The following is a 57,671-nucleotide window of genomic DNA, read 5'->3' as shown; positions in this document are numbered from 1 at the left end:
CCGTGGGCGAATCCTTCCGGGATATAAAGCTGACACTTATTTTCAGAAGAAAGGATGGTGGCGGCCCACCGCCCAAAGGTGGGAGATCCCCTGCGGATATCCACGGCCACATCGAAGATCTCGCCCTTCACCACATATATCAGTTTTCCCTGGGGATGCCGGAGCTGATAATGAAGACCCCGGAGGGTGCCGTGCACAGAGTGGGAATGGTTGTCCTGGAGGAACGGCCCCCTGATTCCTGCGGCCCTATACTTGTCCCGGTGAAAGGTTTCGAGGAAGAAGCCCCGGCGGTCCCGGAAAACCTGCGGTTCAACAAGAAGAAGTCCGGGAATGGATTCATCAAGGTTCCTGACGAGCATGGTCTTCAAGTCCCCTCTTTTCCTCTTCCACGATTTCCATGAGGTAGCGGCCGTATTCGTTCTGTATCATCTCCCGGGCCAGTTCCTCCAGTTGCTCAAGGTCGATATAGCCCAGTCGAAAAGCGATTTCCTCGATACTGGAGATCTTGAGGCCCTGTCGATCCTGTATCGCCTGAACAAAATTCGCCGCCTGCTGGAGAGATTCATGGGTCCCTGTATCCAGCCAGGCGAACCCCCTTCCCAGGAGCTCCACCCGCAGTTCCCCTCTTCGAAGATAGGCAAGGTTGACATCGGTGATCTCCAGTTCCCCCCGGGCCGAGGGTTTCAACTCCTCAGCAATACGCACGACCCTGTTATCGTAAAAATAGAGTCCGGGGACGGCCCAGCGGGATGCAGGTTTTTCAGGTTTTTCCTCGATATCCGTCACCCGTCCCTTAGAATCGAACCTGACCACGCCGTATCGCTGGGGCTCTTTTACCGGATAACCGAAAATGATTCCGCCCTTCTCCAGCCGGGCACAGGCCCTAAGCCGCCGCGGCAACCCGTGCCCGTAAAAAATGTTGTCCCCCAGGACCAGGCAGACCGGATCCTTGCCGATGAAATCCTTTCCGATCAGAAAGGCCTGGGCCAACCCCTCAGGCCTCGGCTGCTCCTCGTAGGAAAGGGTTAGGCCGTAACGGGAACCGTCACCGAGAAGTTCCCGGAACCGTGGAAGATCCCAGGGGGTGGAAATGACCAGGATCTCCCTGATACCGGCGAGCATCAGAACCGATAGGGGATAGTAGACCATGGGTTTATCGTAGACCGGCATGAGCTGCTTGCTCACCACACGAGTGATGGGGAAAAGCCGGGTCCCTGAACCCCCGGCCAAGATTATGCCTTTCATTTCTAAGCTCCTTTGGTCCGTCAGCGCCGAAACGGCGGAAAACGGTGTTCAACCGGGCACCAGATCCCGCACCTTCGGACACCCCCTTCCGGAGGGGACCGGGAAAACACCGGTGAATCATAGTAAAGATCAGGACAAATCACAACGCCCATTTCGCATCCTCTGCTCTCTTCTTTCCTCAGTCGAGATCTCATTGACATCGACACTGGCGGGTGTTAGGTTTTCAGACTTTAAGAGTATGGCCTGGTGAAAAAAGACGAACTCTATTGGCGGGGTATACCCATGACCTTTCAAGAACTCATCCTGACATTGGAAAAATTCTGGGGGGAGCGGGGATGCGTGATTCAGCAACCCTACGACCTGGAGGTAGGGGCCGGAACCTTCAACCCGGCCACGCTCCTCAGAGCCCTCGGCCCCGAACCATGGTCCGTGGCCTATGTGGAACCCTCCAGACGCCCCACCGACGGCCGCTACGGGGAGAATCCCAACCGTTTGGGGCACTATTACCAGTACCAGGTGATCATCAAGCCCTCTCCCCTTGATATCCAGGACATCTACCTGGACAGCCTCAAGGCCCTGGGCATCGACCCGCTGGACCATGACATCCGGTTCGTGGAAGATGACTGGGAATCGCCGACCCTGGGGGCCTCCGGTCTGGGGTGGGAGGTATGGCTGGATGGAATGGAGATCACCCAGTTTACTTACTTTCAGCAGGCGGGCAGCATCCGCCTGGATCCCATTTCCGTTGAAATCACTTACGGGCTGGAAAGAATCGCCATGTACCTCCAGGAAAAAGAAAGCGTTTACGATCTCATGTGGAACGAGACCATCACCTATGGAGACATTCATAAGAAGGGTGAATGGGAGCTGTCGGTATACAGCTTTGAACTCGCGGACATCGAGATGCTCCAGGAGATGTTCGACCGCTGTGAACAGGAATCCCTCAGGGTAAGCAAGGAGGGTCTCGTGCTGCCCGCCTATGATTACTGTCTCAAATGTTCCCATCTTTTCAACCTGCTGGAAGCCAGGGGCGCCATCAGCGTCACGGAGAGGACCCACTTCATCGATCGGATCAGAAACCTGGCCCGGAAGGTGGCCAAAAACTACTTGGCCCAGAGAGAGGAAATGGGGTACCCCTTGCTCAACAGGAAAGGGGATGGACGAGAGAGGAGCAACGATGGGTGAATTGCTATTCGAAATCGGCACTGAAGAGATCCCCTCGGATTACCAGGAGGAGGCCCTCAGGGAATTCAAGCGCCTGGCCGAATCCCGCTTCAAGGAGCAGCGGATCGGTATCGGGGAAGGGTTTGAGACTTACGGGACCCCGCGCCGTCTGGTGTTGATCGGCCGGAACGTGGCGGCCAAGCAGGAAGACGCGGTCCAGGAGATCACGGGTCCTCCGAAAAGGGCGGCCTATGACGAAGAGGGGAACCCCACCAAGGCGGCCCTGGGATTCGCCAAAAAACAGGGGGTTCCCATTGAGGAATTGGAGTGCAGGGAAACCCCCAAAGGGGAGTATCTCTTCGTGAGACGGCGGATCGAGGGGAAGCCGACCCTCGATGTACTCCCTGAGATCCTCCCCTCCCTGGTGGCGGAAATCCCCTGGCCCAAGTCCATGCGGTGGGGGAGCCTGGGTTTTTCCTTCGTTCGCCCGGTTCACTGGATACTTGCCCTCTTCGAAGGGAAGGTGATCCCTTTCGAGACGGCCGGGGTCCAGAGCGGAAACAGGACCAGGGGACACCGTTTCATGTCGCCTGAAGCCGTCGAGGTGAGCGGCCTTGAAGACTATTTCCAAAAGACCAGGGAACGGTACGTTCTCATCGATCCCGGGGAGCGCTCCAGGATCATAAGGGAAGCCGTAGCCTCCGCTGCGGGGACCGTTTCCGGCATCCCCGGCGAGGACCCGGAACTACTCGCCACCGTCACCAACATGGTGGAGTGGCCCACGGCGATATGCGGCGGTTTCGACAGGTCCTTTCTCAGCCTCCCCGAGCCGGTCCTCATCACGGCCATGAAGAAGCATCAGAAGTATTTTTCGGTCCGCGACCCGGAAGGACGGCTGTTGCCCAACTTTGTTGCCGTGAACAACACCCGGGTGCGGGACGAAAAGGTGGTACGCAAGGGGCTCGAAAGGGTCCTTCGGGCCCGTCTGGCCGACGCGGATTTCTTTTTCAAGGAAGACAGGAAACGCCCCCTGATCTCCCGGCTTGAAGACCTGAAGCAGGTCATCTATCAGGCCGACCTCGGGACCTCTTACGCCAAGATTCAGCGTTTCACCCGCCTGGCCGAATACCTGGCCCAAAGATTCGTCCCGGACAAAATCGATGAAATTCGGACTGCCGCCAAGCTGTGCAAGTGCGACCTGGAAACCGAAATGGTCATGGAATTCACATCCCTCCAAGGAGTGATGGGCAAAGAATACGCCAGGCTCGAGGGTTACCCCGAGGAGATCTGTACCGCAATCCACGAACACTACCTCCCGGACCGGGCGGGCGGAGATCTTCCGACCACGGCCGTCGGAGCGGCCGTCGGCACGGCTGACCGCATGGACACCATAACGGGCTGTTTCGCCGTGGGGCTCGAACCCACGGGAGCGGCAGACCCCTTCGCCCTTCGAAGGCATGCCCTGGCCATTATCCGAATCCTGGAGAAATTCGGCTGGGAGCTTTCCCTCACGGATTTCATCACCCGTTCCACCGCCCTTCTCAAGGAAGAAATCGATTTCGATGAAGGGGCTGTATCAGCCAAGGTGACGGACTTCTTCCGGGAGCGGTACAGGCAGATGATGCTTCGCTCGGATTTCAAGACGGATCTGGTCGAGGCCGTCATTTCGGCGGACTTCGACATCATCTCTCAACTCCGGGCCAGGATCGAGCAACTCGATCGCTTTGTCTCCCAATCCGGGGAATTCGAGTCCCTGGTCCTCACGGTCAAAAGGGTGACCAATATCCTGAAGAAAGAGTCCGAGATTCATCCCGTGGACCCCGCCCTCTTCAAGGAAAAGTGTGAAACCGCGCTTTGGGATGCTTATCAATCGGTAAAGGACGACGTCCTCCGGAACATGGAGGGAAAAAACTACTTCGAAGCGCTGAATCTCATGGCGGGGTTGAGAAAACCGGTCGATGACCTCTTTGAAGGTGTGGAGATCCTGACCGGCGAAGAGCCCCGGCTTCGAAACAACCGGGTTGGGCTCTTGCAGGAACTGTCCCGGTTTTTCTCCAGGATGGCCGATTTTTCAAAGTTTGGGATTTAGCCCGTCACAAGGTTCTCCCTGGAAGGATCTCTTTTCGTGGAGCAGGCCCGGTGCAAGGCCGATTTCCCCGCCTTTCAGGGTTTTCCGATAAGAATATAAAGATCACCGTCGTGCTTCAGGTGCCCGGCCACAACCTCGGCATAGGGACCGCTCCCGCAAAAAAGATCCGCCCTGCCCGCTCCCCGGATGGCACCCCCGGTATCCTGGTTCAACACAAAACGGGAAAAGGGCTTCCATCCGCGGATCTTACCCTTCTCGTCCAGTACGGGTTTCTGCGTCGAAATGAAGGCCAGGGCCCCTTTTGGGAAAAGCCTGGAATCCAGGGCCAGGGATCGGCCCGGGGTCAGGGGAACGTTGATATTGCCCACGACCGATCCTTGGCCCAGGGATCGGAAAAAGACGTAGGATGGATTATGGTTCAAGACTTCATCCCTCGACTCGGGATGAGAGGCGAGAAATTCCTGGATCCGCTGCATGGACAGCTCCTCCCTTTTCAGGAATCCCCGCTCGACAAGATAGCGTCCGATGGATCTGAAAGGGTGGCCGTTCTTGGCGGCGTAACCTACGCAAAGGCTTCCCCCCTGTTTCAACTTCAGACGCCCGGATCCTTGGATCTGCAGGAAGGCGACCTCGACGGGATCCTTGAGCCAGGCCAGTTCCAGCCCCTTCCCTGACAAAACCCCTTCCTCCTCGATTTCCTTTCGAGTGTAATAGGGGAGGATTCTTCCATCCTCTATCCGCGCCATGAGGCGGATCCCCTGGTAGGCTTTTCTGAAAAGGCCCAAATCAATGGTGAGGAGGTCGGGCGGAGGCCTATAAAGAGGATATCGGAAGGTCTCATCGGGCTCCAGGCTTCCCTCGTAGATCGGTTCGAAATACCCGGTGAAAAGAACATGTCGGTTCCCGGCCCGGCCCACGGCTTTATAGACCCGAAACTCTTTCTTGATCCGCTTCTTCAATGTCTCAGGATCCAGGCCCTTGGCAATGAGGCGGAGGAATTTCTTCTGGCTTTCGCGAACCTGCGAGCACGTGAACTCATCGGGGCCGTAACGAAAGACACGGTCCGGGGGGAGTCGGTCGAGGTATTCGAGGTTCAGCCGGATGGCCTGTTCAAGGGAAGAAAGGTCGAGGTCGTCACGGAAGGAAGGGAGGAAAAAACGCACGGGTTTGAGGGCCTTCTCAGGAGACTGCACCTCCTGCTTCAGGGTGGGATAACACCCGAAGCAGACAAGAATGGAGCCGAGGGCCGACAGGGCGAGAAGCGTTCTTATCCATGAAACGGCCCTTGGGGCCTTCTGATTGGAGCATGACATCTTTGAACCTCCTCCCTGTGGGCGCCCCTTCCATCCGGGTGGGCCGCCCGCTGGAGATTCCCGGATCATCCTTCCTGGATGGGCCACTCGCCTCGTTCTTCCAGGACACCCTTCAAAACGCCCAAGGCCTCATTGACGGCCGGCATCCCGCCATAGGTGGCGAGCTGGAAAAAAATCTCTGCAAGCTTCCTGGGATCACAGCCCACATTCAGGGCCGCATTGACATGGAGCCTCAGTTCATCGTGGGCCCTCAAGGCCGCCAGCATGGCGCAGGCCGCCATCTGGCGCTCCGGCAAGGTGAGAATCTCTCTCGAATAGAGATTCCCCGTGATGAACATGGAGAAATCATTGGCCAAATCACGGTCGAAGGCCTTCCACAGGTGGTAAGGAGGCGACATCTCGATGCCTCCGGAAAAAAGTTTTTTCGCGGTCTCCCGTGTCCTTTTTTTCGCTTCCTCTTCTTTCACGGGCGATTTCCTCCTATTCACAGGGCCGATCTCTTGCAGGTAACGCCATACCCATGCCAGTCTTTTGGCCGATCCAAAAACCTTTGTCAAGGGGTACGACCGGGCCTATCCCTTTTCCCTCCGGAGCAGAGGAGAGTTGTTGTATTCTTACCTCAGCACTGTGGTAAATTTACCACACATCTCGGGCTGCCGCATCCTCCACAACGGACCAAAAAAAGAATCAGAACGTATTTCTATTTTATAATCAATCAGTTCTATCAAGTCGTTATCTTTTCGTAATTCCTTTGGTTCCTGGCATATTCCTTGCTCTCCAGGAGGCTGTCCATGAGGGGAACCCTTTTCAAAGATAGGAGATGAGCGTGGATTACAGGCAGCGGACGTTAAGAGAGGAAGCCAGTTGTGAAGGGATCGGATTGCACTCCGGCGAAAAGGTCAGCTTGACAATCAAGCCCGCCCCCCCGGACAGCGGGATATCCTTCATCCGCAAGGATCTTGATGGGAACCCCGAGATTCCAGCCCGCTTTCAAAACGTCGTTGACACCAACCTCTCCACCACCATCGGGAACAATGGATTCACGGTTTCGACCGTTGAACACCTGATGGCCGCCTTCTTCGGACTCGGTATCGACAACGCAAGGGTGGAGGTCGAAGGCCCTGAAGTCCCTATTATGGACGGAAGCGCCGCCCCCTTCGTATTTCTTTTAAAGAGCGCAGGGATCAAGGAACAAAAAAAACCCAAACGCTTCTTTGTCATCAAGAAGCCCTTTCACCTTTCGGATGGCAAAAAGTACGTATCCATCCACCCCTCCAAAGAACTCAAGATATCCTATACTATCGATTTTCAACATCCTCTCCTGAGAAACCAGAGTTACGAACTCTCCTTTTCCGGTAAGGACTTCATCCAGGAGATCAGCCGTGCGAGGACCTTCGGTTTTTTAAAGGATATCAATGTCCTGAGGGAAAACGGACTCGCCATGGGCGGTTCACTGGACAATGCCATCGTCATTGATGAATTCAGAATCCTTAATGAGGACGGCCTGAGGTACAAGGACGAGTTCGTGAGGCACAAAATCCTGGATTTCATTGGAGATCTCGCCATCCTCGGCTTTCCCGTCATCGGTCACTTCGTGATCGAAAGGTCCGGCCATTCCCTCAATCACGCCCTGATCAGGAAACTTGTCAAACGGGGCAAATACTGGGAAGAAATGGCTTTTGAAGACCCCCGTGTTTACGTCCAGAAAAGGTTGAAACTTCCGGCTTTCGGCACATCGGAACCCGTCCCTGCCTAAGATCATTTCTTCTACTCACACCGGCCGCTCCCCCTGGTCCAGGGGTGTTGCATTTCACCCCTCTCTTCGCTATGATCACTTCTCAATCTTAATTTCTGAATAAGATCATCGGCCATTTCAATTTCGAAACAGCTTGAGGGTTCAAGGATTCAACCGGGCAAGGGCGCCTCGCCCATTCCTCAAGTGCAAAATAATAAAACGCTTCCGCCGCCGGCCCCCTTCCATGGAGCGTTTATAACCGTTGAAACCATGAAAAAGACGAGAACGGTCTTCAAACTCCTCGCAATCCTGGCCCTCCTGTGTTTCTTCCCGGCACCGTCCCAGGCACAGGAGGCACGCCTCTCAGATATCGTGCTGACCAATACCCGGGATCACCTCCTGGTCTACTTCGCGGTGGAGGGATGCTTTACTCCCGAAATGGAACAGGCCATTGAAAACGGGATCCAAACGACCTTCACTTTTTATATCCGGCTCTACGAAGAGAAAGAATGGGCCTGGGACAGAAAAATCATCGACCTGGAAATCAACCACACCGTAAAATACGACAATATCAAAAAAGTTTACACCATCAGGCTTGCAGAGCAGGGCGACCGAACCCTCACCGTCAGGGATTGGGACAAAGCGAAGAAACTCATGGCAGAAGTCGTTGCCTTAAAAGTGATCCCCTTGAAGCAATTGCAAAAGGGGAGGCAATACAAGCTGAAGATGATGGCCCAGCTTGACAGGATAAAACTCCCCCTCTACCTCCACCATCTCCTTTTCTTCCTTTCTCTTTGGGACTTCGAAACCGACTGGCATGAAATTGACTTCCAGTATTAAATCCCATGAAACCATACCAAGAAGCTGAAAAACAGGATCGCAGGAGAAGACGCAGGGAAAGGTACATCATCCTCTCCCTTGCCGTCCTCATCATCCTCCTGACCTATCTGGGGAGGAACGTTTTCGACTTAGGGCTGGATCTCCCTATCCCCAACAGCATCCTCATATTCGCCCTGATCGACATCAACGTCATCCTGCTTCTCCTGCTCCTGTTCCTGACCACGAGGAACCTCGTAAAACTCCTCTTTGAGAGAAAAAAGGGGATCATGGGGGCAAAGCTCCGGACCAAGCTGGTGATGGCCTTCGTCAGCCTCTCCCTCCTGCCCACCATTATTCTCTTTTTCGTCTCGGTTCAGTTCATTTCCGCTTCCATCGAGTACTGGTTCAACCTTCCCATCGAGCGTTCCCTCAAGATCTCCCTCGAAGTAGGCCAGGAGTATTACGACCAGGTCACTGACGAGATTCTCTCATACGGCAACAACCTCGGCCGACTCATCACCTACCACGGCTACATGCTGATTTCACGCAAGGAAGAACTCAAAAAATTCATCGCGGAAAAACGTCTGGAATACCGCCTGACGGCGATCAAGGTCTACTCCATGAAAATGAAACTCCGGGCCCAGGCGATAGATGAGAGGATCAACCTGGGTTCTTTCAAGGATCCGGGGATGGATATCTTGAGAGAGGCCTTCAACTCGGGCTCCGAAAGACATGATTTTCAATCCTCCACCCATGGCGTACTGATCAGCGGCATCGTCCCCGTCTTTTCCCGGACAGAGTCAAAGGCCGTTGTTGGCTTGGTGGTCCTTGAAAAATTCATTCCCCGATCCTTCGCCAATCGTCTGGATGCCATCGCCAAGGGCCTGGAAGAATACAAACAGTTCAAGATGCTCAAGACCCCGGTCAAGGTCACCCACATGATCCTTCTGACCATCGTCACCCTGCTCATCATCTTCTCCTCAATCTGGTTCGGCTTCTTTCTATCCAAGGGCATCATCGTTCCCATACAGGAGTTGGCAGAGGGGACGAATCGTATCGCCTCCGGGGACTACGATTTTTACATCGATTTGGAGTCCGGAGATGAGATCGGGATCCTTGTCAACTCCTTCAACCGAATGACCCAGGACCTCAAAAACAGCAAGCAGCAACTTGAGGAGGCAAACGCGGAGCTGGTCAGGAGCAACATCCAACTCGAGCAGCGGCGCCTCTATATGGAGATCGTCCTGGCCAACGTGGCTGCAGGTGTCATATCGGCCGACGCCCAGGGTAATATCCTCACCATCAACAAGTCCGCCGAGCGGATGCTGAACATCCGGGCCAATGAGATCATCGGCAAAAATTACAGGGATGTGTTGCCGTTAGATCAGTTCAGGATCATCGAGGAATTTTTGACCGACAAGCGTCTTTTCCGAAAAGGATCCGTGGAACGGCAAGCCCGGATCACCGTTGGAGAAAAGACCCTCATCCTTCTTGTCTCCCTTAACGTCCTCCGGGACGATCAGGGCAGATACCTGGGACTGGTGGCCGTCTTCGAAGACCTTACCGAGATCGAAAGGGCCCATCGGATGGCGGCCTGGCGTGAGGTGGCCAGACGCATCGCCCACGAGGTCAAGAATCCCCTTACCCCGATCCAGCTCTCGGCCCAGAGGCTCAAGAGACGTTATGGCGATAAGGTGGGCCCTGAAGAGAGCAAGATCTTCGAGGAGTGCACCAGCATGATCATCAACCAGGTGGAAGAACTCAAAAGACTGGTGAACGAATTTTCAAGTTTCGCCCGGATGCCGGCATCCCATCCCACCCCCAACAATCTCAACAGCGTCATTCGTGAAGCCGTGGGACTTTACAAGGATGTCCAGCGGGATGTCACGATCCGCTTCACCGAGTGTCCTGAAGTTCCCGAGTTCAAGCTGGACAAGGAACAAATGAAGAGGGTCATGATCAACCTGCTGGACAACGCCTTGGACGCCATAGACGGGGGAGGAGAAATCACCGTGGAACTCGCATACGAGGAAGAACAGGGGGTGGTCAGGCTCGTGGTGGCAGACAACGGCCGGGGGATCTCTCCCGAGCACAAGATCAGGCTCTTCGAACCTTACTTTTCCACCAAACGGCACGGCACCGGCCTGGGGCTGACCATCATCAACACCATCATCAGCGACCACGGGGGTTCGATCCGGGTCCAGGGCAACACGCCGCGGGGTACACGGTTCATAATCGAACTCCCTGTAAAGACCTAGTACGGAATTTGGGAGGGTATAGGCTTGTTTTTTTATCATCTCCTCTGGACCTTACTGCTGCTTCCCGCCTCCCCCCTCCTGTTCAAGGGGGATTCGCGACTCAGGGAAAGGCTGCTTCCCAACCCGACACCTTGTCTCCCGCGAGAAGGGACCCTTTGGATCCACGCCCTCTCCGTAGGAGAAGTCATCTCCGCCCAGCCCCTTGTAAAGGCCCTGGTTCGGGCATATCCCAACCGGCCTATCGCCTTCTCCGTATCCACCCGCCAGGGGATGGAGATCGCCCGGGAATCTTTGGCGGGGAAGGTGAACACCCTTTTTTTCATGCCCCTGGATTTCTGGTGGTCCATGAGGCGGGTGATCCACATCCTCCAGCCGGCCCTCTTTCTTCTCGTTGAGACCGATCTCTGGCCCGGACTCCTCCGCGCCCTCAAAAAAAGGGGGGTCCCGAGCCTTCTCGTAAACGGCCGAATTTCCCCCCGGACCTTCCACGGATACAAGAGGTTCCGCCACCTCGCTTGTTCTCTTCTAAACACCCTGGACGGGTGTCTCATGCAGACGGATCTGGACACCAGAAGACTCCTGGAGATCGGCGTGAGGCCCGACAAGGTGTTCACGGCGGGGAACATCAAGTTCGACCGGGACTGGAAACCCATGGAAAAAGAAGAAATGGAACACTGGCGCAACCTCCTGGGACTCGAGGCGGGTGAGAGGGTGTGGGTGGCGGGCAGCACCCACGAGGGAGAAGAGGAGATCCTTTTCCGGGTTTTCCTGGAAATCCGATCCGACTTCCCGGGACTCAAGATGGTCCTCGCCCCCCGGAGAATCGAGCGGAGCGGCGAAGTTTATCAAGGAGCGCTCGAGATGGGACTCTCGGCGGTCCTGAGAAGCCGATGCGAATCAAAGGGAGGGTCCTCCTATGACGTGATGATTCTCGACACCCTCGGTGAACTCGGAAGGATATACGGGATCGGATCGGTCAGCTTCGTGGGAGGGAGCCTGGTTCCCATCGGGGGACACAATCTCCTTGAGCCTGCAAGCTTCGGGACACCTGTCCTTTTCGGGCCCCACACCTTCAATTTCGACCTCATGTCCAGGAACCTGGTGGAGGCAGGAGGGGGCATAAGGGTTGGGGAGCAACAAGGCCTCTCCGACGCCCTGCGGACCCTCCTGGGCGATCCCGCGAAACGGGATGCCATGGGGAGAAAGGCGAAAAAGTTCGTCGTTGCAAACCAGGGCGCCCTCTCTCGGGTGCTTAAACATGTGGATCGTTGCCTGTCATGAAATGGAACTGGTCCAAAATCCACGGGACATCACCCCCCCCCACCTGGAACCTGGTCCTGGCTCCCCTGTCCATGATCTACGGACTTGGGGCGAAAATCCACATGGGGGCCATAGGGAGGAAAAAGAAAAAGATTCTTCCAGGATTCGTGGCGAGCGTAGGCAATCTCACCACCGGGGGGACGGGCAAGACGCCCGCCGTGCTCATGCTTGCCCGGTGGGCGGCCGCACGTGGTCACCGGGTTGCTGTTCTATCCAGGGGATACGGGGGTCGATATCAAAACGGGGTCTTGGTAGTATCAGACCCTGGAAAAGGCCTCCTGGCGGATCCCCGGGAATCCGGAGACGAGCCCTTTCTCCTTGCCAGCCGCCTCAAGGGGATCCCCGTAATCGTTTCAAAGGATCGATTCCGGGCAGGGATGCTCGCCCACGAAAAATTCGGCACTGATTTCTTTCTCCTGGACGACGGGTTCCAGCACCTTAACCTTCACCGTGACCTGGACCTGGTATTGCTCGATGCGGAGCACCCTTTCGGAAACGGCCATCTTCTTCCCCGGGGACCCTTGAGGGAACCCGTCGGGCACCTGGAAAGGGCGGATGCCTTCATCCTGACCCGTTCAGACCGGGTGAAAGATTTATCTCCCATCGAAAATTTCTTTAACTCCCGATTTCCCCGCATTCCTCTTTTCAAGGGCCGCCATGTGCCAGAGGCCATCCACTTTCCGCGTGAGGGGAGGACCTGCGGGCTGGATTTTCTCAAGGGCAAACGAATCGCCGCATTCGCGGGTATCGCCCGTCCCGAGACTTTCCTTGATACCCTCTCAGGTCTGGGGGCTATACCGGTCTCCTTCAGCGTATTCGCGGATCATCATCCATTCAACCCTGGGGAGATCCGGCACCTCCTCCGTCTAAAGGAAGAATCCGGGGCGCAATACCTCGTAACCACCGAAAAGGACTGGGTAAGGATCAAGGACATCGTTTCCGGGATCCCGGATCTTGCATTCCTGAGGATCGCCTTTGACCTATCTCCCACTCAGGACTTCTTCCACATGATGGAAGAGGCCGTTGAAAAAAGTGCCCGGGCCGAGACATCCTCTTGATCAAATCTCTCATATTGATTAAATATCCTGCGTGCCGGGAAAAACCACGATGATAGTTTACAGGCTTCTCTCCATATTGATCCATGGGATGGCCCTTATTCCCCTGCCCGTCGGCAGGGTGCTGGGCAAGGGATTGGGCCGCCTCTTCCCGATTCTGCCTACATCCAGGACCTCCATCGTCCTGGAAAACATCCGCCGGGCCTTTCCCGGGACCGAATGGGCGAAAAACCCCAAAAAACTCCTGCGAAAAGTCTATCTCCATTTCGGGCAGATGTTGTTCGAAGTACCCCACATTCTCAGGATGAATCCCGCCAACATGGATCGCTACGTGCTTTTCGAGGGAAAGGAGATTCTTGAAAGGGTGCTTGCCAAAGGAAAAGGATGTTTCCTCCTCACAGCCCATTTCGGAAATTGGGAAATGATGTCGGCGGCCGTCACCCTTCTCTTCCCCCGTCTCGCCATCGTGGTCAGGCCCATCGACTTCGCTCCTCTTGACCGCCTGATCAGTGAGATCCGGACCCGCTTCGGGACCGAGATCATCCCCAAACGAAAGGCCATGAGGCAGGTGCTTAAGGCCATCAAGGAGAAAAAAAACGTAGGGATTCTCCTGGACCAAAACGTGGACTGGTATGAAGGTGTCTTCGTGGATTTTCTCGGCCGAAGGGCTTGCACCAACAAGGGACTGGCCCGCTTGGCACTAAAAACCGGCGCCCCCGTCGTGCCGGTCTTTTCCGTGAGGCAGGGTGACGGACGAATAAAAATCATATTCGAGCCCGAGCTCACCCCGATCAAGAGCGGGGACAAGACCAGGGACGTGGAGGAGGCCACCATCCGTTTCACCAAGGTAATCGAAAATTATATCCGCAAGCACCCCGACCACTGGTTCTGGTTTCACCGGCGATGGAAGACCCGCCCATACTGCAGGATTCCCGAATCCAAGGGGTACAGCACCTTCCCACCAGCCAGAGGCATGGGCGGGGGATGAAACAGGTCTCCCTTTATTGAGGAATTCCTCCTTAGGTCCGTCCCACAAGAAGATAAACCGTTTTCAAAGTGTACGGTTTTGTGACCACTCCGGTGTCTACTTGTTTTTACCAACCAACGGAAAATACGCATCTTTTCGGTCCTTACAGCCGTAAATTCCCCACCCCCGCAGCCTCTTTCGCCTCTCGCCCCTGTCTTTTTTGAAGAAATAGGGATAAAACCTGCCCCTTTTCTGGTTTGGTACGATAATTGCTCAAAAAATCAATGAGATGGACCTGGCACGATAAAAAGGGAAGATCCCTGAAAAAGACCGCTTCCGGTCACTGGGATCCTCCAACAGGGCAAGGAGATTGGAATGATCAGCGTAGAAACGGCCGTTCCTCTTTCTGCGGGTTGGGGCCTGGCTAACCGAAACGATATTATCGAAAACTTGCTGCCATACGCCGCGGAGGCGTGGTACGGCAAGGACGATGAGATCACCGTAGGCGGGGAACAATCCCACTCCCTCTATTATGTACAGGAAGGGTCTGTGGAAGTCTCCCATACCCTCGGCGATACCAAAATCGTAGTGGCCCTTATCGGTGCGGGTGATTTTTTCGGTGAGATCGGCTTCTTCGAAGGGGCCTCCAGGGTAAGGGATATAAGGGCCATTGAGCCATCCTTGATTCGAATCTTTGATCAAGGGACCCTGCTCAAAATCCAGCGGAATGATCCGATCCTTTACGGTGACTTTCTGGGCCTTCTTGCTCAAAATATCTGCGGGAAATTCCGGAGGATACTGGCTGAGAGGGAACCCCTGACCGCTTATGCCGCCTCCCTGACATCCGGGGGAAAAAATTTCCAACAGTCGACCCCTATCCCACATTCCTTTTTCCAGAGCCCCGAGTGGCCCTTTGTCAACAGGGTCGTGGAAAAATTCAAGGCCCGTTTCTACGATCTATCCTATCGGCTCCAGGAAGACTCGGGGGGGCGGATTCCCACTCCTTTACGGGATGAATGTTTCGGAGTCCTTGATCGTTTCAACGAGCAAATCCAGGCCGCCATGGATCGGTGGGACGGTCCCCGCATTTCCGAATACGGATGGGGATACATCTTCAAGGAAATCTTTCCCTACTTCATGCGAAGCCGTTTCGCCGAAAGGGCCTACTTCAAACCCAGGGGATATGCCGGTGATTTTGAGATGATGGAGAGGATTTACAGAAATAAACCTGAAGGGGACGGCAAGTTGGGTGTCCTTGTGGACGATTGGTGTCTTCAGAGTGCCGCGGCCAGAGCCGTCCGGGGTCGACGCAAACTTCTCTGCACCCTGCTCTCTGATCTTTGCCACGGATCGGCCACCCTCGGCCGTCCGGTGAAGGTCATGAATCTTGCCTGCGGATCCAACCGGGAACTTTTTGATTTCCTCCGCCACCATCATGAAGATTCTGAATACATTGAAGCCACCTGTATAGACGCCGACCCCCAGGCCCTTGAGTATACATCCCGGCATGTGGACGCCTTCCCCCACAAGGCCTCCATCCGCCTTATGAACGACAACGTCATCAGGTGGTCCCTGGGCAGGGTCCGACACGACTACGGTCCCCAGGACATCATTTACTGTGCGGGACTTGCGGACTACCTTGAACCGAGGCTGTTCGTGGCCCTTATCACCCGTTGTTATCACCAGTTAAAGCCGGGCGGCACCCTGATCATCGGAAATTTCGGCCCCCGGAACCCCAACCGGGCCTTCATGGACCACATTCTTCATTGGCGGCTGCTCTACAGGTCCGAAAAAGAGCTAAGGGAACTTTTCGCTCAAAGCCCCTTCGGGGCAGGCATTGAATTGTTGAAAGAGGAGCAGGGGCTGAATCTTTTCGCGGTAGCAAGGAAAGAAAAGATTTGAGTGGAACTGCCAGGGAGGCAAACCACTTTACCGGTGAAACGCAACATGGTATGATGGTTGATAATCCAAACCACGCACGGATCCTGCCTCGACGCCGTGTGCCGTCCCCGAGGGCCTTTTATTTAAAGGTTTGCGCCTCTTGCATGAAAGAAAACCGGGCGCGGCAATGTGTTTCGTGGGGCACCAGGAATTACGGGATTGGCCGGTGCGTTCATTCGATCCTGAACAAATTTTCCGTTTCAACGCGGCACAAGAGCCCCTCATAAGGGAGCGGGTCAGCCTTATTCTATTGCTCGGATGCCTGCTGGTGCCCCTTTTCGGGTGGTTGGATTACTTGCTCTACCCAGCCCTTTTCAATCGTTTCATGGCTTACAGGCTAGTCGCGTCCCTCTGCTGCCTGCTTCTCTATCTTGCAAATAAAAATTGGAACCTGGGATATAAAAGTTCCTACCTCGGCATCTCGGCCTTCTACCTGGTGGGCCTGATCATCATCAAGATGATCGCCGACACGGGCGGTTATGATACTTCTTATTATGCCGGCCTAAACCTGGTATTCCTGGGTTTTTGCTCGGTCCTTCCTCTCCATCCCAAGATCCTGACCTTTCACTGTATTCTTCTCTATCTAGCTTACATTTTCTCGGTTGTCCTGATCTGTCCTTCGGACCGGATTTCCCTTTTCCTCGGAAACAACATGTTCGTGTTCTCAACCTTGGCCATCGCCCTCGTAGCCTCTGTAGTAAACCACAGGCTCCGGTTCAGCGAACATCTGCTCCTGGAGGAACTGGAATCGACCCGCAGGAAACTCGAGGCCTATTCCAAAAGCCTGGAGAGTACGGTAGAAGAATCCGAAGAGAAGTACAGGCTGGTGGTAGATCATGCCAATGACGCCATCTTCATCCTGCAGGAACAAGGCATCACTTTTCCCAATCCCAAGGCCTTGGAACTCTTCGGCTATTCCGAAAAAGAACTGCTTGACCTCTCCCTTTCGGATCTTGTCTTCCCGGAAGACCGTGCCTGGGTCATGGCCAAGTGCCAGAGCATGATGGAACAGGGAGACTCTCCCTCCATGGAATCCTTCCGGGCGGTCAACAAAAATGGGGATGTACTTTGGGTGGACATGAACTCGGTTCCCATCCGGTGGATGGGACAAAAGGCCTCCATCCATTTTCTCAGGGATGTCACTGAACGAAAGAAGTTGGAGATCGAACTTTTCCAGGCCCAGAAGATGGAGGCCGTCGGGACCCTGGCCGGTGGGATCGCCCACGATTTCAACAATCTCCTTCAGGTGATCTCGGGCTATCTTCAGATCGTCCTGATGAACAAGTCCTCCGACCATCCGGATTACCATCCCCTCAGCCAGATCGAAAAATCGGCCCAGAGGGCTGCTGAACTCACCCGGCAACTCCTTCTCTACGGCCGAAGAGTGGAAAGCGAACTCAAGCCTATCGACCTCAACGATCTCGTGTTGAGGGTATCTTCCCTCCTGGAACGGGTCATTCCCAAGATGATCCGCATGGAAATGCGCCTTGCCGCGGATCTCATGAAGATCAGCGCGGATCCGATGCAGATCGAGCAGGTCATCATGAATCTCGTTGTCAATGCCAGGGATGCCATGAGTGAGGGGGGAAGGATCACCATCGAAACGAAAAACTTCACTATGGACAAGGAATTCTGCCGAAAACATGCCGGTGTCACCCCGGGGCCTTACGTCCTCCTCACCCTCTCAGACACGGGCTCCGGCATGTCCCGTGATGTTCTCGAACGTATATTCGACCCCTTTTACACGACCAAGGAAAAAGGCAAAGGGACAGGACTCGGACTTGCCATTGTTTACAGCATCATTAAGAACCACAGAGGAGCCGTCACCTGTCAAAGTAAGCCCGGTCACGGGACGACTTTTCACATTTACCTTCCAGCGGCCCTGGATGAAAGGGTGGCGCCAAGCGAACCAGGGATGGGGGACGGGACCTTTCAGGGAAACGGGGAGACCATCCTCTTCGTGGATGACGACAAAGATCTTCTCGAACTCACCAGGGAAATGCTGGAGACCTATAATTACAAGGCTATCAGCGCGGAAACCGGGGAAGAAGGCCTCGAGGTCTATCAAAAACACATGGATATCATTGATCTTGTAATTCTAGACCTGAATATGCCGGGTATGGGTGGGGCCAAGTGTTTGGAAGAACTTCTCCGTATCAATCCCGGCCTCAAGGTCATCATAGCCACCGGGTACCTTCAGGACGGACAGAAAGAGGAATTGCTCAAGGCAGGGGCCTCGGCCTATGTGGCCAAACCTTACCGATTCGAAACCATTCTGAGGGAGATCAAGGTCCTTCTGCAAAAAGCAGGCTCCTCATGAGAATTCACGGATGGATGTTCTAAGGCGATGAAAATCGTTCTTTCGAAGGGAGGATAGATACCTTTTTGGGGCCTCGCATCGAAATATTATAATTAGGGAATCCGTGGAGGTTTCACGTTGAAAAAATGGCTTATCGCAGGAGTACTTTTGCTTCCTTTTCTCGTATTCGCTGGTCATCCGGAGCCGAGGCAGGAAAAGGGAGTGGAGGATCCATCCCTGATAAAGGCCCCGATGCCGGAGGTTAAGCCGACGCCGAAGAAGGATTTGACACCGAGGGTATCATCGGCCCCGAAGATGGTCCTTGATCAGACAATCTTCGATTACGGCGAAGTGGAGGAAGGGAGCACGATTACTTACAGCTTCACCGTTTCCAACACAGGTAATGCCCCCCTTGAAATCAGTAGGGTGGCCCCCGGGTGAGGTTGCTCCGTGGCCTCCTATGACGAGGTCATCCCACCCGGAGGGAAGGGGAAGATCACCCTGAAGATACGTACCACCGGATACAGCGGATCCCACACTTGGGGAGCCAGGATCTACACTAACGATCCCACTTTAAGGATGGCCCGTGTCTCGGTCAAGGCCCGTGTAAAGAGACCGATCTACCTCTCTTCCCACAGGGTCTTTCTGAGGGCCCTGGAGGGAGAGCGGGCCAGCGAAGAGATCGAGATCAGGGGCCAGCTTCCTTCAGAACTGGTGCTCACCCCGGGGCGTTTCGACCTTGAGGGCAAGGTGGAATATTCACTTAGGGAACTGGAAAAGGGCCGGCGGTACAAGCTCCGATTTACCAACATTCCAGGCCCCCCCATAAATACAAGCGGGCTCCTGGAGATCAAAACCAACTACCCGGAAAGGCCGGTTATTTCAATCGGAGTCTTTTTGCATATTCAAAAAAAGGATAGCAAGGTTGGGTTGGATGCAGTTGATAATTTTTATGCGGAACGGCCCATTTTCCACCGCCTATAGGCCGATAGGTCCTTTTCCAAAAGCAAAAGGCAGAACCCCAGCACCAGGGCATCATCAATCTGGCCCAATCCTGGGATATAATCGGGAACGGCATCCAAGGGACTAAGGGTATAGACAACGCCCAACAATATGGAAGCGAAAGTCCAGAAGGGCATTTTGTGGTAGGCACCCTCCCAGTAATCCCTGATCATGGAATAAGCGAGTCTTGCATTATCCACGAGCCGGTAAAAAATACCTGTGGGGAAACCGTTCCTGCCGCTTCTTTCTGATGCCATGTTTCGTCACTCTCCCGTACCGGGTTTGAGACCCCCAGCTAAGATTCAATTTTGCGAAGTCCCGGGAATCCCACGGCAATGGATATACGATAATTTTCCCTCCGTCAAGCGTATCCCATGGATTTTGTCATGGGGGTATCCCCCAGCCCCACGCGGTCGTGCCGAAGAGGTCTTTCAGGATTGTTCTTTAAGGAAAGGCTCACCCGGCTCCTGACCATATCGCCCCTTCCTCTTCCCACGAGGTCAATGTTTCCTTCGCCTTCTCCGCCGTAAAGGGGGGCGCATCCATAGGATTCGACATTTTCTTTTTGATCATCCGGGAGCCTCCTGTCCTTCGAATCTAATAAGTGTCTTCAGGACATCCTGTTTTCCCACTATTCCCACGAGCCGCCCCTCCTCCAGGACTGGGAGGGTATGAAAATTTTTTTCCACCATAATAGTAGCCACTTCCTCGACCGCCATGTCCGGAGTCACGGTCAGGGGGTTGGGGGTCATGGCTTCCACAACAGTGGTTGCAGATATTTTTTGGATCTCCCTTTCAACGTGTTTCATGGAGGTGAGGGGGAAAAATCCGTCCAAGAGCGTGAAAAGGGAGGGAATGGGAAGCCGCTTTTGCAGGCTGATCAAATCACTCTGGCAAAGGATACCCACCAATTTGCCCGAGTCGTCCACCACGGGCGCCCCGTTGATTCCCTTCTCAAGCAAGACCTTGGCGGCATGGGTGATTTCATCCTCAGGTGAAAGGGTAACCACGTCCCGGGTCATAATGTCTTTTACCATTGCCATATCACCTTGTCCCCTTTTTCGAAATACTTCAATGTATGGATGCCTGTCCCCTCCGGCATACTTAGCGGTTAAAAGTTTCGTTCTCTTTGATCTTGCGTAAAATCAGAGACTTTCCAAAGGGTTCCCGGCGACTTGACTTCCACCTAAGTCCAGTGAATTCCCCTAGAGATTCCTTTCGACCTTGGCGTGTTTTTTAAGGCCGTTTACATAAGCCTGAACTTCCTTGGTCATTTTCCGTGAAGCCAGGTAGTTCCTGACCTTCTCCTTTACCTTTTCATAAGGCAGCTTGAGTTCGGGCCTGCGGTCCGTCACCTTGATCAAATGGTACCCAAACCGGGTTTCAACGACTCCGCTCACCTGGCCCACCTTGAGAGAAAAGGCCGCATCTTCAAAGGGTTTAACCATTTGTCCTCTGGCAAAATAACTCAAATCGCCCCCTTTGACCTTGCTCGGGCAGTCCGAATATTCCCTTGCCAGAGAAGCGAAGTCTTCTCCCTTCTTGATCCGCTGTCGAATCTCCTCAATCTTCTTTTGGGCTTCGGCCCGCTGAGCTTCGGTCGCCCCTTGTCCGACCTTTACGAGTATATGGCTCGCACGAACCTGTTCAGGCCTGGTAAAGGATCGGGGATTGGCGTCGTAGAAGGCCTTTGTTTCCTCGTCCGAGACGGTGATCTTTTTTTTGAATTCCTTGATGAGAAATGCCTTGACCACCAGTCCTTTTTCTATTTCCTTTCGAAGACTCCCCTCATTGAGACCCACCCTTTTCAAAGCAGCCTGGTATTCGGTCTCGGTAGAGTACTTTTTCTTCAGGGAGGCGATCTGGTCGTTTACTTCGGCCTCTTCCGCTCGAAATCCCTTCTTACGGCCCTCTTGATAGAGGATCTCGCGATCGATGAGACTTTCCAGGACCCTTTGCTGCAGTCTCGGCAAGTCGGCGGCAGAGAGTTTTCTCCCACTGGTGACGATGGAACGTTGTACCCGCGCCATTTCCCGATCCAAGGCCTTTCGGGTGATGACAGTTCCGTTTACCCGGGCGACTTGCTCTTCCCCCCCAAGGGTTTTTTCTTCCCCCCAGCACAGGGTACCTAGGATAAGCGGCAAAAAGGCTGCCAGAAAAACCGCCTGAATCCGTTTTTTTCGGCCGTAGGCCATCGAAGATCTCCTTTCCGATTGATATGAGGCTTCGCAAAAGTTCCGTTTTCATGATGCGCCTCCGCTCATTGTTACCGAAACTTCGCGATGTCTCAGGGTATGGAATGGGGTATAGATGTACTTTACCCCTACTAGCACGGCTTGGAGTATAGGGGCAAGGTTAATCTTCCCCCTCAGGGACCTCCCCGAGGATCCTTGAAAGGAAAGAAAGTCTGGAGGAGAAAGGCCTGCGGAGGATCTATTGCTGGATCCCGAAACTCTTGAAGATCCCCTTGATGGTCTCCTCGGGTGATTCCGCTTGTTTGCCTTCTTGGCCCTTTCCTTCAAGCATCTGTTGAATTCCCCCTTCCAGGGTTTTCTTGAGGCTTCCTCCGAGATCCGGTACGAAAGACGGCTTTGAAAATGAGCCCTTGATACGTATGGGAACCATGATACCGCTTCGCTTCCGGGTATCACCCTGGCCCTTAATGGTCGCGACCACTTTGGGTTCCACCCGGAAATCCAGGGTTTCCCTGACAAGATCGGCCTTTCCAATTGCAAGCACCCGGAGCAGGGGAGAGACAAGGCGTGCCCGCGGGGTCTTCGCCACGCCTCCGTTCATCTCAAAGGGGATCTCGAGCTCGGAGAAATCGGTTCTAGGTGTATTTCGGTCCCTCTTGGCAAGTCCAAAGGCGGCCTTTATGTTCTGGACCATTCCGCTCAGGTCCACACCTACAATAGCCCCGTTCATAAACCGGAGATTTCCTTTACCCTTCAGGGTACGCTTGATCTGGTCCGCCTTGTCACCCACCATGCTCAGGTCCAGGACGGCATGGGTGGTTCCTTCGAGGAAATCCTTTCCAAGGACATCGGAGAGGAGCGGCCTGACCTGGAAATCCCGGCCCTCCAGTTTCAGGCGGGTCCTTGGAACATCGCCTCGCACGTCCAAGGAGGCCTTGCTGACCATGTTACCCTGATAGGCCTTGAAGGTGAAAGGATCAACGGTATATAGTCCATTTCGGCCTTTCACCTTGATCCGGACGTTCTTGAGGGTCGCACCCTTTATTTTAAGTTCACCGATCCGGATCTCCCCATCGAGTACCAGCCTTCTCAAAGGTCCATAATCGGTTTTTTCTCGGCCCTTCCCCTGTGGAAGCGCTTTTTTCTCGCCCCCCCCTGTTCCATCCCCTTGAGAGGGGAGGTATCGGTCAACGTCGATCTTGTCTATACTGACCGTGAACTGCAGGTCCGGTCTTGATAGGTCCCGGACGTTGGCCGAAAAAACGATCTTGGATTGATCCAGGGAAAGGTTTCCATCGGATATCGACAGATTTCGAGGGTCGCCCTTGACAAGCATGGATAGACCGATGGAGTTCAGGGCCTCTGGGTCCCTCGTATTGACGGGGAAGGCCTCTCCCAGGGCAGCCGCCAGCTTCCTGGGTGAAAAGGGCCGGATCTGAAGGGCAAGGTCCAGTTGGGGCCGTTCGGCGACTGCATCCCTGACCGTTCCCTTAAGGGTCATATCCAGCTCCTCCAGGGCCTGAACCACGAGGTCAAGGGACAGGAGGCCCTTCCCGGGTTCTTTCCCCAAAGGGCCCAATTTACCTTTGATCGAGATGGGTTTACCGTCCGCAATAGCCGAAAAGGACAATCCAAGGGGACGGTCCAGGGAGACATCCTTGAGTTCAAGGGCAAGCTCCTTGATTTCGTGAAGGCCTCCTGAGGCCCGATCCACCCACAGGAGTTCACCGTCGGAAACGGAAAATTTCCCAACGGCCAGGCCTTTGATGGGAAGTCCTTCCACTGGCCCTTCAGGCCCCTTTTTTTGTCTTTCTTCCCCGCCCGGGGAAGGCGTTCCCTTTCCCTTGCCAATGCCTTCCCAATTGGCGCGTCCATCCTTCCGTCGTTCCAAGAAAAGTTTCGGGCCGTTTATGATGAAACGCTTGATCTGGATGTCCTTGAAGAGAAGAGGAAGAAGTTTTACACGAATGTCGAAGGACTTTATCGTAAGAAAATCCCCTTCCTTGAATCCTTCAGGATTCCCCATGCGAAGATCCGTCAATGAAATGCCCGCCCACGGAAAAAGGGAAAGATCCAGATCTCCTCCAATAGAAAAGGAACGTCCCGTGGCCTTGGCCACTCCCTGCTCGATCCGGGGCTTGTACTTTTGTATATCGATAAAAACGGGAGCTACGAGCAGAATCAGGATCAGCAGGACGATCAGCCCCCCAATAATTATTCCCATCCGTTTCAATGTCTTAATCATTGTCAGTCTCCATGGGGCGGGGATACCCTTTTTAATGGTTTATTTTTCACATCGTTTAAGCCGACCGACCGTTCCGACCTTCTTTCCAGGGCCTAAATTGAGCGATTTCCGAGTTTTCTGGAGACCTGCCCGAGGCAGGCAAGCGTTCACGCATGATTTGAGTTTATCCCAAATTATGCATTAATGATAAAATTGGTCTTTATTCCGCTACGTTCGCTACGCCGTCCATGGCTCCGCTCACTGCCGATTTTGGCTCTTCCGCTCTCCTGCTCCAGAGCCAAAATAGGCCGCTCCGGGAAAATCCTTTTACCCTTTCTTGGACAGGCGTTCACGCATAATTTGGGTTTATATTATGTTATCATATTCCAAGTCTGCCCTCACCCTTCATCGCGGTCAATGGGGTCAAGGCCTTAGATTCGGACTGAAAAACCCGGATTTTTACTCGCAAAGGAATGATTTTTAATCGGCCTTGGCGACAAGGAACTCCGCCAGTCGCCTTAGTCCCGTTTCAAAATCGTGGGAGAAGGTGAATCCGGCGCCTTCCAACTTCCGGACATCCGCGAGGGAATGGCGAACATCCCCCTCCCTCGGGGCCTCGAACCTGATATCAATGTCGACTCCAAGGGTTTCTTGGACCTTCCGGGCAAGGTCCAGGATGGTGATCTTCCGCCCGTACCCGATATTGAAAACATCGCCCCTGATGTTTTTCGACTCAGCCAGAAAGAGGAGGGCGGAGGCGACGTCTTTCACATAGATGAAATCCCTTGTCTGTTTTCCGTCGCCGAAAATGGTGATTCGGGAATCACTTCCCTTTTTGCGTTCAACGGCCCGGGCGAAAAAGAGGGAGATGACTCCGGAATAAGGGGAGGAGGGATCCTGCCTTTCGCCGAACACGTTGAAAAAACGGCAGGAGACCGTGGGCAGGTGAAAGGAATCGTTGAACACCTTTAAAAGGTGTTCTCCCCCCAGCTTGTCCACACCGTAAAGACTTTGAGGCTTGGGGAGAGATTCCTCCTGAAGGGGCAGATTGGGATTGGCGCCGTAAACGGCTGCCGAGCTCGCATAAACGATTTTTTTGAGAAGAGACTTCCGGAATGTGTCCAGAAGAAAAAGGGTTCCTTGGAAATTGACTTCATGGGTAAGGATGGGGTCTTCCATGGATTTAGTGACAGAGGCAATGGCGGCCAGATGAAACAGATAGGTCAGATCGGGATTGGCCTCCCGGATTTCACGGAGAAGTACCCTGTCCCTGATATCCCCTTCAATAAGGGTGAGGTCCGGGTGACCCAGGGGAAGATTCTCTTTTTTCCCCGTCGAAAGGTCGTCGAGCACCAGGGTTCGATATCCTCTTCCAAGGCAGAGTTCAACCAGGTGTGAGCCGATGAATCCCGCGCCCCCGGTGATCAGGCATGTTGTCATGGGCCCTCCTTTTCTATCATTTTCCATATCCAGTAGATGGATGACCGGTTATTTTCGGGTATTGGGAACTAAAATTTCCGGTTTAAAACCCTGAAAACTAAACATACCTCAACAAAAATCCGATATAAAGGAAAGAATCGGCGGGAGACCCTGAATTCTTCAATAGCAAGTGCTTTTGGGAGAGATCCTGCCTCCCTTCTTAAGCCTGTAATCGGGATTTGGTTGGGGGAACAGGAGAAAACCTTGAAAACCGGGCTCCCTTTTGATATCGTAACTCCTTGAAAAAATGTGATTTTGGGGTTGTATCAATTGTGTTTTCACTCCCCTGACGGCCTTCCTTGTTCTCGAGGGTCGAAAGAGTCCCCCCGTCTCCTACCAGGTTTCCGGCTGAAAACCCCTGGTGGGTCAGACTACTGGAGGCGGCCATGACGAGACTATTTATGATCAAAGGCCCCATGCAGGGGCGTGCCTTTGATCTCAATGATGAGATCACCTCCATCGGAAGGGCCTTAGATAATGATATCCAGCTCGACGACCCTTCCGTTTCGAGGAAACATGCCAAGATATTCCGGGAAGGGGAGAAGCTTTACATCGAAGACCTCCAGAGCCAAAACGGGACCCTGATCAACGGCCGGCCCATCACCCCTTTTGAGAGTGTAGAGCTGAAACGGGGAATCTCCATCGCCATGGGCAACATCCTTTTTATCCTTGGCGAAGGGGCGATTGAAAAGGGCCGGGCGGCCGAGCAAGCCGTCGAGGCCGATGGCGTCAAGGATGAAAAGACCCGGGCCTTGGATCAAACCCTGGTCACGGACAGGAAACACCTGGAACTCATCTATGAGGTCTCTGCCGCCCTTATGCGGTCCTTGGATCTCCGTGAGATCTGCGAAAAGATCATGAAGGCCCTCTTCTTTCATTTCAGGAGGATCGACGCGGGCTTTATCCTGCTGGTGGATCCGGAGACGGGGAAACTACGGGAAGTCTTCTCCCGGGCCAGGGATGCCGAAACCTCCCCGAAGACAAAGTACAGCAAGAGTGTGATCGACAAGGTCCTCAAGGATGGAAAGGCCGTCATGATTTCCGATACCCGGGGCCAGGCCCTTGAAGAAGGGACGAAGACCCGTAGCTCGGATCTTATCCGTTCCATAATGTGTGTGCCCCTGGTGGTCCGCTCCAAGGTCCGGGGGATCCTTTATGTCCACTCCGTGGGGGTTCCACAGGGTTTCCAGAAAAAGGATCTGGCCCTTTTTGCCGCCCTCAGCAGCCCCGCGGCCGTGGCCCTGGAAAACGCCAGGCTCTATTTAGAGGCCAGGCGGGCCGGGGAAGCCCTTCGAAAGGCACGGGATGAATTGGAAAAACGGGTGGAAGAACGCACCCGGGAATTGGTCCAGGCCAACGAAAGACTCGCCCGCGAGGTGAACGAGCGAAAGCGTTCTGAAAAGGCCCTCAAGGAGAGCGAGGAGAAATACCGGGATCTTTTTGAAAATGCCCATGATCTTATTCAGGCGGCAGCGCCTGACGGCCGGCTCCTGTATGTCAACCGGGCCTGGATGGAGACCCTGGAATACACTCCCGAAGAGGTTTCCAACCTCTCCATGTTCGATGTCATGGCGCCGGAGTGCAGGGATCAATGTCGAAAGGTGGTAGAGGATGTCCTTTCGGGCAAGGGCCCGGGATATATCGAGGCGGTCTTCTTGAGTAAAGGCGGCGCCCGGATCCTGGTGGAAGGAAACATCAACGGAAGTTTTCGGAGTGGTGAGCCGGTCTCCACCAGGGCCATCCTGCGGGACGTAACCAAGAGCAAGAGGGTGGAAGAGGCCCTCCAACTCAGCGAAGAAAGGTTCAAGAACATCGCGGCCTCGACCCGGGACGCCCTTATCACCCTGGACAGTGACGGTAGGGTCTCCTACTGGAACAAGGCGGCCGAAGAGATGTTCCAGTACGGGGCGGACGAGGTGCTCGGCAAGGAGCTGCATGGTTTTCTCGTGCCTGAAAGGTACCGGGAGGCCGTCAAAAGGGGTTTTGAAACATGGAAAAGGACGGGGGAGGGGCCGGTCCTGGGAAAGCCCTATGAAACGACCGCCCTCAAGAAGGATGGGACCGAGTTCCCAGTAGAGCTGTCTCTTTCCTCCACCAAGGTCCAGGGCCGGTGGCATGCCGTGGGAACCGTGAGGGACATCACGGAGCGGAAGCGGGCCGAGAAGGAACTGGAAGAGCGGACAGAAGCCCTGGACGCAAGGGTCAGGCAGCTTAAATGCCTTTACGGGATCTCAAGGCTCAGGGAGCAACAGACCTCCTCCCTGGATGCCTTTCTCGAGGGGGTGGTGGAGCTTTTGCCCGTTTCCTTTGAGGGCCCTGGCGGAGTCTCGGCCCGTATTACCCTCGAGGGCAAGGTGTATCTGTCTCCGGGCTTTCAAGAAGGCCCCTGGAAGCGATCCCGTCCCATAGTGGCCGGGGACCGGGAGGTGGGCACCCTGGAGGTGTTTCTGGGGGGCACAGGGGAGGAAAGGGATCCCATTAACAGGGAGGATGAGACCCTGCTCAATGTGGTGGCCGAACAACTGGGAAAGGCCATTGAGCACGGGCGGGCCCGGGAGGCCCTGGCCATGGCGAGGGAGAGGGAAGTGGAAATCGCCTCCCGGATCCAGCAGGCCTTGCTCCTCGGCACCCCGCCGAAGAAGGTGCCGGGCCTGAAGGTGGCGGCTGTGACCGTCCCGTCCCAGAGGATTGACGGTGATTTCTACGATTTTTTCACCCAGTCGGATCAGTGCATGGATGTTTTGATCGGGGATGTCATGGGAAAGGGAATCCCTGCCGCTCTACTAGGCGCCGCCATCAAGAACAGCTTCGTCAGGGCCCTTAGCGATTTGATCCCCGTCTCCGAGTCCTTCCCTCCCCCGTCGGCTATTGTACGTCGGGTACACCAGAGGATGGTAAACGAACTCATGGAACTCGAATCCTTTGTCACCCTTTGCTATGCACGATTTGATCTCGTGGGGGGGCGGGCTGAGATGGTGGACTGCGGGCACACCCGCACCGTTCATTTCCACCATGCTTCCGGGACCTGCAGTACGGTCAAGGGTTACAATATGCCCATGGGGTTCAGCCCCGATGAATCTTACAGCCCTCTCTCCTTTCCTGTAGAGCCCGGAGACGTTCTGGTATTTTACTCCGACGGGATCACGGAGGCCCGGAACCGGAGCGGTGGATTTTTCGGTGAAGGACGGCTTACCGAATGTGTCAAGGAATATGCTTCTCTGGATCCGGAGGACCTCCTCTCTGAGATCCGCTCTTCTGTAATCACCTTTTCGGGTTCTGAAAACTTCACGGACGACCTGACTTGCATAGTGGTCAAGATAGAAGCCGACAGCCACCTCACACCCCTGCTCCGCCTGGAACTGGAAATATCCAGCGAGACCGGACAGCTTGCCAGGTTGAGGGACTTTGTCCAGGATCTCTGCCAGAGAAATATCAATCCTCCCATGGACATGGACAATACATGGCAACTGGGGCTTGCGGCCAACGAGGCGGCCACCAATATCATGAAGCACGCCTACCGGGGACGGAAGGACCGCAAAATCCACATAGTGGCGGAGGCTTACGTGGACCGGATCCTCCTCCGGCTCAATCATTGGGGTGAGGGGTTCGATCCGCCGGATTTGTCCGCTCCCCCATCCTCGGAGGGATTGACGGAAAGGGGGTACGGGTTGTATCTCATTAAGACCTATGTCGATGAAGTCAGTTACACGAAAAGCCCCGATGGAATGAACTCCGTAATGCTTGTCAAGAAACGGAAAAAACTTTAGCGTGGGAGGCCTCTCGTCCAATGGACTTTTCAACGGAGAAGCACGGTGATGTGGTGGTCCTGTCGCTCCAGGGAGATGTACTGGATGCCGACAACAGTCAGGAATTCAAGAAGGATATCGCATCCGTCCTGGAATCGAACAAAAAGGTAGTCTTTGACATGAGGACGATGCGTTTCATAGACAGCTCAGGATGCGGCGCCCTGCTTTCCTGCGTGCGGAAATTGAAAAACTCTGAAGGGGATTTGAAACTCTTCGGGCTTTCGGAACAGGTCCGGTCCCTGTTCCAGATTATCCGCCTGGACCAGATCCTTGATATATTCGATACCAAGGAAGAGGCCGTCAAGGCCTTCGAGTCCTGAGCCGGGTTCACTCTCCAACCCCTGGAAACGCTGATTGCTTATACTGAAATCCTGAAAAATCGAGCTTCTTCGAGGGAGGAAAACAGGCCTTGCCGCTCGGCAAAACCATTGACGGCCACAACAGGTACACCCCCCACCTTGTGTTTCTCCTGGAGATCGTGTTCCTTTATGGAGGCCTTTGGTTCCTCTGGAACAAGGGGATCCTCCCCTTGGATCTGCTCTTCCTGTGTTTGACCGCTACAGGTTTCCTTCTGGCCCTATATTACGGCCTCAAAGGAGCGGTGGCCGGCCTCCTGGCCTTTGCACTTCTTATCACGGTGATCACCCACCGAAGCCTCATCCCTTTTCTTTCCCATCATTCCTTGAAGGCCGGATTTTACCTCGGGGTCCTTTTGATCACGGGCTTCGTGCGTTCCAACGCCGAAAGACAGAACAAGGGCCTGGAATTGACCAACCTGGTGCTGAACCAGCGGGTTGAAAAGCTGACCGTGGAACTCTCCGCCAGGGACCGGGCCCTCCAAGAGGCCTTCCATCAGGTCCTCTCCGACATGGAGACCCCGAGGATCATGTATCAGGGGCTCAGGAGAATTGAGAGCATGGGGGACCTGAAATCCTTTTTCGACGAGATCCTGTACCTCCTTTATACCCATTGCCACGTGGAAAAATCCGGGATCTATCAGGTTCTGGACGGGAAGAGTTTCAAACGGGTAACTGTTTTCGGGGCCTCCAGTCTGCCCGGGGATCTGAAGTGGAGGGATGAGGAGATTCCGGAAATCCTTAGGGTGGCCCTGGCGGAACGGGAGGTGATCATCCCCAAGGAGATGGACAACCGCTTCGTGATGGCCATCCCGATTCTTTCAACCTTCGACAAGCTCCTTTACATCATTATTCTGGAGGAAATCCGCTTCATCAATCTATCCGAGAACCTGATCAGTCTACTCAAAGTGGCCGCCTTTTGGATAAAGTCCATGATCGAAGGACGCCTGTACAGGGACGAATTGCTTACCCTGAGTGTATTCACCACGGTGGTCGTGTACCGGGAAGACGTCGCGCGACGCATCCTCAAAGACAGCATTTCCCGATACAAGCGATACCAGTTGCCCTTTTCACTTTTGCGGATCCGTGGGTCCCTGAGTGAGGAGGAGGCCCGGGGGCTCTCTTCCTCCCTCAGGCTTTACGATGAGATCTTCATGCTGGGGGAGAATCACTTCCTGGTATTCCTCTCCATGGCGGACGAGACCAGCGCAAAACTTGTGCTCAACCGCCTCTCGGGAAAATATCCGGGGCTATCCATGGAAACGGCAAAGGAACCCTGAGACCATGAACATCATCCTTTATCTCTTCTGGGCCGTGAGCGAGGCAGCTTCAACGGTTTTCCTCCTCAGGGGATTTCACCGGTGGAACGATGTGGCAGGCTTTACAGGCTCCCACCTGGCCGCCATGGTCTTCACCTTTCTCATCTTCCTTGTCCTTTCGGGATCAGACCAAACCCTGAAGGGCAGGGTCCGGGGAAAGGGTTTTTTTCTGTTCATGGCCTCCCTCTCAGCCGTCCCCGTGGCGGGTCCGGTCCTGGCCCTTTTCGTGGTGCTTTTCTTACGGTACTACCCCATTTACCAGGTTCGCTCCGAGGCCTTTGAGAAGGTCAGGAGGGAAAACCTGGTGGTGTTCCAGAAGCAGATCGAAGCGCGCGCCCTCCCTATAACGGAGGCCCTTCTCATCCGTGGTTTGAGCCGTTCCGACGCCCTGAAGATGCTTGCCGTCGTGGGAGAGATGGGATGGTCCTCGACCAAGTCGGGGCTGCTCAGATACATGATCCGGCTCAGCCCTTTCCAGAACGTGGTGCTTATGGCCATCGACATGCTTCGAAAGAAGATGGACGAAATCCTTGCAGAGGCCGCTCGCATCGAGGCCCTGGAGGATCCCGACAGAACCCAGCTTCAGCGGCTCGCTAACCTCTACCATGAAATCAGTTACCTCGATCTCTGCGAACCGGTTATGAAGCAATTTTACCAGGAAAAGGCCTGCAACTATGCAGTCGCGGCCTTTCAAAAGGAGTTCACGGAGGATGACGCCCTCCTGTCCGTAAAGTACCTGCTTGAAGCGGACCGGGTCCGGGAGGCCAGGGAGGTGTACGAGACCGTTCGGGAGAAGGGTGATTATTTCTTTCCGAAATGGATCACCTATGAATTCGAGCTGGCGGTCAGGCTCCGGGATCAGGAGACCTTTGACAACCTGTACCTCCTTATCGAGTCGGGCGGGGGGGTTTTCATACCGGAGAAGGTTAAGGAGGCGGCAAGGGCTTGGAAAACCGTTCTGACATCTGCCTGGTTGTAGAGGGCAGTTACCCCTATGTTACCGGAGGGGTGGCTTCTTGGCTCCAGTGGCTCATGGAGAATCTTCCAGAGTTCACCTTTTCCGTGGTGGCCCTGATCGCGGAAAAGAAACGGGAGGAAGATCGGAAATACCCTTTCCCTCCGAACCTCGTGGCCTATGAGGAGTACGTCCTCTTTGATTACAGTGAAATCGAGGACAGCGTCCCCCTGACCCTCTCCCGCCAAAGGTGGCGGGAACTCCAGGAGAGGCTCTACCGCCTCATGAAGGAATGGCGGCGTGGAGTTCTATCGGAAGAGAGCATCGGAATTCTCAGGGAAGTGGTCCTTCAGGCCCCTACGGGAATATTCCGTAACTTCCTCGAAGATGAAGGTGCCTTCGCCTTACTGACCCGCCTGAATGGAGAATTCCGGGAAGATGCGGGTTTTGTGAAATACTTTTACAACTTCAGGAATATCCATCTGATCTTCTTCCGCGTTCTCACCCTCATCCCCCGTTTGCCTTCTTCGGCCCTCTATCATGCGCCGGGGACCGGTTTCGCGGGATTCATCGCCTGTTTGAGAAAGGCCCTATATGGGACGCCTTCCATCATCACCGAACATGGAATCTATCTTCAGGAAAGAGAGATGGAACTCCTGAAATCGGACTGGCTGGATGACCCTTATCTCAAGGACATGTGGATCGAGGCCTTCACAGCCCTGTGTCACTGGCAGTATGGATTCAGTGACAGGATCATCACCCTCTACGAGGGGAACAAAAGGCTGGAAATGGAGTACGGCGCCCGGGAGGGTCGAATCCAGGTGATCCCGAACGGGATCGATGTTGAGCGCTTTGTCTCCGCCCGCTCCCCCCGGTGCAGGAGTTTACCCCGGACGGTGGGCTTCGTGGGCAGGGTGGACAGCGTCAAGGATATCAAGACCTTCATCCAGGCCATGGCCATGGTCAGAAAGGAGTTCCCCGAGATGCAGGCCCTGGTGATCGGCCCCACCAGCGATCAGCCGGGATATTTTCAGGAATGCCGGGACCTTATCAGAATGCTGGACCTTGAAGAGACCGTCACCTTCACAGGAAGGGCCGACGTCCTTGACTATTACAGGAAAATGGATGTCCTCGTCCTTACCAGCATCAAAGAGGCCATGCCCCTGGTGGTGATGGAGGCCATGGCCAGCGGCGTCCCGGTGGTAGCCACGGACGTGGGGGCCTGCCGGGAGCTTCTCTACGGGCGGGAAGATGACGAGATGGGAGAGGCCGGCCTGGTGCGGGGCGTCATGGACGCAGAGGGGATTGCAGAGGCCACGGTCAGGATTCTCGGGGATCCCCGGTTGGCCGACCGACTGGCGGAAAGCGGAATCAGGCGGATCGAGGCCTTTTACAGGGAAGAGCGGATTGCTGAAGAGTACAGAGAAATTTACAGGGAGTTGTTGAGGCATGCCGGGCACCATTTTTCTGCTTGAAAGAAGAACCAAGAAGCCCCTTTTGACCCTCTCAGCCGTGAGGGAGGCCGGGGATTCCTTCGAGGCCATCGGCCCGTGGTTCCTCACGGTCTTTTCCCTGGTGGTCATGGGACTTGGGGTGAGTATCATCACCGGGAAACCCCCTCTTCTCTTCTACCTCATGATAACCTATGGAACGGCCCTTTCCCTGATCCTCTCCTCCCCACTGCACTCCATGTTCGCACGGTATCTTGCCGACGAAATCTTCCTGGGACACCTCCAGGAGGTTGCGAGCGGCATGCTGGCCCTGACGGTGTTGGTAGCCGGTCTGAGCCTCGGCCTCTCCTCCCTGATGATCTTCTACTTTTCGACCATCTCTGCAGCCCTTAAGGTCGGCTTTGTGGCCCTCACGACCATCCTTTCTCTCCTCTGGTGCATCAGCAGTGTTTTTTCCGCCCTCCAGAAAGAACGGTTGATGTTCAAGCTTTTCATCGGGGGGGTTTCCTTCGGTCTTTGCCTCTTTCTCCTCATGAAACCTCGGGGTACGGAAAGGCTCCTGCTGGTATTTTCCATTGGAATGCTCGTGCCTACGGCGGGGGGGTACGGGTATCTCGTGAAGCTTTACATGAGGGAAAAACTCTTTTTGAACTGGGCCTTTTTGAGGAAAAAGGGGGCCGGCCGCCTGGGGTTTTCCCTTTTTTCATTCACCCTTGGGTTCTGGGCCGACAAGATGGTTTTCTGGTTTTTCCCGGGAACGGGTGATGCCTATGACCCTTTCTTCCATTACTCTGCCGAATACGATTTTCCTTTCTTCATCGCCATTACCCTCATGATGATCGGATCCCTGCTCGTTTACAAGGGCATGAAAAGGCGCATCACAGGTCCTTATGAAGCCTTTGTCTACAAACTTTACAACAATTTTCCCTTTCGTGAGCTGGCCCTTGAAAAATTCAGACTTGTTCAGGGGATCGGCCAGGTTTCATCCTCCATCCTCCTCTTTTACGGAGGGCTGTCCCTGCTCGTGCTTTTCTTCCTTTACTTCCGATCCATTCCGTTCCCGTGGAAGAACCCCTTTGTGTTCCACTATCTTCTCCTGGGATCGATTTTCTTTTCGCTTTATTTCTTCTATTTTCTCGTCCTGCAATATCTGGACGATTTCAAGGGGCTGGTGCTTCTGAACACCCTGTTTCTTTTTACCAACTCCGGATTTACTTTCATCTCCATTAAACTGGGCTGGAAGTTCTTTGGAACGGGATTCATGGCAGCATCGGTGATTTCAGCCCTTACGGCCTTTTTCCTGGTGAATGGAAGGGTGGGAGGACTGGAGTATGAGGTTTTCAGGAAAGCCGTTGAGGAACAAAGGAAGGAAAAGGGGAAAGGGAGTAATGGGTGATATGAGGCCCGGATCTTCAGAAAAAGATTTCCTATACCGACTCTTCATAATTTTTGGGCTCATCCTGGTTCTCGCCTGTTCCGGGGCCTGCGCCCATTATCCTCCGGCCAAGGATTATCGGGGGGAAATGCGCCGGTTCGTGATCAGCATCAGCCGCTATGCAAAACACCTCCGTCCCGATTTCGCCGTCATCCCTCAAAACGGCGTTGAACTCCTGACATTGAATGGTGAGGCAACGGGTCCGCCGGCCTGGAACTACTTGGATGCTATTGATGGAATCGGGCAGGAAAGCCTGTTTTACGGGTACGATAAAGACGACAAGGCCACACCGGATTCCTTAAGGAAGGTCATTTTGCCCTTCCTGAACCTGGCCAGGGAGAGGGGGTTGGCCGTCCTGGTGACGGACTACTGCCGGACCCCTGAATTCATGGAGGATTCCTACGCCCGAAACGCTGAAATGGGATACCTGAGCTTCGGGGCTGAAAGCCGGGACCTGGACCGGATTCCCTCCTATCCCCGACCGCCGTTCAAAGCCGACTCCGCCCCGATCGGCTCCCTTGGGGAGGCGAAAAATTTCCTATACCTGATCAACCCGGGGGAGTATTCGAGCAAAGACGCATTCATTTCGGCCGTCTCCGCTACCGACTATGATCTGGTGATCCTGGATCTTTTTTTCGGCGACAAACCTCTGACGCCCAGTGATCTTACCATCCTTAAACGAAAATCCGGTGGGGGGAAACGGCTGGTCATCGCCTACATGAGTATCGGGGAGGCGGAGGAGTACCGGTATTATTGGCAAGAGGAATGGAAGAAGCATCCACCGGAGTGGCTCGCGGAAGAGAATCCCGACTGGCCCGGCAACTACAAGGTCTGTTATTGGGATCCGGAATGGCAGGGAATCATTTTCGGCAATCAGAAGTCTTATCTCAAAAAGATCCTTGATGCAGGTTTCGACGGGGTCTATCTTGACATCATCGACGCCTTTCAGTACTTCGAAGACAGGGATGAAGCGGAAAGAGCGTCGCAATGAGCCGGTGGGCCCAACACATCATCGAAGGAACCTTTTCATCCTGTCTCGTTTGACTTCCCACCCTCCCGCCTTTATGATAGATCGATTTTAACGGGCTCCTTCTACGATCGATTGCGAACCGGGCTCTTGAGGTCCTTATGAAGTCATTACTGTGTCTCATCGGCTTGGTACTCCTCGTGGAGGGCATTCCCTACTTCGTCTTTCCCGATAGGATGAAGCGCTGGATGCGAACGCTTCAGGAGGTCCCTGACGGGCGACTACGGGCTCTGGGATTCGCTGCTATGTGCGCAGGTCTGCTCCTGGCCTACCTTTCGAGGCGATAGTTCCGAAATCGGGACAAAAGGTTTGACTTTACCGTCCATATTATTTAAGTTACGCCCCTTAAGTCAGTATTTTTAAATGTTTAACCTCGAAGACTACGACTACGACCTGCCGGGAGAATATATCGCCCAGACACCCTTGGAGCGCCGTGACGATTCGCGGCTCATGAAGGTGGATCGTGCCCGAAGGTTCTTCTCGAATCATCGTTTTCGCGATTTGCCCCGGTTGCTGAAATCAGGGGATCTTCTGGTGGTCAACAATACCCGGGTCGTCCCGGCCAGGCTTTTCGGGCGTAAAGAGAGCGGCGGGCGGATCGAGATCCTGGTCCTTGACCACGCTCCTCCGGGGAGGAGCGGTAATGATATCCGGTGGTGTCTTCTTAGATCTTCAAAGCGACCCCGCCGGGGAAGCCGCCTGTTCTTTGATGGAGAAATCACAGGCCATGTGAAGGATCTGGGAGAGGATGGGCTTGTACGGATCGCTTTCGAAGGCCCCGTTCCCCTTGATACAATCCTGGAGGAAAAGGGGACCATGCCCTTGCCTCCCTATATCAGGAGATCGGCCGATGACGGGATGGAGGCGGTGGACCGGGAGAGGTACCAGACCGTTTTTTCCAAAGAGAAGGGGGCTGTGGCTGCTCCCACTGCCGGTCTTCACTTTACCGGGACGGTGCTCAAGAGCCTGCGAGAGGCCGGGATCGAAGTGGTCGAGCTGACCCTTCATGTAGGACATGGAACCTTCCGGCCGGTAAGGACGAAAGATATCAGGAAACACCACCTGGGAAAGGAATCCTACCGGGTCGGCAAGGAAACCGCCGAGGCGGTCAACCGCTGCAAAGCCGAGGGGCGACGGGTAATCGCCGTTGGGACGACAGTAGTCCGGACCCTGGAGACCTTGGCCGATTCCGAAGGGTACATCACCCACGGAAACGGAACCACGGACCTTCTTATCACCCCGGGATACCGTTTCAAGGCAGTGGATGGACTGATCACCAATTTTCACTTGCCCAAATCCTCTCTCCTCTTCCTGGTCTCCGCCTTTGCCGGGCGCGAACTGATCAAGGAGGCCTATCAATGGGCGATGGAAAAGAGATATCGGTTTTACAGCTATGGGGACGCCATGGTGATCTTGTAATGCCTTGTGAAAGGGAAGAAGCAGGGGCGGAAGGGCACCCCCCCGGAAAAGAGTGGAGATTATAGTAGGTATTGGATTTTACGGTCTGTCAGAGGCACGGCCTGGGCCGGGCAAGGATCGGGAAGATCCAGACCCCCCACGGAAGCTTCGAAACCCCGGTTTTCATGCCGGTGGGAACCCAAGGGTCTGTTAAGGCCCTTTCACCGGAAGATCTGGAGGAGGTGGGTGTCCGGATTATCCTTTCCAATACCTATCACCTGTATCTCCGACCCGGGCACCAGGTCATTGAAAAATTGGGGGGGCTCCATGCCTTCATGAGCTGGAACGGCCCCATCCTGACCGATAGCGGAGGATTTCAGGTTTACAGCCTGGCCAAGCTCAGGCATATCACGGAGGAGGGAGTAACATTCCAGTCCCATCTGGACGGATCGAGGCACTTTATCGGGCCCAGGGAGGCCATGGAGATCCAGCAGGCCCTGGGAAGCGATATCATGATGGCCTTTGATGAGTGCGTTCCCTATCCGGCCGACTACGAATATGTCAGGAGATCGGTCCGACTGACAAGCCTGTGGGCGGAAAAATGCCTGGAATACCGGAGGGAAAGTCGCCAAGCCCTCTTCGGCATCGTTCAGGGCGGAATGTATCCTGACCTGAGGGCCGAGAGCGCCAGGACATTGGTGGAAATGGGTTTTTCGGGATACGCTCTCGGAGGCCTTTCCGTGGGAGAGGATATGGAGACCCGGCTGGAGATGATCAGGGCCACCGTTCCACTTCTTCCGGAAGACAAGCCGGTTTACTTGATGGGGGTCGGCAGGCCCGAGGATATCCTGGAGGCCGTGATGCTGGGCGTTGACATGTTTGATTGCGTAATGCCGACCCGCAACGCCAGAAATGGGACCTTGTTCACCCAACAGGGAAAGATGGTGATCAAAAACGCCCGTTACAGGGAAGATCCCAGGCCCGTTGAGGAATCCTGCAGGTGTTATACCTGCACCCACTTCTCGCGGGCCTATTTGAGGCATCTTTTTCTGGCCAGAGAGATCCTGGCTTACCGGTTGAACACCATTCACAATCTCTCATACTATGCACGCCTCATGGAGGAGATCAGGGCGGCCATACGGGAAGATCGTCTTGAAGCGTACAGGGAGACGTTTTACAGGCTCCGGGAACGGGGCCTGGAAGAAGACGCCTATGAATGAACCGTCGCGTGTGGGATGAAAACGAGGCGCCGCTTCCCGCGGATTTCAAGGAATGCCTTGGAGATCGGGAATGGGACGCCCACATGGAAAACACGCCTCGCCCCCACCCGACCAAAAGGATGGAGGTTACAGTTATGGAATCTATCGTTTATGCCATGGGAACCGGTGGAAGCGCCGGAGGCCAGGGGTCTGGCATGGGGGCTATCGTTCCCCTTCTCATAATGTTCGCAATCTTTTACTTCCTGCTCATTCGGCCCCAACAGAAAAAGGCCAAGGAACACCGGGCCATGTTGTCGGCCCTGAAAAAGGGTGACAGGGTCGTCAGTTCCGGGGGGCTCCACGGAGTAGTCACCGGGCTCGCAGACGATGTCGTGACCGTGGAGATCGCTCCGAAGGTCAGGGTCAAGATATCGAGATCGGCCATTGGAGGAGTGATCAGGAAAACGGAGTCTTAGATCACGAACAGCTCCGGAGAGAAGGTGTTCCCGGGCCCCTGCTTTTTTGCGGGCGGGCGAGGATACGGGTCCGGGTGCCGCCCCTCGATATGGAAAGGATTGGCTTGAAAGAATCTGACGACCGGCCGGGGTTGTCAGGAGAGGGCTGGCCGGGGTTCGAACGTGTTGAGCGGACTTTTTCCAAATACCGTCAAAGGAGTGAGACGTGACAAAGAATCTTAGCTGGCGGGGTGCCATCGGGGGGGCCCTGATACTTATCGCCTTTCTTTATCTGGTCCCTTCCTTGAGCAAAGAGCTTCCCCCCTGGTGGAAGGGGATCTTTCCCAGGGATAAAATCCACCTGGGACTCGATCTTCAGGGAGGGATGCACTTGGTCCTGGAGGTTGATGCCGAGAAAGCGGTGGAGAGCAGCCTTGAGAGAATCATAGAAGAGTTGCGCCACGATTTTCGGAAGAAAAAGATCCGGTATCTGGAACTTAAGCGCAGGGGAGCGGAGGGGATCCAGGTCACTCTGATCAGGGAAGAGAGCGCCTCCGACCTGAAGGATCTCATCGACCGGAACTATCCGGATTTCGAGATCAAGCGGGGGCCCAAGGTTGAAAACGGGGTGGCCTTCCTGTTGGACCTGAGCCCAAAGGCCCGGAATCACATCATGAAGATGGCATCCGATCAGGCCCTTGAGACCATCCGCAACCGGGTGGATCAGTTCGGTGTGAGCGAACCTGACATCCGCCCCCAGGAAAATCACAGGATCCTGATTCAACTCCCCGGGATCCAAGACCCGAAGAGGGCCATTGAATTGATAGGAAAGACGGCACTGCTGGAATTCAAACTCCTGGACGAGGAAAACAGCCTTGAAGACGCACTCAAGGGGAACATCCCACCCGGGGATGAAATCCTGAAACAGGTGACCGTTGACCCCCAAACCGGCATCAAAAAGGAGGTCCCTTATCTTCTTAAGAGGCGAACCCTGCTGACGGGCGAGTACCTGACGGATGCCAGGGTCCAGATCGACAGCCAGTACAACGAACCTTACGTGTCCATCGCCTTCGACGCCCGGGGGGCTAAACTCTTCGAGAGGATCACTGGAGAACACATTGGAAAAAGGTTGGCCATCGTTCTCGACAACCATGTCTATTCCGCACCCGTAATTCGGGACAAAATATCGGGCGGAAGGGCGCAGATCACCGGCAATTTTACCATGGAAGAGGCCAGGGACCTGGCCATCGTGCTCCGGGCAGGGGCACTGCCCGCCCCTGTGAAAATCCTGGAAGAGAGAACCGTTGGGCCGTCCCTCGGGAAGGATTCCATTCAAAAGGGCCTCAAGTCCATGGTGATCGGGGGCGCCGCGGTGGTACTCTTCATGGTGCTCTACTATGGACTCTCGGGACTGGTGGCCGACATGGCCCTGTTCTTGAACATCCTCTTCATCATGGCGGGACTGGCCTTTTTCGGGGCGACCCTGACCCTCCCCGGAATTGCGGGCATCATTCTGACCATCGGCATGGCCGTGGACGCCAATGTTCTTATCTTTGAGCGTATCCGGGAAGAATTGAGGCTCGGGAAACCCCCGCGCGCAGCCATTGACGCGGGGTATGCAAAGGCCCTGGTCACCATCCTTGACGCTAATGTTACGACCTTCATCGCGGCTCTGGTCCTCTTCCAGTTCGGGACCGGACCGGTCAGGGGATTCGCCGTCACCTTGAGTATCGGTATCGTGGCAAGTTTCGTAACAGCGGTGTTCATGACCCGCATAGTATTCGATTACTTTTTCACGGTGAAACGGCAGACGAAGCTGAGTATTTAAGCGCGACAGGCTGATGGGTTTCCCGCTCGGGCCAGCCGGGGCGGGTGGAGGACAAATAAAAAAAGGCAGGTCATTCTATGGAATTCATTAAACCAGGGATCAACATCGACTTTATCGGGAAAAGGAAAATCGCTCTTTGCTTTTCGCTGACGCTGATCTTCCTGACGGTCATCCTGCTCATCTGGCGGCAGGGTCCCAATTATGGTGTCGATTTTACAGGCGGGGTGCTTATCCAGGTCAAGCTGGCGGAAAAAGAGTCTCCCGCCGATATCCGAAAGGCCCTGGAGCCTATCCAACTCCAGGACAGCATTATCCAGGAATTCGGAGAGAGGGGCCATGCCGAGTACCTCATCCGGGTAAGAAAGACCGATATTGAACTCTCCGGGCTCGATGAAAAAGTCAAGAAGGCCCTTGAGGATCATTTCGGAAAAGAAGCGGATATCAGGCGGGTGGAGATGGTCGGCCCCAAAGTGGGAAAGGACTTACGGCAAAAGGCCCTTTTCGCCATATTTTACTCCATCCTGTTCATCGCCATTTACATATCCGGCCGCTTCGAACATCAGTGGCTGATGAGCATCATCATGGCCATCTCCCTGGCCATCGTAGTATATGTGGCTTCCGGGTTCGGGGTAAGTGTAACTTGGCTGATCCTGCTCGCCCTCTTGGTGACCCTGGGCCTTTGCTGGTTCCTCAGGCTGAAGTACGCCCTAGGCGCTATCATCGCCCTGATCCACGATGTCACCATAACGGTCGGGGCCTTCGCCATCACGGACCGGGAAATATCCCTCTCCATCATTGCGGCCTTCCTCACCATCGTGGGGTACTCCCTTAACGACACCATCGTGGTGTTCGACCGGATCCGGGAAAACCTGGGGCGCTACCGGAGGAGAAGCTTTGAAGAGATCATGAACAGCAGCATCAACGAGACCCTGAGCAGAACCATCCTCACATCATCCACGACCCTGGTCGTCGTTATCGCCCTCTTTATCTTAGGGGGCGGCGTAATCCATGATTTCGCCTTCGCCCTGCTGGTCGGGATCGTTATCGGCACCTATTCTTCCATCTTTGTGGCGAGCCCGATCCTTCTCGTGTGGCAAGGTCGTTTTTCCGAAAGCTCGAAAATCAAAAAAGGTCTGGTCAGGACAGGACGTTGATTGGCTAGAACGACAAAAAAGAAGAGAAAAAAACCTCGCCCTCCACGGACCACCCCGTGGATTGTATTGATCCTGCTCATCGCTGCAGCAGGTCTACTGTGGTGGTCATGGCCTTATCTGTTTCCTGAATCCCCTCTCTTCAATTATCTCGTCGTGGAAAAAAACGGTCAGCCCTTGAAACTCCTCAAGGGTGAGATCCTGGATCTCCATCCCCGCGACAGACTCAGAATCCTTGAAATCTCCACCAACCGCCTCTTCAACCGGGAGATCCGGCTTTATTCGCCGGACTTCGATGTCAATGCGCTTTTTTTCGAGGAAATGGGCATATCTCAACTGATACCCGAAAAGGATATCTTTGAAGGGCGGACCATCAAAATCACAGTCAAGCAACGGAACAGGACCCTGGGGGAAGTGGCCTTGCGTGTCGAACCCCAGGTCGAGGACTGGCTTGAGCGGGCAAATCGCATAATCGATAAGACCCGCAAGGTTGCATTTCTCGAAAAGGCGCTGGAACAACTACCGGGGGATCCCGAAGTGAGGAAGGCCCTCATAGAGGCCTATGCGGCGGCCGAAAAATGGAAGGATGCTGCGCGGATGCTGGAAAAAGAGGCCGCCGGCAAGCAGGACGAAAAGATCCTTACGAGGTTGCTCGGGATCTATGAATCCGCTTCCGACAGGGCGGGAATCATCTCTGTGCTTGAAAGGCTGATCAGGCTTCACCCTGAAAACGGTGCGCTTCATCTTCGCCTGGCCGAGGAGTTGGAGGCCTCTGGAAAGATTCAAGAGGCCATCAGGTCCTACGAGGCGGCCCTCAAAGGTGTGAAAGGCCCTCAGAGCGCCGCCCTATATAAAACCTTGGGCTATCTCTATTCCAAGACGAATCAGACGGTAAAAGCGATCGATGCCTACCTCGAGGCCCTCAAAAGAGATCCTAAGGATGTCAACCTCTATTACAATCTCTCCAGTCTCTATGAAAAGGAGGGAAACAAAAAAAAGGCGGACGAGTATCTCTCAAAGGCGATCGATTTAAACAAGGCCGACCTTGATGGGCGCATCAGCCTGGCTGAAAGGTATCTGAAAGAAAAGAAGCTCAGGAAGGCGGAAAAGTATCTGCGCCAAGTCCTCAAGGAGAGGCCCGATTCAATCGAGGCCTTGACCCTCATGGTATCCGTGGCGGAGGCCAAGAAGGACAAAAAGGCATTGCGGGATCTCTATCTGAAGCTCCTGGCCCTTAATCCCCAGAATGATACCCTCCTTTACAATATCGGGGTCCTCGAATTCGAGATGGGGAACCAGAAAAAGGGCGCCAAATATCTTGAGAGGTTTTTGAAAAACCATCCCAACGACAGGGAGACCCACAATCTCTTATTTGATATCTACCGACGATTAAAAAGGGCGGATCAGGCTTACAAGGAGGCCCTGACCCTGATCCGTTTGAATCCGAAAGATCCGACCCCCTACGTCTATATATTCGAATATGCAGACAAAAGGGGTGCCTATCAAAAGCTCATTCCCATTCTGGAAAAAGGGCTTCAGGCCCTCCCCCATAATGAGTCCTTGCGGGAATACCTGGTCGTCGCCTATCTCAAGACGGGAGCCGAAGAGGCTGCCCTTTTGGAGCTTAAAAGGCTCGTGAAGTCCCGCCCCCGTGATGTTTCCCTCCTGCTGCAGGTGGCGAGACTCCAGGACAAAAAGGGGAGGTTGAAGGAGGCCCTGGAGACTTACAGGCGTATCCTTGATATTTCCCCCCAACACGAAGAGGCCAGGAAGGCCTATATCCGCTTGCTCCTCGAACAAGCCAGGATCTTGGAGAACGAGGGCCGGGAGAGGGACGCCCTGGAGGCCTACAAGAAAGTCCTGGAAATCGATCCCTCAATGGAGGAGGCCGAGGATGCCTACCTCAGGCTCCGGTTGAAAGTCCTGCCCCATGAAACCCGGAACCCCTAAACCCCATTTATTCGTCACTGCCGGCCTGATTTGGAAGGAAGGGCGGCTCCTGATCGCCAGGCGTCCCCCGGGTTTTCATATGGCCGGATTCTGGGAATTTCCGGGGGGAAAGCAGGAGCCGGGAGAAGGGCTTCGCGAGTGCCTCAAGCGGGAGATCCGGGAGGAGTTGGGGATCGAGGTCCAGCCGGGGGCCCATTTCCTGACCGTAGAGCACGAATACGAGACCCGAAAGATTACGCTCCACGTTTTTCATTGCACCGGTATGAAGGGACGTCCTGTCTCCCGGGAGGGCCAGGAGTTCAGGTGGGTTTTCCCGGAAGACCTTCCTTTGTACCGCTTCCCGCCTCCTGACCGGACGGTTATCGAGGCCCTTCAAAAGGATTCCGGTGGATGTACCCGGAAAGGTGGCCGGCAGGCAGTGCAAGGAGGAAAAGATATGGATGAATACCGAATCAAAGACCTTGTTCGAAAGACGCGAAGTATCAGGAGATACGAGGAAGGAGCGCCGGTCTCCCTGGATGTCCTGAGGTTCCTGGTGGACCTGGCACGCTGTTCGGCCTCCGCAGGGAATCTCCAGCCCCTCAAGTATATCCTTTCCAACGAAAAAACCAAAAACGAGACGATCTTCTCGACCCTCTCCTGGGCGGCCTATTTGGAGGACTGGAAAGGCCCCGGCGAGGGGGAGAGGCCCGCAGCCTACATCATCGTGCTGGGGGACAGGGAGATCACAACAACCTTCGGGTGCGACCACGGGATCGCCAGCCAGAGCATCCTGCTGGGGGCAGCCAGCATGGGTCTCGGGGGGTGTATCGTGGGATCCGTGGAGCGGAAAGTCCTCCGAAGAGAGCTATCCATTCCTGACCGCTACGAGATCCTCCACGTCATTGCCCTCGGGAAACCCAAGGAAACCGTGGTGATCGAGCCCCTGGGGCCCGATGGAGACATCCGTTACTGGAGAGACACCTCAGGCATTCATCACGTCCCGAAACGCTCCCTGAAAGAAATCATCCTCTTTTCCTGAGAGGAGATCGGACCTTATTATCCTCCGATTTTTTCCATCAGGGCATCGGCCACCTTGAACAGGTCGTCCACCACCCCGTAGTGGGCGACCCTGAAAATAGGGGCCTTTTTGTCCTTGTTTACGGCGATCACGGTGCCGGCGCCGCTTATGCCCGCCACATGCTGGAAGGCCCCGCTGATTCCGAGGGCGAGGTAGACCTTGGGCTTCACGGATTTTCCGGAGGTCCCCACCTGGTGGTACTTGGGGAGCCAGTTCTTGTCCACCACAGGACGGGAACAGGCCAACACTCCTCCCAGGCGGTCGGCCAGTTCCTTGATCTTCCCGATGTTTTCCTCTTCTCCAATCCCCCGGCCCACGGAGATAAGGAGGTCGGCCTGAGAGATATCCACTTTTCCCGCGCCCGTATCCACGAATTCAACGAACCGCCTCCGTTCAGCGGGTAAGTCGGCCGGAAGATCGATCTCCTGTACCTCGGCCGAACGCTCCCCTGACTTCTCCTGTGGAAAGGCCCCCGCCCTTATGGTTGCAAGGTATCCAGGGGCCTCCTTGAAAGAAACCTTGGAGAAAAGCTTGCCGGAATAGACCTGCCTGACCGCCTTAAGACGGTCCCCCTCCCAGAGAATATCCATGCAATCCGTGGCAAGGGGGAGTCCACTCTTGACGCTGAGGGCCGGGGCAAGATCCATGCCCCAGGCAGTATGGCCCATCAGGGTGAGAAAGGGGGCATGCTCGGCAATGAGACGTGCCAGGAGTTCCTTGTAAAGGTCGCTGCTGAAATTTTTAAAAGCGTCGCTTTCCACCAGGAGAATCCGGTCCGCCCGATCCCTGATCTCCTCGATCATCCGGGCCCCATCATGGCAAAACAAAACGGCCGACACCTTCCGGGAGAGTGCTCGACCCAGTTCCCCGGCCTTCCAGAGCATCTCATGGGTGATTTCCCGAATCACTCCCTGCCTGTGTTCCACAACAACGAAGATATCTCCCATTTATTTCGCCACCCCCTTCTCTTTCAGAATTTGAAGAATCTGTTCCGCGACCATGCCGGGATCCCCTTCCAGGATCTCCGCCCCCTCCGTCTCAGGCGGCAAATAGAGTTCCTCGACCGTGATCATTGGGGTGAGGTCTTGATCCGAAAGGCCCAGATCTTCGACCTTCATCACCTTGAGTTCCTTTTTTGCGGCCTTTCGGATCCCCATGATGGAGACGTAGCGCGGCTCGTTGATCCCCGTCTGAATGCTCACTACCGCTGGAAAGGGAATACTTACGACCTCATCGATCCCCCCTTCCAGTTCCACCTTGAGGGTCGCTTCACCCCCCTCCTTCAGCTCAAAACCCCTCACCACGGCCGCATGGGCTACGCCCAGGTGCTCCGCGAGCATGACCCCGACGGCCCCCTCGTTGAGGTCGTCGGCTTGCACGCCGGTGAACACAAGATCGAAATCCAGGTCCCGGATCACCCCTGAGAGGATCTTCGATGTCGAAAAGGCGTCCAACTCCCGCCCCTCGGGGTCGATCCGGATGGCCCGGTCCGCGCCCATGGCGAGACATCGTCTCAGCACTTCCTCGTCCTCCTCGCCTCCCACGGTGACCGCCGTGACCTCACCGCCGTGCTGCTCCTTCAAGAGGACCGCCTCCTCGATGGCGTAACTGTCCCACTCGTTGATCACGTAAGCCAGCATGTCTTTCCGGATATCCTTCCCACCGGCCCCGATCTGGAGGTCCACCTCCTGGGTCAGGGGGACCCTTTTGACGCACACGATGATATTCATTCCTCCTCCTCCGGATTTCTGAATTCGGTTTGTTGCTTCTCATCCCAGCCAATCCCGGGACTACTGGGATGTATTGAAATCATGTTTTCACGGGCGGAATAGGGGCATTTGGAACATCCCTAAAGGGTGGAGAGAAGCAACGCCATGAGGTCCACCACCCTCATCTGTTCTTCGAGTCCCCCCGTCTTGATGGCATCTTCGAAATGAATCAGGCAGAAGGGGCATGCCGTCACGATGGTATCCGCCCCGACCTCCCTGGCCATCGTGATTCTCCTTGAAGCCATCCTCTCCTCCTCCTGCTCGATCTCGTGCCAGAGGATGATATCTCCGCCACCGCAGCAGAAACTCCGATCCCGCCTCCTCTCCATTTCCACCAGATTCATACCGGGCAGTGCCTGCAAGAGACGGCGGGGCTCATCGTAGATCCCGTTGTGCCTCCCAAGGTAGCACGGATCGTGGTAAGTATAGGTGTTATTCCCCTCAAGGGGTCTTATAGGCTTGATGGCGCCTCTTTCAAGGAGTGAGAGGAAAAAGGGGACGTAATGCCGGACTTCCCAGCGGGCGGGATAGTCTTTCAGCAGGGTATTGAATGCATGGGGATCCAGGGTCACGATGCGGTTGAACCGGATGCTCTTAAGGGTTTCGAGGTTTGTCTCCACGAGGAACTGGAAAAGACCCTCCTCCCCCATGCGCCGGACCTGGTGCCCGGTGTCCGTTTCGAGAGGTCCCAGGATTCCGAAATCCACACCGGCCCGGTGGAGGCCCCTGGCGATGTTGGCGGCGATATCCTGGACCGCCGGATCGAAGGAACCGTAACTGTCCACGAAAAAGAGCACATCCACCTCGTCCCCTTCTTCAAGGATCTTCACGGGAACCTCTTCCCTCAGTTCCTCGGTCCATTCGGCCCGCTTTGCCGGGGGCTTTCCAAAGGGATTTCCGGTCTTTTCAAAGCGCATCAGCACCTGGTTGAAGGATTTGGGATTCCGGGACGTCTCGATCAGGTTCCTGCGCATGTCCACGATCTTGTCGATATATTCGATGAAAACGGGGCATTCTTCTTCGCAGGCCCCACAGGTGGTACAGGACCAAATTTCCTCGAAGGTGATGAGATCCCCAACCAGGGCGGACCCATCCTCCTTCTCTTTCCCCGAACCGAAAACCGGATATTTCCTGTAGCCGTGGTCTCTCAGCTTCATGGTGAGCAATTTGGGGGACAGTGGCCGGCCTACGGCGTTGGCAGGACACATGTCGGAGCAACGCCCGCATTCCGTGCAGGTAAAGAAGTCCAGGATATGCTTCCAGGTGAAGTCCTCGAATTTTTCCACTCCCAGGCTCTCCAGTTCCTCGATATCCTCAACGCCCCACCGGGCTGGCTTCAGGGAGCCCTTGGTCAACCTCCTGAAAAAGACGTTGGGAAGGGCGGTTATGATATGAAAATGTTTTCCCAAGGGGAGGAAGTTCAAGAAGAAGAAAAAGGCCAGGAGATGGAACCAGAAACAACCATTGTGAATGGAGCGCAAAAAAGGAGAGGAAGAGCCCGAGAGCAGGAAGGCCGCACTCCTGGAGGCGGGAAGCCATCCCCCGTCCCCGCCCAGAAGCAGCAAGCCGCTTCCCTCGTAGAACATGTCCGTGACCATGAGGAAGGAGATCAGGCCGAGGACCAGGAAGGCCTCGAACTGATGGCTTCCTTTGTACCTGGCGGGTTTCAGGACGGCCCGCCTCAGGATGGCCCAAAGGCAGGCCCCGAGGACCAGGAGTTCGAAGACATCCTTGAGGCCCCCGTAAAATGTGCCGAATGCCCCTTCCAGGATAGGGCGCAACAGGGGCAGCCCGATGGACTGGGTGATCAGGTCCATTGAGCGGATCCCAAGGACCATGAAACCCCAAAAGATCAGGATGTGGATGATGCCGGCCCAGAGGAACCTCGGTTGTCTCTTCTGGATCAGACCGTAAGTGACAAGGCCGGTTAAACGTTGCCCTATAGAGGTGAATCTTGGATCAGACTGGCCCGCCGAAAGGATCCGGTAGCGGCGGGAGAGAATCCAGGCAAAGAGCCCAAGGCCGATGACCAGCATGGCCCATCCATATGCATACCCTGGTACACCAAGGTATGTGAGGGCGGCCGGATGGGTGGAAGGCGTCATGCACGATTCCTTTCATTGCCAATAGAGACTGCCGTTATGTTTTGGTGAAGCTGGTTGTACGTTTTCGTTTCCGAGAGGTACTTCAACGGGATAGAAGATGAAAGGTCAAGACGGACCCTATATAAACCCAAATGGTTTTTATTTCAAGTCCCCGGAAAATGGAAATTTTGTGTCTACCTGGTTCCATTTTACTTCCTGAATGGGATTCCGGTTTTCCTCCCGGGCCCCTGGGCCCGGGACAAATATAGCTTTCAATATCCCGAAAGAGTTGATATTGTAAGATCACCCGGTCGCAACCGGCCCGATTCCGATTCCCGTAGTGGAGGCAACGGCTGGCGTGAATCATGTGGGCATGAGAAGATTTTATCGGGTGAATCCAGCGGGGCTTGAGCAGACGTCCAGGGGATCCTTCCCTCCCCTGCTGGCGCCGGTCCTCATGGACCGCCGAATCACCGTGCTGTTTTTGGCCGTTGGCGTTTTCCAGGTTTTGCTTCATTTCCTGGGGATCCCGGGGTGGACCTGCCCGGTCAAGACCTTCCTGGGGGTCCCCTGCCCCGGATGCGGCCTGACCCGGGGAATCGGACATCTCCTCCACGGGGAGTGGGGGGCCGCAATATCAAGCCATGCCTTTTCTCCCCTTTTCCTGGCGGGGGGCTGTCTCGTAGGGCTCTTGTGTCTTGTTCCCGGATCCCATTACACCTCGGTGGTGAGATGGGTCGCAGTCCTTGAAAGCCGGACTGGAATCGTCCTTCTGTTTTTTTCCGCTCTTCTCTGCTACTGGGGTTTTAGGGTGGTGGAGTGTCTGCGGGCGGACCTTCTCCAATCACATTTGTTTCCGGCAGTATCCAATTTCTGAGGAGGAAGCCATGCTCAATATCCTGGCCTCGGTCTTTGCACTGCTTTCGTTCGTGAGCTTTATCATGTTTATCATCGTGCTCGTGAAGCTTTTCAAGAACGAAGGGATACTGAAGGGCATCTTCGGCATCATCTGCGGGATCTATACCTTTGTCTGGGGGTGGAAGAAACACCGCAGTTACAATCTGACCAAGTACATGACGGTTTGGACCGCGTCATTCGTGCTCTCGCTTCTCCTCCAGGCCGCAGTGGTTGTCTTTATCGGCCACTCCTTCAGTGGGATCGCCGGGCTTATCCCGGGTGCCGTTTCTCCCGGCGGGCCCAAGGTGGTGCAAAGGTCAGTGAAAAGGGCTCCCCGGCCCCTTCCACCGCCCTCCAAGCAGGGAACTCCTCAGCAGGGGACGGTGAAAGATCAAACCGCAACGGCCGGACCTCAGGTTTCAACTGGGGCTGCGGCTTCAAAAGGGGAAAAAGAGATTGATTTCCTCTTTGAGATGAAAAAGGTCGAAAGCCTTTTGAAGGTGAACCCCAACCGTGCCGACGCCCACTATGACCGGGGGTGGCTTAATGCCTACCGAGGCAATTTTCAGGAGGCCTTGGCTGATTACACAAAGGCCATCGAGTTGGACAAGAACTTTGCCGACGCTTACTTCAACAGAGGATTGGTATTAGCCAGGCTGGGAAAACACGAGCAGGCGGTGAAGGATTTTACGGAGGCCGCAAGGCTCATGCCTCGCAACGCGGACGTGTATTGCAACCGGGGAAGCGCCTATTTCGAAATGAAGAAACTAGACCTCGCTCTTCAGGACTACACCAAGGCCCTGGAATTGGCGCCCGGGGATGGAGATATCCTTTATAATAGGGCCAAGGTCTACGAAGCCATGGGCGAAGAGGAAAAGGCACGGGCCGACTTGATAAAAGCCGCCCGGCTGAAACACGAAAAGACTCTCAAGTCCTATCCGCAGCTTACCCCTTAGGCCCTGCGAGCCGGTTCTCTCCTTGCCGGCGGCTGCGCGGGGTTTCAGGCGGAAGAGAAGGGGGGGGAGACTAATCCGGTCTTGATCCACCGGGGGACGCCCGTAGTTTTCTCATAGCCTTTTTGATTCGTTCTTCCATGGTCCTGTCGTTGCGGGCGAAGGCGAGGGCCTTTTCGAAATGAAACCGGGCCTTTTCCATGTCCTTCATCCGGGCGAAATGCAGGCCGAAGTTGTAATGTGCCCTGCCCAGTTCCTTTTGCCTGCCATAGGCCACCCCCAGCTGGTAATACACTCCCTCCATCACCGGCTTCAGGTTCTTCAGCTTTTCGTAAATGCGGATCGCCCGTGGGTATTTTTCAAGATTTAAGTAAGAACCCGCAAGGATGTACAGGACCGATCGGTTCCCTCTCTCCAGCCTAAGGGCCTCCTCCAGAACCCTCACAGCCTTCTCGTCCCGTCCCTGGAACTGATAGGATTCTCCCAGAAAGCGAAGCACGGTAACCGACCGGGGCATGGCCTTTCGGGCAAGCTCGAGGTGTTTCGCCGCCCTCTCGTATTCGGACTTTCTCATCAGGGCGATTCCCAATCCCAGGTGGGCCGGCCCAGCGTCCGGATCCTGTTCCAACTGATCTTGGAAGCGCCGCTCCGCCTCCCCTGGATCAAGACAGGTGCCTGTCAAAACGGTCTTGAAAATGGGATACCGGGCCTTGAATTCGGCGGCCTCGGGCTTGACAGAGCCTTTGGAGTACCCGGCAAGCATACTCTCTATACGTGCGATCCTCTCGGAGGCTCCTGGGTGGGTCAGGAGGTAGGGAGGGATCTCCTCGCCCCCGACCCAGCGTTCTTTTTGGAGTTTTTTCAGGACCCTGATGATCGCAGAGGGAGAGAAACCGGATGCGTCCATGTACTTGAAGGCCAACTGGTCTGCCTGCCGTTCGTCCTCCCGGCTGTAATGAAGTTGGGCCTGCATTCCCGCGGCAACGGAGCCCGTGATGATGGCACCCCCCGCCTTCCCTCCGATCAGAACGGCAGCAAGCACGCTGGCCATGGTGGCTATTCCCAGCATCTTGTTCTTTTCAATGCGCTGGGAGATGTGCCTTGCGGATACATGGCCGATTTCATGGCAGATCACGGCGGCCAATTCATCCACTTCCAAGATGTTTATCAGTCCCGAAAAGATGAAGATGTGTCCGCCGGGTCCTGCAAAAGCGTTCAGGGCGGGGGCGTTGATCACATAGAAGTGAAAGGGAAAAGGCTTCGTTTGAAGGGAAGAGGAAAGATACCGGCCGAGTTGGTTGATGAAATCTTGGATATAAGGGTCCTTTACTATCTCAAAGTGTTTGCGGATATTCTGTAGAAATTTCTCTCCCGCTGCGCGCTCCTTCTCGATTGAGAGCGGGTAGGCGGACGGGGCACTGAGAAAACAAAAGGCCAAAAATAGAGGGAGGAGACAACGGGAAAAAGGCCGAAGGTTTTTCCTCCCTTTTGATTTCATCAATGATCTCCTTCCCGCACCGCCGCCCAAAGTGTTCCATGGCCTCGGGGAGTGCGGCGCATCGGACAGGTTTTCCAGCTTCCAGACACGGGTCTACGGGATGAAAACGGTCGCCCCTAAGGCGATCCTGAGGGTCCCTCCATCCCGATGTCGATCCTCGGGGCCTCGGTCCAGAGGCCTTCAAGGTCGTAAAACTCCCTTACGGGTTCGTAAAAGATATGGACCACGAGGTCCCCGTAATCCATGAGGATCCAGTGGCCTTCCTGTTCGCCTTCCACCCCGTAAGGTTTGAAACCTTCCTCCCGCATCTTGCGCAACAGATGGCGATAAATGGCCTGGACCTGCCTGCTGGAATTTCCGCTTGTGATCAGGAAGTAGTCCGTTAGGGAAGTCAGCTGCTCCACTTCAAGCAGGACCGGGTCGATGGCCTTTCTCTCCCTGATGATTTTCAAGCACAAGAATGCCTTATCAAGTGTTTTCATAGTGGCCGTACAATCCCTTCGCCAAGATATAGTCCCTGACCTTACTTGGAACCAGGAACCGGATGGATTTTCCCCTGGAAACCCTTTCCCGGATCTCCGTGCTGGAGATATCCATAAGCGTCACTTCCATGTAAATCAGGCGATTTCCCGTGGGCGCCCGGAACACGGTTTCCCCCTCCCGCTCAAAGGTGATGGAAAGGGATGGGAGCAGGGTGTCAAGGGAGGAGGAAGAGGTCCCCGGCCTCCGGATGACCACGAAGTTGGCATACTCGAAAAGTCTATCATATTCTTTCCAGGTTTTGATTTCCAGAAAGGCATCCAGCCCGAGGATGAAGAACAGTTCGAGGGGCCCAGGATACATCCGGTGGAAGGCCTTAAGGGTGTGAATCGAGTAAGAGTATCCTTCAAGGTGTTTTTCCAGGTCCAGAGCTTCCAGAAGGGGTGAGGCCTCGGCCCCCATCCGCGTCATGGCCAGCCGGTCATCGAAGGAGGTGATAGGTCTGCGGGACTTGTGCGGCGGAATCGCGGAAGGAACCAGGTAGACCCTTTCCAGAGTCAGGTTTTCCGCCACCTCCTCGGCCAGGCGCAAGTGCCCCAAGTGTATGGGATCAAAGGTTCCTCCCAGGATCCCGTACCTCGAAGAGTTCAATTGTTTCTTCTCAGACATTACCTTTGATTCCGATGGTGCCTGAAGCCTTCTACTTCTTACCTCGTACGGGCCTAAACCCCCATGGTTCCCTGTTGGGCCTCTGCACCTCAGAATTTCTTCGAAAGAATTTCCTTGAGGGCATCGATACCCTCTCCGGTCAGGGCGGAGATCGCCAGGAATTCGAATCCCGCCCGGGAAAGGGCCTTCCCCGTCCTTTCCAGGAGGTCACGGCGGCAGGATCCGAGGAGATCGATCTTGTTGATCAACACCATCTGGGCCTTCCGGAGTAAGGCCGGATCGTAGGCTTCCAGTTCATGTTTCAAGATCATGAAACTTTCCAGGATGCCGTCAGGAGAATGGGCGGAGATGTCGATCACGTGGAGAAGGAGCTGGGTCCTCTCGATGTGTTTTAAAAACCGGTGGCCGAGCCCCCGTCCTTGGCTGGCCCCCTCGATCAGGCCTGGAATGTCGGCAATGGTGAGCGGGGCGTGGTCTTCCAGTTCCAATACGCCGAGATTCGGAACAAGGGTTGAGAAGGGATAGTCGTCGATTCGTGGATGGGCTGTAGTAAGTCGTGAGAGGAGGGTGGATTTCCCGGCGTTCGGCAGGCCGATGATGCCGATATCGGCCAGGGATTTCAGGGAAAACCGGAGCCGCATTTCCCGGCCCGGTTCACCAGGTTGTGCGAACCGCGGCGCCCTCTGGGTCGGTGTGGCGAAATGCTGGTTTCCTTTCCCTCCCCTGCCGCCCGGGAGAACGAAAAATTCCTCTCCGTCGCGAACCAGGTCGGCCAACACCTCTCCTGTCTCCTGATCCGCCACGACGGTTCCCGTGGGGACCTCCAGCACGATGTCCCGGCCGTTTTTACCTGTCTGGTTTTTTCCCCTTCCGGGGGCGCCGTTGGGGGCCTTAAAAAATTTTCTGGAGTTGTACTGTATAAGGGTACGGAGCCTGGAGGATGCCCTTACCTTAATGCTTCCGCCATCTCCCCCGTCTCCTCCGTCGGGACCTCCCCGGGGGATGTATTTCTCCTTTCGAAAACTGACACAACCCCTTCCCCCGTTGCCCGATCTTACGGTCACGACCGCTTCATCCAGAAATCGCATGATATTTTTCGGGCCTTACGCTTGAAAAGGCCCTCTCCTGCTCGCCCCGGGGCAAAGGAGGGTGTGGGGGGAGAAATCGGCTCATTCCGCGTAAACACTGACCTTTTTGCGCGTTTTCCCCATTCGTTCAAAGGCGACGAACCCGTCGATCTTGGCATAAAGGGTATAATCTTTTCCGATCCCCACGTTGGTCCCCGGGTGGATCTTGGTTCCCTTCTGCCGGATAATGATGTTACCGGCCCTGACCCGTTGGCCGCCGAATTTCTTCACGCCGTACCGTTGGCCGGCGCTGTCCCTTCCGTTTCGGGAGCTGCCCCCTGCTTTTTTATGTGCCATAATTCTAATACCTCACCGGCGGGCGAATGGAGAATCAAGAAAATGCCCGCCAAGATAATGATTGAGGATATACTAAGGCATTCACATTTCGATGTTCTCGATCCTCACGAGACTGAATTCCTGCCTGTGGCCTCTCTTCCTGCGATAGTTCTTGCGCCTTTTATACTTGAAGACCACGATTTTCCGGTTTTTCCCCTGGCGGGTGATCCGTCCGATGACCTTTGCATTGTCCACGTAAGGTTTGCCCACCTGGACCTTTTCTCCGTCCGAAGTGAGCAGGACTTTTTCAAAAGTTACTGTATCCCCTGCATTTCCGGAAAGCTTTTCGACCTTCACTTCCTCGCCCGGCGCAACCCGGTACTGTTTTCCCCCGGTAGTGATGACAGCATACATGAGAAACCCTCTCAATTTTTAAATCTTCAATTTATAGTAAAATTTCAAATGAATGTCAAAACCAAAAAATGTCGAAAAAAATGGTGCCCCCGGCAAGACTCGAACTTGCGGCACCCAGATTAGGAATCTGGTGCTCTATCCACCTGAGCTACGGGGGCAATAAACTGATATAGATACCACATTCATGGAAAAAATCAAGCCAATAAATACCGGGCCTTCTCCCCGGGGGAGCGGAACGGCCGGGAGGCTGGAAAAGACATAAACCATGTGCTATGAAGGTGTTCCACTGAAACAAAAAGTTAATACTAAATACCTGGATCTTGCAAGCGTCGAATTTGCCGAGGATTCAAGATTCAGGAAATACCTTTCTGAGGGTGGAGGATGTTTTCAACCCGTGATCGGCGTATTTGATTCAGGTTATGGGGGCCTGACGGTTCTCAAGGCCTTCTTTGAGATCTTACCCGGATACAATTACCTGTACCTTGGGGACAGCGCCCGCGCCCCATACGGCAACAAGTCTCTCGGGATCGTCTATGAGTACACGCGCCAGGCGGTGTCTTTTCTCTTCGACCGGGGGGCCGAACTCATCATCCTGGCCTGCAATACGGCCTCGGCCAAGGCCTTGCGCAGGATTCAGCAGGAATGGCTGCCCGAGCACCGCCCCAGGGGACGTGTCCTGGGGGTCGTCATCCCCTTGGCAGAGACGGCGGCGGAGACCAGCCGCCGGGGACGGATTGGAGTGATCGGGACCCGTGCCACCATCGAGTCCCGGGTCTATGAACAGGAGCTGCACAAGTTGAATCCAAACCTGAAGGTTTTCAGCCGGCCCTGTCCCCTGCTGGTCCCTCTCGTCGAGGAAGGGTGGGTGGGTAAACCCGAGACCAACATGATTCTCAAGAAATACCTCAGGCCCCTCAAAGGCCTGGCCATCGATACGCTGATCCTGGGTTGCACCCATTACCCATTTCTGAAAAGGGACATCTCGAGAATCATGGGAAAGAATTGCATGGTCCTGGACGCTCCCGGAATCGTCGCCCGGAAACTGGCGGACTATCTGAACAGACACCCGGAAATGGAGGTCCGGTTGACCCGGAATGCCGAATGCGCCTTCTTTACCACGGATGACCCGGAACGTTTCAGGGATTTCGGAGAAAAGTTCCTGGCCCGCAGGATCCGGGAGGTGCGCTTTGCATCGCTTTGATCCCCCCCTTTTGGCCCCTGGATCTTCCATGCGGCCTGAAGGGGTCGCTGGTGGGGCGAAAGAGGACATTTACCCTGCCGCCTCCCTATGCTGGAAAAACACTATCCATCGGAACTGACGCGATGTATCCATTAATTATAATACACCTGCCGTGAGGGTCTTTTCGATCCGGTCGAATGCCTCCTCCAGGGTTTTGCGGTCGGTTGCGAAGTTGATCCGAATATACCCTTCTCCGTGGGGGCCAAAATCCGTCCCTGCCACAACAATGACCTTTGCCTCGTTTTTGAGATACCTGACCATCTCTTCGCTGGTTTTCCCAAAGGAGGAGATATTCGGGAAAAGAAAGGGAGTTGCTTCGGGCACATGGCAATTCACACCGGGTATAGCGGAAAGCCTTTCAACCCCGTAATCCCTCATCCTTCGAAGATGGGCCATGAATTTCCGAAGCCAAGGCTCCCCGTGCTCCAGGGCCGCCTTGGCCGCGGCCTGTGAAAGGGTATCCGCATGCACGATGATTCCATGCAGCAGTTTCTTCAGTTCCTGCATGTGCCGGCCGTGGCAGACTATGTAAGCTATTCGATAGCCTGGAATACCAAAGGCCTTGCTAAAACCAAATACAGTGATGGTCCTCTCAAACAGATCAGGGGACAGGGAGGCGATGCTGATATGTTGACCTTCAAAGATCATATCCTCATAAAGTTCATCGGAAAAGATCAGGAGGTCATGTTCCTGGGCGATCTGACCGATGCCTTCCAACTCGGATCGTGTCAAGACCCGACCGGTTGGATTATGAGGATTTGAAAGCATTATGAGCCTGGTCAAAGGTGTGATACGGCTCCTAAGATCATCCAGATCTATCCTGAGGTTTTCATCAAACCTGATGGGGTTGTAAACCGGAACTCCCCCGGCATTTTGGACATTTTCCATGAACGGCGGGTAGATCGGGGCGGGGCATATTATTGCCTCATCACCTTGGCCCAAGGCGTAATAACAGGCCAGAAAGATGGCGAACATAGTTCCGGGCACCATGTGGACATCGTCCGGCTCAGCAGGTATGTTATTTCGGGTTCGGAGTTTTTCACAGACCGTCTCAAGGACGTCCGGATCTCCTCCATAGTTCGAATATGGGGTCCTATCCTCCCTGACCGCCCTGATAACGGCCTCCTTGATGATGTCAGGGGCGGGAAAATCCAAGTCAGCCACTGAAAGCGGGATCGTTTCCCGATCCCACAGTCCCCACTTGAGCGCGGATCGCTTTCTGAGAAATTCTTCGTCGATTTTGTCGAAGTCCGTCATGATGTAGTCTCCTGAAATGCATTGATGGATGGGCACTAATTAAATTTTCGTCTTTCCCTCCGGGGCGTAGGCCTTACAGGCCGAAGGCTTGACCTTGAACAAAATCAAAGGTTTTCAAGGGTCTCGCCCACGAATATATGTCTGACCGAGTTTCGGTTAACATATTCCCCACCCGCCATACTAAACTATCCTGTCCGGTATTGTTGCGGAAGTTTTTCCGCCCCTGCAATACCCCGCGTAAAGCAGTGCGGCTCGCTTTTCCAGGAAGGGCCTAGTTCGTATCATAAAATAACCTCCCGGCAAAGCACAAAACCAAAACCGTCTCCATTTACGCCCCAAACAGTGGTCTTTCCCCAAAAATGTGGACACACCGAACAACGAACTTGTATAAGCCAGATAGGAGGTGTGTCGAATGGCCAAAAAATACGATAGGGAGTTTAAAATTGAAGCCGTACGGCTTGCAACGGAACCGGGCAACACAGCAGCGAAGGTTGAACGGGACCTGGGGATAG

General features: G+C 54.8%; 50 protein-coding genes and 1 tRNA gene (1 of these 51 running past the window's edge). 31 read left to right on the top strand and 20 right to left on the bottom strand.

What is annotated here, in order from left to right; translation table 11 throughout:
• Window positions 1-359, bottom strand: partial view of a dTDP-4-dehydrorhamnose 3,5-epimerase gene (rfbC, locus tag JRF57_04465; protein ID MBW2302948.1) — the 5' portion only. It extends 205 nt beyond the left edge of the window; the window shows 359 of its 564 coding nt (coding positions 1-359); its start codon is at window positions 357-359; the stop codon falls past the left edge of the window.
• Window positions 340-1,245, bottom strand: a complete 906-nt coding sequence (gene rfbA / locus JRF57_04460; protein MBW2302947.1) for a glucose-1-phosphate thymidylyltransferase RfbA — start codon at window positions 1,243-1,245, stop codon at window positions 340-342. The genes rfbC and rfbA overlap by 20 nt, the downstream gene beginning before the upstream one ends.
• Before the next feature lie 282 nt (window positions 1,246-1,527).
• On the opposite strand from rfbA, the gene glyQ reads away from it, so the two are divergent.
• Both glyQ and JRF57_04450 read left to right on the top strand, forming a co-directional pair.
• Entirely contained in the window at window positions 1,528-2,430 is a 903-nt protein-coding gene (gene glyQ / locus JRF57_04455) for a glycine--tRNA ligase subunit alpha (GenBank protein ID MBW2302946.1), read from the top strand.
• Window positions 2,402-4,498: a glycine--tRNA ligase subunit beta gene (locus tag JRF57_04450; GenBank protein ID MBW2302945.1), complete on the top strand. Its 2,097-nt coding sequence runs from the start codon at window positions 2,402-2,404 to the stop codon at window positions 4,496-4,498. Before glyQ ends, JRF57_04450 begins: the two co-directional genes overlap by 29 nt.
• 74 nt (window positions 4,499-4,572) lie before the next feature.
• Here JRF57_04450 and JRF57_04445 read toward each other — a convergent pair whose 3' ends face one another.
• Together JRF57_04445 and JRF57_04440 are read right to left on the bottom strand one after the other, a co-directional pair.
• Window positions 4,573-5,811 (bottom strand): MltA domain-containing protein, encoded by a 1,239-nt coding sequence (locus tag JRF57_04445; protein MBW2302944.1) that lies wholly within the window; start codon window positions 5,809-5,811, stop codon window positions 4,573-4,575.
• 65 nt (window positions 5,812-5,876) lie between these two features.
• Window positions 5,877-6,209, bottom strand: coding sequence for a carboxymuconolactone decarboxylase family protein (locus JRF57_04440; protein MBW2302943.1), 333 nt, complete (start codon window positions 6,207-6,209; stop codon window positions 5,877-5,879).
• A 422-nt stretch (window positions 6,210-6,631) separates the two neighbouring features.
• Between JRF57_04440 and JRF57_04435 the strand changes: the two genes are divergently transcribed.
• The 10 genes from JRF57_04435 to JRF57_04390 all read left to right on the top strand — a co-directional run bounded on the left by JRF57_04435 (window position 6,632) and on the right by JRF57_04390 (window position 19,189).
• Window positions 6,632-7,567: a UDP-3-O-acyl-N-acetylglucosamine deacetylase gene (locus JRF57_04435; GenBank protein MBW2302942.1), complete on the top strand. Its 936-nt coding sequence runs from the start codon at window positions 6,632-6,634 to the stop codon at window positions 7,565-7,567.
• Between the two features lie 249 nt (window positions 7,568-7,816).
• On the top strand, window positions 7,817-8,386 hold the full coding sequence (locus tag JRF57_04430; GenBank protein ID MBW2302941.1) for a DUF4390 domain-containing protein: 570 nt from the start codon (window positions 7,817-7,819) through the stop codon (window positions 8,384-8,386).
• 5 nt (window positions 8,387-8,391) lie between these two features.
• Window positions 8,392-10,623 carry a PAS domain-containing protein gene (locus JRF57_04425; protein ID MBW2302940.1) on the top strand — a complete coding sequence of 744 codons (2,232 nt, stop codon included), beginning with the start codon at window positions 8,392-8,394 and terminating at the stop codon, window positions 10,621-10,623.
• Window positions 10,624-10,647: 24 nt separating this feature from the next.
• On the top strand, window positions 10,648-11,904 hold the full coding sequence (locus JRF57_04420; protein ID MBW2302939.1) for a 3-deoxy-D-manno-octulosonic acid transferase: 1,257 nt from the start codon (window positions 10,648-10,650) through the stop codon (window positions 11,902-11,904).
• Window positions 11,901-13,001 carry a tetraacyldisaccharide 4'-kinase gene (lpxK, locus tag JRF57_04415; GenBank protein MBW2302938.1) on the top strand — a complete coding sequence of 367 codons (1,101 nt, stop codon included), beginning with the start codon at window positions 11,901-11,903 and terminating at the stop codon, window positions 12,999-13,001. The genes JRF57_04420 and lpxK overlap by 4 nt, the downstream gene beginning before the upstream one ends.
• 49 nt (window positions 13,002-13,050) lie before the next feature.
• Complete coding sequence (locus tag JRF57_04410) at window positions 13,051-13,986, top strand: lysophospholipid acyltransferase family protein (protein MBW2302937.1); 936 nt, start codon at window positions 13,051-13,053, stop codon at window positions 13,984-13,986.
• A 354-nt stretch (window positions 13,987-14,340) separates the two neighbouring features.
• The gene (locus tag JRF57_04405; GenBank protein MBW2302936.1) at window positions 14,341-15,867 is read left to right on the top strand and encodes a cyclic nucleotide-binding domain-containing protein; all 1,527 of its coding nucleotides are present in this window, start codon (window positions 14,341-14,343) and stop codon (window positions 15,865-15,867) included.
• 205 nt (window positions 15,868-16,072) lie between these two features.
• On the top strand, window positions 16,073-18,226 hold the full coding sequence (locus JRF57_04400) for a PAS domain S-box protein (protein ID MBW2302935.1): 2,154 nt from the start codon (window positions 16,073-16,075) through the stop codon (window positions 18,224-18,226).
• 117 nt (window positions 18,227-18,343) lie between these two features.
• Window positions 18,344-18,646, top strand: a complete 303-nt coding sequence (locus tag JRF57_04395) for a DUF1573 domain-containing protein (protein ID MBW2302934.1) — start codon at window positions 18,344-18,346, stop codon at window positions 18,644-18,646.
• A gap of 9 nt (window positions 18,647-18,655) precedes the next feature.
• Entirely contained in the window at window positions 18,656-19,189 is a 534-nt protein-coding gene (locus tag JRF57_04390) for a hypothetical protein (GenBank protein MBW2302933.1), read from the top strand.
• Here the strand turns inward: JRF57_04390 and JRF57_04385 are convergent.
• From JRF57_04385 to JRF57_04365, 5 genes are all read right to left on the bottom strand, one after another.
• Entirely contained in the window at window positions 19,156-19,464 is a 309-nt protein-coding gene (locus JRF57_04385; GenBank protein ID MBW2302932.1) for a DUF1232 domain-containing protein, read from the bottom strand. The genes JRF57_04390 and JRF57_04385 overlap by 34 nt on opposite strands.
• Window positions 19,465-19,776: 312 nt before the next feature.
• The gene (locus JRF57_04380; GenBank protein ID MBW2302931.1) at window positions 19,777-20,250 is read right to left on the bottom strand and encodes a CBS domain-containing protein; all 474 of its coding nucleotides are present in this window, start codon (window positions 20,248-20,250) and stop codon (window positions 19,777-19,779) included.
• Between the two features lie 162 nt (window positions 20,251-20,412).
• On the bottom strand, window positions 20,413-21,402 hold the full coding sequence (locus tag JRF57_04375) for a peptidylprolyl isomerase (GenBank protein MBW2302930.1): 990 nt from the start codon (window positions 21,400-21,402) through the stop codon (window positions 20,413-20,415).
• Window positions 21,403-21,640: 238 nt separating this feature from the next.
• Window positions 21,641-23,647 carry an AsmA family protein gene (locus JRF57_04370; GenBank protein ID MBW2302929.1) on the bottom strand — a complete coding sequence of 669 codons (2,007 nt, stop codon included), beginning with the start codon at window positions 23,645-23,647 and terminating at the stop codon, window positions 21,641-21,643.
• A gap of 459 nt (window positions 23,648-24,106) precedes the next feature.
• Window positions 24,107-25,066: an NAD-dependent epimerase/dehydratase family protein gene (locus JRF57_04365; protein MBW2302928.1), complete on the bottom strand. Its 960-nt coding sequence runs from the start codon at window positions 25,064-25,066 to the stop codon at window positions 24,107-24,109.
• 425 nt (window positions 25,067-25,491) lie between these two features.
• Here JRF57_04365 and JRF57_04360 point away from each other — a divergent pair, with 425 nt between their 5' ends.
• The 15 genes from JRF57_04360 (at window position 25,492) to mutT (ending at window position 44,456) form a co-directional block, all read left to right on the top strand.
• Window positions 25,492-28,872 (top strand): PAS domain S-box protein, encoded by a 3,381-nt coding sequence (locus tag JRF57_04360; GenBank protein ID MBW2302927.1) that lies wholly within the window; start codon window positions 25,492-25,494, stop codon window positions 28,870-28,872.
• A 20-nt stretch (window positions 28,873-28,892) separates the two neighbouring features.
• On the top strand, window positions 28,893-29,231 hold the full coding sequence (locus JRF57_04355) for an STAS domain-containing protein (protein MBW2302926.1): 339 nt from the start codon (window positions 28,893-28,895) through the stop codon (window positions 29,229-29,231).
• Between the two features lie 89 nt (window positions 29,232-29,320).
• Window positions 29,321-30,547, top strand: coding sequence for a hypothetical protein (locus tag JRF57_04350; GenBank protein MBW2302925.1), 1,227 nt, complete (start codon window positions 29,321-29,323; stop codon window positions 30,545-30,547).
• A gap of 4 nt (window positions 30,548-30,551) precedes the next feature.
• A complete protein-coding gene (locus JRF57_04345; protein MBW2302924.1) occupies window positions 30,552-31,565 on the top strand; it encodes a hypothetical protein in 1,014 nt (337 codons plus the stop codon).
• Window positions 31,532-33,016 (top strand): GT4 family glycosyltransferase PelF, encoded by a 1,485-nt coding sequence (gene pelF / locus JRF57_04340; protein MBW2302923.1) that lies wholly within the window; start codon window positions 31,532-31,534, stop codon window positions 33,014-33,016. The genes JRF57_04345 and pelF overlap by 34 nt, the downstream gene beginning before the upstream one ends.
• Window positions 32,991-34,388 (top strand): exopolysaccharide Pel transporter PelG, encoded by a 1,398-nt coding sequence (pelG, locus tag JRF57_04335; GenBank protein MBW2302922.1) that lies wholly within the window; start codon window positions 32,991-32,993, stop codon window positions 34,386-34,388. Before pelF ends, pelG begins: the two co-directional genes overlap by 26 nt.
• The gene (locus tag JRF57_04330) at window positions 34,381-35,418 is read left to right on the top strand and encodes an endo alpha-1,4 polygalactosaminidase (GenBank protein ID MBW2302921.1); all 1,038 of its coding nucleotides are present in this window, start codon (window positions 34,381-34,383) and stop codon (window positions 35,416-35,418) included. Before pelG ends, JRF57_04330 begins: the two co-directional genes overlap by 8 nt.
• A gap of 137 nt (window positions 35,419-35,555) precedes the next feature.
• The gene (locus JRF57_04325) at window positions 35,556-35,741 is read left to right on the top strand and encodes a DUF2065 domain-containing protein (GenBank protein ID MBW2302920.1); all 186 of its coding nucleotides are present in this window, start codon (window positions 35,556-35,558) and stop codon (window positions 35,739-35,741) included.
• A 76-nt stretch (window positions 35,742-35,817) separates the two neighbouring features.
• The gene (gene queA, locus JRF57_04320) at window positions 35,818-36,873 is read left to right on the top strand and encodes a tRNA preQ1(34) S-adenosylmethionine ribosyltransferase-isomerase QueA (GenBank protein ID MBW2302919.1); all 1,056 of its coding nucleotides are present in this window, start codon (window positions 35,818-35,820) and stop codon (window positions 36,871-36,873) included.
• A 71-nt stretch (window positions 36,874-36,944) separates the two neighbouring features.
• Window positions 36,945-38,072 carry a tRNA guanosine(34) transglycosylase Tgt gene (gene tgt / locus JRF57_04315; GenBank protein MBW2302918.1) on the top strand — a complete coding sequence of 376 codons (1,128 nt, stop codon included), beginning with the start codon at window positions 36,945-36,947 and terminating at the stop codon, window positions 38,070-38,072.
• 134 nt (window positions 38,073-38,206) lie between these two features.
• Window positions 38,207-38,527: a preprotein translocase subunit YajC gene (gene yajC, locus JRF57_04310; protein MBW2302917.1), complete on the top strand. Its 321-nt coding sequence runs from the start codon at window positions 38,207-38,209 to the stop codon at window positions 38,525-38,527.
• 205 nt (window positions 38,528-38,732) lie between these two features.
• Window positions 38,733-40,334, top strand: a complete 1,602-nt coding sequence (secD, locus tag JRF57_04305) for a protein translocase subunit SecD (GenBank protein ID MBW2302916.1) — start codon at window positions 38,733-38,735, stop codon at window positions 40,332-40,334.
• Window positions 40,335-40,411: 77 nt separating this feature from the next.
• The gene (gene secF, locus JRF57_04300; GenBank protein ID MBW2302915.1) at window positions 40,412-41,488 is read left to right on the top strand and encodes a protein translocase subunit SecF; all 1,077 of its coding nucleotides are present in this window, start codon (window positions 40,412-40,414) and stop codon (window positions 41,486-41,488) included.
• A complete protein-coding gene (locus JRF57_04295) occupies window positions 41,489-43,435 on the top strand; it encodes a tetratricopeptide repeat protein (protein MBW2302914.1) in 1,947 nt (648 codons plus the stop codon).
• Complete coding sequence (gene mutT, locus JRF57_04290) at window positions 43,416-44,456, top strand: 8-oxo-dGTP diphosphatase MutT (protein MBW2302913.1); 1,041 nt, start codon at window positions 43,416-43,418, stop codon at window positions 44,454-44,456. The genes JRF57_04295 and mutT overlap by 20 nt, the downstream gene beginning before the upstream one ends.
• 17 nt (window positions 44,457-44,473) lie before the next feature.
• Here mutT and JRF57_04285 read toward each other — a convergent pair whose 3' ends face one another.
• The 3 genes from JRF57_04285 to JRF57_04275 form a co-directional block, all read right to left on the bottom strand.
• A complete protein-coding gene (locus JRF57_04285; protein ID MBW2302912.1) occupies window positions 44,474-45,442 on the bottom strand; it encodes an electron transfer flavoprotein subunit alpha/FixB family protein in 969 nt (322 codons plus the stop codon).
• Window positions 45,443-46,225: an electron transfer flavoprotein subunit beta/FixA family protein gene (locus tag JRF57_04280; protein ID MBW2302911.1), complete on the bottom strand. Its 783-nt coding sequence runs from the start codon at window positions 46,223-46,225 to the stop codon at window positions 45,443-45,445. It abuts the gene before it with no gap.
• 119 nt (window positions 46,226-46,344) lie between these two features.
• The gene (locus JRF57_04275; GenBank protein MBW2302910.1) at window positions 46,345-48,369 is read right to left on the bottom strand and encodes a (Fe-S)-binding protein; all 2,025 of its coding nucleotides are present in this window, start codon (window positions 48,367-48,369) and stop codon (window positions 46,345-46,347) included.
• A gap of 352 nt (window positions 48,370-48,721) precedes the next feature.
• Between JRF57_04275 and JRF57_04270 the strand changes: the two genes are divergently transcribed.
• A complete protein-coding gene (locus tag JRF57_04270) occupies window positions 48,722-49,225 on the top strand; it encodes a DUF2752 domain-containing protein (GenBank protein ID MBW2302909.1) in 504 nt (167 codons plus the stop codon).
• 10 nt (window positions 49,226-49,235) lie between these two features.
• Window positions 49,236-50,201, top strand: a complete 966-nt coding sequence (locus JRF57_04265) for a tetratricopeptide repeat protein (GenBank protein MBW2302908.1) — start codon at window positions 49,236-49,238, stop codon at window positions 50,199-50,201.
• Window positions 50,202-50,271: 70 nt separating this feature from the next.
• Here the strand turns inward: JRF57_04265 and JRF57_04260 are convergent, their stop codons facing one another.
• From JRF57_04260 to JRF57_04230, 7 genes are all read right to left on the bottom strand, one after another.
• Window positions 50,272-51,696 carry a M48 family metalloprotease gene (locus JRF57_04260; GenBank protein MBW2302907.1) on the bottom strand — a complete coding sequence of 475 codons (1,425 nt, stop codon included), beginning with the start codon at window positions 51,694-51,696 and terminating at the stop codon, window positions 50,272-50,274.
• Between the two features lie 116 nt (window positions 51,697-51,812).
• Window positions 51,813-52,178 (bottom strand): ribosome silencing factor, encoded by a 366-nt coding sequence (gene rsfS / locus JRF57_04255; protein MBW2302906.1) that lies wholly within the window; start codon window positions 52,176-52,178, stop codon window positions 51,813-51,815.
• Window positions 52,165-52,845, bottom strand: coding sequence for a nicotinate-nucleotide adenylyltransferase (locus JRF57_04250; GenBank protein MBW2302905.1), 681 nt, complete (start codon window positions 52,843-52,845; stop codon window positions 52,165-52,167). The genes rsfS and JRF57_04250 overlap by 14 nt, the downstream gene beginning before the upstream one ends.
• A gap of 89 nt (window positions 52,846-52,934) precedes the next feature.
• Window positions 52,935-53,933, bottom strand: coding sequence for a GTPase ObgE (obgE, locus tag JRF57_04245; GenBank protein MBW2302904.1), 999 nt, complete (start codon window positions 53,931-53,933; stop codon window positions 52,935-52,937).
• Between the two features lie 81 nt (window positions 53,934-54,014).
• On the bottom strand, window positions 54,015-54,269 hold the full coding sequence (gene rpmA, locus JRF57_04240; protein ID MBW2302903.1) for a 50S ribosomal protein L27: 255 nt from the start codon (window positions 54,267-54,269) through the stop codon (window positions 54,015-54,017).
• An 81-nt stretch (window positions 54,270-54,350) separates the two neighbouring features.
• Window positions 54,351-54,662 (bottom strand): 50S ribosomal protein L21, encoded by a 312-nt coding sequence (rplU, locus tag JRF57_04235; protein ID MBW2302902.1) that lies wholly within the window; start codon window positions 54,660-54,662, stop codon window positions 54,351-54,353.
• Between the two features lie 81 nt (window positions 54,663-54,743).
• Window positions 54,744-54,820: transfer RNA gene (locus JRF57_04230), tRNA-Arg, on the bottom strand.
• A 236-nt stretch (window positions 54,821-55,056) separates the two neighbouring features.
• Here JRF57_04230 and murI point away from each other — a divergent pair.
• Window positions 55,057-55,863: a glutamate racemase gene (gene murI / locus JRF57_04225; GenBank protein ID MBW2302901.1), complete on the top strand. Its 807-nt coding sequence runs from the start codon at window positions 55,057-55,059 to the stop codon at window positions 55,861-55,863.
• Window positions 55,864-55,998: 135 nt separating this feature from the next.
• Here murI and JRF57_04220 read toward each other — a convergent pair whose 3' ends face one another.
• The gene (locus tag JRF57_04220) at window positions 55,999-57,159 is read right to left on the bottom strand and encodes a pyridoxal phosphate-dependent aminotransferase (GenBank protein ID MBW2302900.1); all 1,161 of its coding nucleotides are present in this window, start codon (window positions 57,157-57,159) and stop codon (window positions 55,999-56,001) included.
• Window positions 57,160-57,571: 412 nt separating this feature from the next.
• Here JRF57_04220 and JRF57_04215 point away from each other — a divergent pair.
• On the top strand, window positions 57,572-57,671 hold a 100-nt coding region (locus JRF57_04215), incomplete at its 3' end, for a transposase (protein ID MBW2302899.1).

The sequence above is a fragment of the Deltaproteobacteria bacterium genome, from assembly GCA_019310525.1.
Lineage (GTDB): Bacteria > Desulfobacterota > DSM-4660 > Desulfatiglandales > HGW-15 > JAFDEE01.
The sequence above is the reverse complement of the archived record's forward strand: the minus strand, read 5'-3'. Positions and strand labels throughout refer to the sequence as shown.

Excerpts from the sequence above, each read along its gene's own strand:
- JRF57_04410 (MBW2302937.1), top strand. The coding sequence starts at position 13,051 with ATGATAGTTTACAGGCTTCTCTCCATATTGATCCATGGGATGGCCCTT.
- JRF57_04370 (MBW2302929.1), bottom strand. The coding sequence starts at position 23,647 with ATGATTAAGACATTGAAACGGATGGGAATAATTATTGGGGGGCTGATC.
- rsfS (MBW2302906.1), bottom strand. The coding sequence starts at position 52,178 with ATGAAAACACTTGATAAGGCATTCTTGTGCTTGAAAATCATCAGGGAG.
- rplU (MBW2302902.1), bottom strand. The coding sequence starts at position 54,662 with ATGTATGCTGTCATCACTACCGGGGGAAAACAGTACCGGGTTGCGCCG.
- JRF57_04270 (MBW2302909.1), top strand. The coding sequence starts at position 48,722 with ATGAGAAGATTTTATCGGGTGAATCCAGCGGGGCTTGAGCAGACGTCC.
- JRF57_04275 (MBW2302910.1), bottom strand. The coding sequence starts at position 48,369 with ATGACGCCTTCCACCCATCCGGCCGCCCTCACATACCTTGGTGTACCA.
- JRF57_04360 (MBW2302927.1), top strand. The coding sequence starts at position 25,492 with ATGACGAGACTATTTATGATCAAAGGCCCCATGCAGGGGCGTGCCTTT.
- JRF57_04285 (MBW2302912.1), bottom strand. The coding sequence starts at position 45,442 with ATGGGAGATATCTTCGTTGTTGTGGAACACAGGCAGGGAGTGATTCGG.
- yajC (MBW2302917.1), top strand. The coding sequence starts at position 38,207 with ATGGAATCTATCGTTTATGCCATGGGAACCGGTGGAAGCGCCGGAGGC.
- JRF57_04250 (MBW2302905.1), bottom strand. The coding sequence starts at position 52,845 with ATGTCTGAGAAGAAACAATTGAACTCTTCGAGGTACGGGATCCTGGGA.
- JRF57_04330 (MBW2302921.1), top strand. The coding sequence starts at position 34,381 with ATGGGTGATATGAGGCCCGGATCTTCAGAAAAAGATTTCCTATACCGA.
- obgE (MBW2302904.1), bottom strand. The coding sequence starts at position 53,933 with ATGCGATTTCTGGATGAAGCGGTCGTGACCGTAAGATCGGGCAACGGG.
- rfbA (MBW2302947.1), bottom strand. The coding sequence starts at position 1,245 with ATGAAAGGCATAATCTTGGCCGGGGGTTCAGGGACCCGGCTTTTCCCC.
- JRF57_04385 (MBW2302932.1), bottom strand. The coding sequence starts at position 19,464 with ATGGCATCAGAAAGAAGCGGCAGGAACGGTTTCCCCACAGGTATTTTT.
- JRF57_04260 (MBW2302907.1), bottom strand. The coding sequence starts at position 51,696 with ATGAAATCAAAAGGGAGGAAAAACCTTCGGCCTTTTTCCCGTTGTCTC.
- JRF57_04220 (MBW2302900.1), bottom strand. The coding sequence starts at position 57,159 with ATGACGGACTTCGACAAAATCGACGAAGAATTTCTCAGAAAGCGATCC.
- JRF57_04375 (MBW2302930.1), bottom strand. The coding sequence starts at position 21,402 with ATGGCCTACGGCCGAAAAAAACGGATTCAGGCGGTTTTTCTGGCAGCC.
- JRF57_04265 (MBW2302908.1), top strand. The coding sequence starts at position 49,236 with ATGCTCAATATCCTGGCCTCGGTCTTTGCACTGCTTTCGTTCGTGAGC.
- lpxK (MBW2302938.1), top strand. The coding sequence starts at position 11,901 with ATGAAATGGAACTGGTCCAAAATCCACGGGACATCACCCCCCCCCACC.
- JRF57_04430 (MBW2302941.1), top strand. The coding sequence starts at position 7,817 with ATGAAAAAGACGAGAACGGTCTTCAAACTCCTCGCAATCCTGGCCCTC.
- JRF57_04325 (MBW2302920.1), top strand. The coding sequence starts at position 35,556 with ATGAAGTCATTACTGTGTCTCATCGGCTTGGTACTCCTCGTGGAGGGC.
- JRF57_04445 (MBW2302944.1), bottom strand. The coding sequence starts at position 5,811 with ATGTCATGCTCCAATCAGAAGGCCCCAAGGGCCGTTTCATGGATAAGA.
- pelG (MBW2302922.1), top strand. The coding sequence starts at position 32,991 with ATGCCGGGCACCATTTTTCTGCTTGAAAGAAGAACCAAGAAGCCCCTT.
- JRF57_04365 (MBW2302928.1), bottom strand. The coding sequence starts at position 25,066 with ATGACAACATGCCTGATCACCGGGGGCGCGGGATTCATCGGCTCACAC.
- JRF57_04425 (MBW2302940.1), top strand. The coding sequence starts at position 8,392 with ATGAAACCATACCAAGAAGCTGAAAAACAGGATCGCAGGAGAAGACGC.
- JRF57_04355 (MBW2302926.1), top strand. The coding sequence starts at position 28,893 with ATGGACTTTTCAACGGAGAAGCACGGTGATGTGGTGGTCCTGTCGCTC.
- JRF57_04280 (MBW2302911.1), bottom strand. The coding sequence starts at position 46,225 with ATGAATATCATCGTGTGCGTCAAAAGGGTCCCCCTGACCCAGGAGGTG.
- JRF57_04345 (MBW2302924.1), top strand. The coding sequence starts at position 30,552 with ATGAACATCATCCTTTATCTCTTCTGGGCCGTGAGCGAGGCAGCTTCA.
- JRF57_04405 (MBW2302936.1), top strand. The coding sequence starts at position 14,341 with ATGATCAGCGTAGAAACGGCCGTTCCTCTTTCTGCGGGTTGGGGCCTG.
- rpmA (MBW2302903.1), bottom strand. The coding sequence starts at position 54,269 with ATGGCACATAAAAAAGCAGGGGGCAGCTCCCGAAACGGAAGGGACAGC.
- secF (MBW2302915.1), top strand. The coding sequence starts at position 40,412 with ATGGAATTCATTAAACCAGGGATCAACATCGACTTTATCGGGAAAAGG.
- queA (MBW2302919.1), top strand. The coding sequence starts at position 35,818 with ATGTTTAACCTCGAAGACTACGACTACGACCTGCCGGGAGAATATATC.
- glyQ (MBW2302946.1), top strand. The coding sequence starts at position 1,528 with ATGACCTTTCAAGAACTCATCCTGACATTGGAAAAATTCTGGGGGGAG.
- JRF57_04440 (MBW2302943.1), bottom strand. The coding sequence starts at position 6,209 with ATGTCGCCTCCTTACCACCTGTGGAAGGCCTTCGACCGTGATTTGGCC.
- JRF57_04435 (MBW2302942.1), top strand. The coding sequence starts at position 6,632 with ATGAGCGTGGATTACAGGCAGCGGACGTTAAGAGAGGAAGCCAGTTGT.
- mutT (MBW2302913.1), top strand. The coding sequence starts at position 43,416 with ATGAAACCCGGAACCCCTAAACCCCATTTATTCGTCACTGCCGGCCTG.
- JRF57_04380 (MBW2302931.1), bottom strand. The coding sequence starts at position 20,250 with ATGGCAATGGTAAAAGACATTATGACCCGGGACGTGGTTACCCTTTCA.
- JRF57_04450 (MBW2302945.1), top strand. The coding sequence starts at position 2,402 with ATGGACGAGAGAGGAGCAACGATGGGTGAATTGCTATTCGAAATCGGC.